General features: G+C 42.8%; 56 protein-coding genes, 3 tRNA genes and 1 pseudogene (1 of these 60 running past the window's edge). 39 read left to right on the top strand and 21 right to left on the bottom strand.

The window, feature by feature from the left end; genetic code table 11:
* The 5 genes and pseudogenes from mtbB to CP947_RS07875 all read left to right on the top strand — a co-directional run.
* Positions 1 to 738: pseudogene (gene mtbB, locus CP947_RS07855) on the top strand ([dimethylamine--corrinoid protein] Co-methyltransferase); the annotation flags it as partial.
* A 105-nt stretch (positions 739 to 843) separates the two neighbouring features.
* Positions 844 to 2,727: a cation:proton antiporter domain-containing protein gene (locus tag CP947_RS07860; RefSeq protein ID WP_243641525.1), complete on the top strand. Its 1,884-nt coding sequence runs from the start codon at positions 844 to 846 to the stop codon at positions 2,725 to 2,727.
* 94 nt (positions 2,728 to 2,821) lie between these two features.
* The gene (locus CP947_RS07865; protein WP_096712670.1) at positions 2,822 to 4,372 is read left to right on the top strand and encodes a replication protein A; all 1,551 of its coding nucleotides are present in this window, start codon (positions 2,822 to 2,824) and stop codon (positions 4,370 to 4,372) included.
* Positions 4,373 to 4,939: an RPA family protein gene (locus tag CP947_RS07870; RefSeq protein ID WP_096712671.1), complete on the top strand. Its 567-nt coding sequence runs from the start codon at positions 4,373 to 4,375 to the stop codon at positions 4,937 to 4,939. It begins immediately after the preceding gene.
* Between the two features lie 74 nt (positions 4,940 to 5,013).
* Entirely contained in the window at positions 5,014 to 5,247 is a 234-nt protein-coding gene (locus CP947_RS07875; protein WP_096712726.1) for a hypothetical protein, read from the top strand.
* Between the two features lie 5 nt (positions 5,248 to 5,252).
* Here the strand turns inward: CP947_RS07875 and CP947_RS07880 are convergent, their stop codons facing one another.
* Genes CP947_RS07880 through CP947_RS07890 form a run of 3 tightly spaced genes read right to left on the bottom strand, consistent with a single transcriptional unit; the run spans position 5,253 to position 7,090 of the window.
* The gene (locus CP947_RS07880; RefSeq protein ID WP_096712672.1) at positions 5,253 to 5,786 is read right to left on the bottom strand and encodes a metallophosphoesterase; all 534 of its coding nucleotides are present in this window, start codon (positions 5,784 to 5,786) and stop codon (positions 5,253 to 5,255) included.
* 9 nt (positions 5,787 to 5,795) lie between these two features.
* Positions 5,796 to 6,584: a DUF7839 domain-containing protein gene (locus CP947_RS07885; protein WP_096712673.1), complete on the bottom strand. Its 789-nt coding sequence runs from the start codon at positions 6,582 to 6,584 to the stop codon at positions 5,796 to 5,798.
* Positions 6,581 to 7,090: an ArsR family transcriptional regulator gene (locus CP947_RS07890; RefSeq protein ID WP_096712674.1), complete on the bottom strand. Its 510-nt coding sequence runs from the start codon at positions 7,088 to 7,090 to the stop codon at positions 6,581 to 6,583. The genes CP947_RS07885 and CP947_RS07890 overlap by 4 nt, the downstream gene beginning before the upstream one ends.
* A 181-nt stretch (positions 7,091 to 7,271) precedes the next feature.
* On the opposite strand from CP947_RS07890, the gene CP947_RS07895 reads away from it, so the two are divergent.
* Entirely contained in the window at positions 7,272 to 7,877 is a 606-nt protein-coding gene (locus tag CP947_RS07895; RefSeq protein WP_096712675.1) for a hypothetical protein, read from the top strand.
* A 32-nt stretch (positions 7,878 to 7,909) separates the two neighbouring features.
* Here the strand turns inward: CP947_RS07895 and leuS are convergent, their stop codons facing one another.
* Positions 7,910 to 10,795 (bottom strand): leucine--tRNA ligase, encoded by a 2,886-nt coding sequence (gene leuS / locus CP947_RS07900; protein ID WP_096712676.1) that lies wholly within the window; start codon positions 10,793 to 10,795, stop codon positions 7,910 to 7,912.
* 12 nt (positions 10,796 to 10,807) lie between these two features.
* Entirely contained in the window at positions 10,808 to 12,010 is a 1,203-nt protein-coding gene (gene thrC, locus CP947_RS07905; protein WP_096712677.1) for a threonine synthase, read from the bottom strand.
* A gap of 175 nt (positions 12,011 to 12,185) precedes the next feature.
* On the opposite strand from thrC, the gene cgi121 reads away from it, so the two are divergent.
* The 3 genes from cgi121 to CP947_RS07920 all read left to right on the top strand — a co-directional run bounded on the left by cgi121 (position 12,186) and on the right by CP947_RS07920 (position 15,168).
* Positions 12,186 to 12,695, top strand: a complete 510-nt coding sequence (gene cgi121 / locus CP947_RS07910; RefSeq protein WP_096712678.1) for a KEOPS complex subunit Cgi121 — start codon at positions 12,186 to 12,188, stop codon at positions 12,693 to 12,695.
* A 73-nt stretch (positions 12,696 to 12,768) separates the two neighbouring features.
* Positions 12,769 to 13,857, top strand: a complete 1,089-nt coding sequence (glpX, locus tag CP947_RS07915) for a class II fructose-bisphosphatase (RefSeq protein WP_096712679.1) — start codon at positions 12,769 to 12,771, stop codon at positions 13,855 to 13,857.
* A gap of 30 nt (positions 13,858 to 13,887) precedes the next feature.
* A complete protein-coding gene (locus CP947_RS07920; RefSeq protein WP_243641568.1) occupies positions 13,888 to 15,168 on the top strand; it encodes a tRNA (N(6)-L-threonylcarbamoyladenosine(37)-C(2))-methylthiotransferase in 1,281 nt (426 codons plus the stop codon).
* Here CP947_RS07920 and CP947_RS07925 read toward each other — a convergent pair.
* The gene (locus CP947_RS07925; protein WP_096712681.1) at positions 15,149 to 16,891 is read right to left on the bottom strand and encodes a chloride channel protein; all 1,743 of its coding nucleotides are present in this window, start codon (positions 16,889 to 16,891) and stop codon (positions 15,149 to 15,151) included. The two genes, CP947_RS07920 and CP947_RS07925, sit on opposite strands and share 20 nt — an antisense overlap.
* Positions 16,892 to 16,940: 49 nt before the next feature.
* Positions 16,941 to 17,507, bottom strand: coding sequence for a flavodoxin family protein (locus CP947_RS07930; protein WP_096712682.1), 567 nt, complete (start codon positions 17,505 to 17,507; stop codon positions 16,941 to 16,943).
* Between the two features lie 117 nt (positions 17,508 to 17,624).
* Here CP947_RS07930 and acs point away from each other — a divergent pair, with 117 nt between their 5' ends.
* From acs to CP947_RS07950, 4 genes are all read left to right on the top strand, one after another.
* The gene (gene acs / locus CP947_RS07935; protein ID WP_096712683.1) at positions 17,625 to 19,718 is read left to right on the top strand and encodes an acetate--CoA ligase alpha subunit; all 2,094 of its coding nucleotides are present in this window, start codon (positions 17,625 to 17,627) and stop codon (positions 19,716 to 19,718) included.
* Between the two features lie 17 nt (positions 19,719 to 19,735).
* A complete protein-coding gene (locus CP947_RS07940; protein WP_096712684.1) occupies positions 19,736 to 20,803 on the top strand; it encodes a phosphotransacetylase family protein in 1,068 nt (355 codons plus the stop codon).
* 71 nt (positions 20,804 to 20,874) lie between these two features.
* The gene (locus CP947_RS07945; RefSeq protein ID WP_394328817.1) at positions 20,875 to 22,119 is read left to right on the top strand and encodes a phosphoglycerate kinase; all 1,245 of its coding nucleotides are present in this window, start codon (positions 20,875 to 20,877) and stop codon (positions 22,117 to 22,119) included.
* A gap of 14 nt (positions 22,120 to 22,133) precedes the next feature.
* Positions 22,134 to 22,727 carry a TIGR00296 family protein gene (locus CP947_RS07950; protein WP_096712686.1) on the top strand — a complete coding sequence of 198 codons (594 nt, stop codon included), beginning with the start codon at positions 22,134 to 22,136 and terminating at the stop codon, positions 22,725 to 22,727.
* Between the two features lie 5 nt (positions 22,728 to 22,732).
* Here the strand turns inward: CP947_RS07950 and CP947_RS07955 are convergent, their stop codons facing one another.
* Complete coding sequence (locus CP947_RS07955; RefSeq protein WP_096712687.1) at positions 22,733 to 23,161, bottom strand: nucleoside 2-deoxyribosyltransferase; 429 nt, start codon at positions 23,159 to 23,161, stop codon at positions 22,733 to 22,735.
* Positions 23,162 to 23,223: 62 nt separating this feature from the next.
* Between CP947_RS07955 and argC the strand changes: the two genes are divergently transcribed.
* From argC to CP947_RS08005, 10 genes are all read left to right on the top strand, one after another.
* Positions 23,224 to 24,243 (top strand): N-acetyl-gamma-glutamyl-phosphate reductase, encoded by a 1,020-nt coding sequence (gene argC, locus CP947_RS07960; protein WP_096712688.1) that lies wholly within the window; start codon positions 23,224 to 23,226, stop codon positions 24,241 to 24,243.
* A gap of 19 nt (positions 24,244 to 24,262) precedes the next feature.
* Positions 24,263 to 24,727, top strand: a complete 465-nt coding sequence (locus CP947_RS07965; RefSeq protein ID WP_096712689.1) for a CBS domain-containing protein — start codon at positions 24,263 to 24,265, stop codon at positions 24,725 to 24,727.
* An 11-nt stretch (positions 24,728 to 24,738) separates the two neighbouring features.
* Complete coding sequence (gene argJ / locus CP947_RS07970; protein WP_096712690.1) at positions 24,739 to 25,917, top strand: bifunctional ornithine acetyltransferase/N-acetylglutamate synthase; 1,179 nt, start codon at positions 24,739 to 24,741, stop codon at positions 25,915 to 25,917.
* A gap of 22 nt (positions 25,918 to 25,939) precedes the next feature.
* On the top strand, positions 25,940 to 27,415 hold the full coding sequence (gene pfkC / locus CP947_RS07975; protein WP_096712691.1) for an ADP-specific phosphofructokinase: 1,476 nt from the start codon (positions 25,940 to 25,942) through the stop codon (positions 27,413 to 27,415).
* The gene (locus tag CP947_RS07980; protein WP_096712692.1) at positions 27,416 to 28,738 is read left to right on the top strand and encodes an ADP-dependent glucokinase/phosphofructokinase; all 1,323 of its coding nucleotides are present in this window, start codon (positions 27,416 to 27,418) and stop codon (positions 28,736 to 28,738) included. It abuts the gene before it with no gap.
* Positions 28,739 to 28,879: 141 nt separating this feature from the next.
* On the top strand, positions 28,880 to 29,599 hold the full coding sequence (locus CP947_RS07985) for a sugar phosphate isomerase/epimerase family protein (RefSeq protein WP_096712693.1): 720 nt from the start codon (positions 28,880 to 28,882) through the stop codon (positions 29,597 to 29,599).
* Positions 29,600 to 29,645: 46 nt separating this feature from the next.
* Positions 29,646 to 30,161, top strand: coding sequence for an ArsR/SmtB family transcription factor (locus CP947_RS07990; RefSeq protein WP_096712694.1), 516 nt, complete (start codon positions 29,646 to 29,648; stop codon positions 30,159 to 30,161).
* A gap of 69 nt (positions 30,162 to 30,230) precedes the next feature.
* Positions 30,231 to 31,367, top strand: coding sequence for a radical SAM protein (locus tag CP947_RS07995; RefSeq protein WP_096712695.1), 1,137 nt, complete (start codon positions 30,231 to 30,233; stop codon positions 31,365 to 31,367).
* Positions 31,364 to 32,218: a DUF4130 domain-containing protein gene (locus CP947_RS08000; protein WP_165868984.1), complete on the top strand. Its 855-nt coding sequence runs from the start codon at positions 31,364 to 31,366 to the stop codon at positions 32,216 to 32,218. Before CP947_RS07995 ends, CP947_RS08000 begins: the two co-directional genes overlap by 4 nt.
* A 1-nt stretch (position 32,219) precedes the next feature.
* Positions 32,220 to 34,322 (top strand): MutS-related protein, encoded by a 2,103-nt coding sequence (locus CP947_RS08005; RefSeq protein WP_164909013.1) that lies wholly within the window; start codon positions 32,220 to 32,222, stop codon positions 34,320 to 34,322.
* On the opposite strand, the gene hisB is transcribed toward CP947_RS08005, so the two are convergent.
* From hisB to hisG, 3 genes are read right to left on the bottom strand one after another with little or no spacing between them, the layout of a single operon-like run.
* Positions 34,323 to 34,901 carry an imidazoleglycerol-phosphate dehydratase HisB gene (gene hisB, locus CP947_RS08010; RefSeq protein WP_096712698.1) on the bottom strand — a complete coding sequence of 193 codons (579 nt, stop codon included), beginning with the start codon at positions 34,899 to 34,901 and terminating at the stop codon, positions 34,323 to 34,325.
* Between the two features lie 2 nt (positions 34,902 to 34,903).
* A complete protein-coding gene (gene hisA, locus CP947_RS08015; RefSeq protein ID WP_096712699.1) occupies positions 34,904 to 35,656 on the bottom strand; it encodes a 1-(5-phosphoribosyl)-5-[(5-phosphoribosylamino)methylideneamino]imidazole-4-carboxamide isomerase in 753 nt (250 codons plus the stop codon).
* 12 nt (positions 35,657 to 35,668) lie between these two features.
* Complete coding sequence (hisG, locus tag CP947_RS08020; protein WP_096712727.1) at positions 35,669 to 36,523, bottom strand: ATP phosphoribosyltransferase; 855 nt, start codon at positions 36,521 to 36,523, stop codon at positions 35,669 to 35,671.
* 217 nt (positions 36,524 to 36,740) lie between these two features.
* On the opposite strand from hisG, the gene CP947_RS08025 reads away from it, so the two are divergent.
* The 12 genes from CP947_RS08025 (at position 36,741) to CP947_RS08080 (ending at position 49,192) form a co-directional block, all read left to right on the top strand.
* Entirely contained in the window at positions 36,741 to 37,940 is a 1,200-nt protein-coding gene (locus CP947_RS08025; protein ID WP_096712700.1) for a methionine adenosyltransferase, read from the top strand.
* A 174-nt stretch (positions 37,941 to 38,114) separates the two neighbouring features.
* Positions 38,115 to 38,226, top strand: a tRNA-Tyr gene (locus CP947_RS08030).
* Between the two features lie 94 nt (positions 38,227 to 38,320).
* Positions 38,321 to 38,393 (top strand) — tRNA-Asp (locus CP947_RS08035).
* Between the two features lie 980 nt (positions 38,394 to 39,373).
* Positions 39,374 to 39,802 (top strand): sarcinarray family MAST domain-containing protein, encoded by a 429-nt coding sequence (locus CP947_RS08040; protein WP_096712701.1) that lies wholly within the window; start codon positions 39,374 to 39,376, stop codon positions 39,800 to 39,802.
* Between the two features lie 116 nt (positions 39,803 to 39,918).
* Positions 39,919 to 40,770, top strand: coding sequence for a sulfide/dihydroorotate dehydrogenase-like FAD/NAD-binding protein (locus tag CP947_RS08045; protein ID WP_096712702.1), 852 nt, complete (start codon positions 39,919 to 39,921; stop codon positions 40,768 to 40,770).
* 8 nt (positions 40,771 to 40,778) lie between these two features.
* Positions 40,779 to 42,137 (top strand): NADPH-dependent glutamate synthase, encoded by a 1,359-nt coding sequence (gene gltA, locus CP947_RS08050; protein ID WP_096712728.1) that lies wholly within the window; start codon positions 40,779 to 40,781, stop codon positions 42,135 to 42,137.
* Between the two features lie 39 nt (positions 42,138 to 42,176).
* Complete coding sequence (locus CP947_RS08055) at positions 42,177 to 44,150, top strand: phosphoadenosine phosphosulfate reductase domain-containing protein (protein ID WP_096712703.1); 1,974 nt, start codon at positions 42,177 to 42,179, stop codon at positions 44,148 to 44,150.
* 293 nt (positions 44,151 to 44,443) lie between these two features.
* The gene (locus tag CP947_RS10800) at positions 44,444 to 44,509 is read left to right on the top strand and encodes a hypothetical protein (RefSeq protein WP_241645854.1); all 66 of its coding nucleotides are present in this window, start codon (positions 44,444 to 44,446) and stop codon (positions 44,507 to 44,509) included.
* Positions 44,509 to 45,768 carry an RNA-guided endonuclease InsQ/TnpB family protein gene (locus CP947_RS08065; RefSeq protein ID WP_096712704.1) on the top strand — a complete coding sequence of 420 codons (1,260 nt, stop codon included), beginning with the start codon at positions 44,509 to 44,511 and terminating at the stop codon, positions 45,766 to 45,768. Before CP947_RS10800 ends, CP947_RS08065 begins: the two co-directional genes overlap by 1 nt.
* Before the next feature lie 81 nt (positions 45,769 to 45,849).
* Entirely contained in the window at positions 45,850 to 46,944 is a 1,095-nt protein-coding gene (locus CP947_RS08070; RefSeq protein WP_096712705.1) for an AI-2E family transporter, read from the top strand.
* 52 nt (positions 46,945 to 46,996) lie between these two features.
* Positions 46,997 to 48,892 (top strand): threonine--tRNA ligase, encoded by a 1,896-nt coding sequence (locus tag CP947_RS08075; protein ID WP_096712706.1) that lies wholly within the window; start codon positions 46,997 to 46,999, stop codon positions 48,890 to 48,892.
* Positions 48,893 to 48,919: 27 nt separating this feature from the next.
* Positions 48,920 to 49,192 carry an acylphosphatase gene (locus tag CP947_RS08080; RefSeq protein ID WP_241645844.1) on the top strand — a complete coding sequence of 91 codons (273 nt, stop codon included), beginning with the start codon at positions 48,920 to 48,922 and terminating at the stop codon, positions 49,190 to 49,192.
* A gap of 143 nt (positions 49,193 to 49,335) precedes the next feature.
* On the opposite strand, the gene CP947_RS08085 is transcribed toward CP947_RS08080, so the two are convergent.
* The gene (locus CP947_RS08085; protein ID WP_206631032.1) at positions 49,336 to 49,665 is read right to left on the bottom strand and encodes a hypothetical protein; all 330 of its coding nucleotides are present in this window, start codon (positions 49,663 to 49,665) and stop codon (positions 49,336 to 49,338) included.
* Positions 49,666 to 49,706: 41 nt separating this feature from the next.
* Positions 49,707 to 49,913, bottom strand: coding sequence for a hypothetical protein (locus CP947_RS08090; RefSeq protein ID WP_096712708.1), 207 nt, complete (start codon positions 49,911 to 49,913; stop codon positions 49,707 to 49,709).
* A 104-nt stretch (positions 49,914 to 50,017) separates the two neighbouring features.
* On the opposite strand from CP947_RS08090, the gene CP947_RS08095 reads away from it, so the two are divergent.
* Positions 50,018 to 50,467 carry a toprim domain-containing protein gene (locus CP947_RS08095; RefSeq protein WP_243641527.1) on the top strand — a complete coding sequence of 150 codons (450 nt, stop codon included), beginning with the start codon at positions 50,018 to 50,020 and terminating at the stop codon, positions 50,465 to 50,467.
* A gap of 446 nt (positions 50,468 to 50,913) precedes the next feature.
* Here the strand turns inward: CP947_RS08095 and CP947_RS08100 are convergent, their stop codons facing one another.
* The gene (locus CP947_RS08100) at positions 50,914 to 52,542 is read right to left on the bottom strand and encodes an ABC1 kinase family protein (RefSeq protein WP_096712709.1); all 1,629 of its coding nucleotides are present in this window, start codon (positions 52,540 to 52,542) and stop codon (positions 50,914 to 50,916) included.
* A gap of 87 nt (positions 52,543 to 52,629) precedes the next feature.
* Between CP947_RS08100 and thiI the strand changes: the two genes are divergently transcribed.
* Positions 52,630 to 53,805 carry a tRNA uracil 4-sulfurtransferase ThiI gene (gene thiI / locus CP947_RS08105; protein WP_096712710.1) on the top strand — a complete coding sequence of 392 codons (1,176 nt, stop codon included), beginning with the start codon at positions 52,630 to 52,632 and terminating at the stop codon, positions 53,803 to 53,805.
* Between the two features lie 34 nt (positions 53,806 to 53,839).
* On the opposite strand, the gene CP947_RS10570 is transcribed toward thiI, so the two are convergent.
* A complete protein-coding gene (locus CP947_RS10570) occupies positions 53,840 to 53,980 on the bottom strand; it encodes a hypothetical protein (RefSeq protein ID WP_164909014.1) in 141 nt (46 codons plus the stop codon).
* 17 nt (positions 53,981 to 53,997) lie between these two features.
* Here CP947_RS10570 and CP947_RS10575 point away from each other — a divergent pair, with 17 nt between their 5' ends.
* On the top strand, positions 53,998 to 54,153 hold the full coding sequence (locus tag CP947_RS10575; RefSeq protein WP_164909015.1) for a hypothetical protein: 156 nt from the start codon (positions 53,998 to 54,000) through the stop codon (positions 54,151 to 54,153).
* 73 nt (positions 54,154 to 54,226) lie between these two features.
* Here CP947_RS10575 and CP947_RS08110 read toward each other — a convergent pair.
* The 6 genes from CP947_RS08110 to CP947_RS08135 form a co-directional block, all read right to left on the bottom strand.
* A tRNA-Ala gene (locus CP947_RS08110) sits at positions 54,227 to 54,298 on the bottom strand.
* Between the two features lie 22 nt (positions 54,299 to 54,320).
* On the bottom strand, positions 54,321 to 54,590 hold the full coding sequence (locus CP947_RS08115) for an elongation factor 1-beta (RefSeq protein WP_096712711.1): 270 nt from the start codon (positions 54,588 to 54,590) through the stop codon (positions 54,321 to 54,323).
* A gap of 9 nt (positions 54,591 to 54,599) precedes the next feature.
* Positions 54,600 to 54,764, bottom strand: coding sequence for an HVO_2753 family zinc finger protein (locus CP947_RS08120; protein ID WP_013038060.1), 165 nt, complete (start codon positions 54,762 to 54,764; stop codon positions 54,600 to 54,602).
* A 65-nt stretch (positions 54,765 to 54,829) separates the two neighbouring features.
* Positions 54,830 to 55,459 carry an amino acid kinase family protein gene (locus CP947_RS08125; RefSeq protein WP_096712712.1) on the bottom strand — a complete coding sequence of 210 codons (630 nt, stop codon included), beginning with the start codon at positions 55,457 to 55,459 and terminating at the stop codon, positions 54,830 to 54,832.
* A gap of 13 nt (positions 55,460 to 55,472) precedes the next feature.
* A complete protein-coding gene (locus CP947_RS08130; protein WP_096712713.1) occupies positions 55,473 to 56,435 on the bottom strand; it encodes a hydantoinase/oxoprolinase family protein in 963 nt (320 codons plus the stop codon).
* Entirely contained in the window at positions 56,432 to 57,355 is a 924-nt protein-coding gene (locus CP947_RS08135; protein WP_096712714.1) for an ATP-grasp domain-containing protein, read from the bottom strand. The genes CP947_RS08130 and CP947_RS08135 overlap by 4 nt, the downstream gene beginning before the upstream one ends.
* A 99-nt stretch (positions 57,356 to 57,454) precedes the next feature.
* On the opposite strand from CP947_RS08135, the gene CP947_RS08140 reads away from it, so the two are divergent.
* Positions 57,455 to 57,671 carry the 5' portion of a heat-shock protein gene (locus CP947_RS08140; protein WP_243641528.1) on the top strand. Its footprint extends 191 nt past the window's final position, so 217 of the gene's 408 nt are visible here — the first part of the coding sequence; the start codon lies at positions 57,455 to 57,457; the stop codon falls past the right edge of the window.

Raw genomic sequence — 57,671 nt, forward strand, 5'->3', positions numbered from 1 at the left:
GCTTCCCTTTATTCTATCAAGGCACTGCGGGAAGAATTCCCTAACATCTACATTGAAGCAGGTATGGCCGGAGAATGTACTCTTGGTATGCACGGTGAACTTGAGTTTGAAGGTAAGCCTCTTGCAGGTCTATGGCCACACGAGCAGGCACCCCTTGCAGAAGAAGCAGGTGCAAACGTGTTCGGTCCGGTCTGTAACACCAACACCAGCAAGTCCTCCGCATGGAACCTTGCCCGTGCAGTAACCTTCACCAAAGCTACGGTTGAAACTTCAAACATTCCCTGTCATGTTGATATGGGTATGGGTGTCGGCGGTATCCCGATGTTTGAGACTCCACCTATCGATGCAGTAACCCGTGCCAGCAAGGCAATGGTTGAGATTGCAGGTGTCGATGGTATATAGATCGGAGTTGGCGACCCAATCGGTATGCCAATCTCACACATCATGGCTTCCGGTCTTACAGGTATGCGTGCAGCAGGTGACCTTGTTGCCAGGATGCAGTTCTCCAAGAACATGCGCATAAATGAAGCCAAGGATTATGTTGCCAAGAAACTCGGTGTACAGGCACTTGACCTGAGTGACGAATATGTCATGAGGGATATCCGTGAAGAACTTGATATTGGTGTACTTACCTCTGTTCCAGGATGTGCCAAAGGTATCGCATCCAAGATGAATATTGAGAAACTTCTCGATATTGATATCAACTGCTGCGATAAATTCAGGGATATCACTGGATAAATAAAATAATGTTCTGTCTGCTTTTTGCAGATAGGACTTCTTTCTTCTTTTTTTAAATAGAATACGATCTTTTGTGAACTCATATTTTTCATAAAAGATTTATATATGAAAACCTTTTTTCTGGTTATTGTATTAACCTCACTGGGAGATGACAGGGTGGAGTCAATATATTTCTTACAGATTGCACTTGCTGTGCTTCTTATGACTATTATAGCTCATCTGCTGAGTATGCGTTTTCGTATGCCTATATTGATCTTCCTTCTGATTGAAGGAATAATCGCAGGTCCTGAAGTTCTTAATATATTGGATCCCATGATTTTAGGTGAAGGCCTCTCAGCAATTGTTGCCCTTTGTGTGTCTGTCATTGTTTTTGAAGGTGGCCTTCACATTGACCTTCATTCTATACGTAGTATCCAAAAAAGTGTACTAAGACTTGTTATATTTGGTATTGTTATAACATTTATACTAGCCACGGCTGCCAGTTACTATATTGCAGGACTACCTTTGAATATTGCTGCCCTTTTTGGTGCACTTGTAACAGCTACCGGTCCAACTGTAATAACTCCACTTGTAAGGAATGTCAATGTTCCCCATAAAGTTAGCAAGATACTTGAACTTGAAGGTGTTCTCAATGATGCTGCAAGTGTCATATTGGCGGCACTTATTTTTGAATTGATTGTCTCACCTCTTTCCGGCTTGGAACTTGTCAGTTTTCTCATACAACGAATAGGAATGGGACTGATTTTAGGGCTGGCCAGTGGTTTTTTGCTGCGAAGTATCCTTGGCAAAATGCTTCTTACTGAACAAACCGTACGGTTCATTACCTTTACAATGGTGATTGCCACCTTTGTGATTGCTGAATCTTTTGCCAATGAATCGGGAATTCTTGCCGTTGCAATATTTGGTATTATGGTAGGTTCATCCAAAGTTCCCTATAAGTCTGCACTAAAAGAGTTCAAGGCTGATCTTGTATTGATGATGTTGTCTTTGATCTTCCTGTTACTTGCAGCATTATTGCGTTTTGATTATATTATACAGATAGGGCTTGTGGGTGTAGCGGTTGTAATGGTTTTGATTTTTGTAGCCAGGCCAATTTCTGTATTTCTTTCTACCAGGGGTACATCTTTTAATCGGAATGAGAAATTATTCGTTTCCTTTGTTGGTCCAAGGGGCGTGGTTCCAGCTTCGATTGCAACCTATTTTGCAGTAAAGTTAAATTCAATGGGGATGGTAGGCGGTGATGCCCTTGTAGGACTTATATTTATTACCATCATCATTACGGTTTTAATGACCGGTTCCCTTGCCAATCGTGTAGCTAAGTTCTTAGGAGTGATTCCAATGGAGATACTTGTTGTAGGTGGCGGTGAGGTTGGACAGATTCTCGCCGAGCGTTTTGAAAAGAGAGGGGAAAATGTAGTGGTTGTAGACCCTTCCGAAGAAAATTGCCAGAAATTGATGAAATCTGATATAAGAGTTGTGCATGGTGATGCGGAAGATATTAATGTCCTTAAGGAAGCAGGAATTGATCATGCTAAATATGTGGTTGCAACTACTGATGAGGACAATACTAATCTTTTGATTTGCCAGATTGCCAAGACCAAATTTAATTTTGATAAGGACCAGATCGTTGCACGTGTAAATAATATTGAAAATCTTCATGCTTTCTGGGACCTTGAAATAAGAGCAATGAGTCCTGCAATGACAACTGCTCTTGTGCTGGATAATATGGTTGGCCGTCCTCATATGTTCTCCATGTGTGAAGTAGAGGAAGGAGCCGACATCATAGAGGCACATGTAAGTAATCCCAAAGTTGTAGGCAAAGCTATAAGGGAACTTAACTTGCCTGAAAGCAGTCTTCTGCTTATGGTTAGAAGAGGTCAGGACTCCTTTATTGCCAATGGAAGTGTCGTGCTTGAATATGACGACATTGTAACTGTAATTGGTGAAGGCGATTCAGCACAGAAGGTTGCAGACCTTTTTGAGCGTTGATTACTTTCAGTCCACTTCAAACATCTATATATACCCAAACGCCATATTCGTCTTTGCCTCTCTAGAATTAAAAACAAGAGGTCAAGGTGATTTTATGGAAGATATTGCAAAGAGTATACAGACCCAATTTAAGGATATGGGAATAGAAGTTCCTCTGGAAGAGATTGAAGAACGGCTAGATAAACTTGTTAACAAGTTCAAAGTTCCTGCCAATGAGGCACGAAAAAATACTGTAAATGTTTTACTTAAGCAGTATAATGTCAACAAGAATGAATTTTTCAACCAATCAAAACCCGCAACAATGTCTAATATTGCGGATGTGAAAGCAGACCAATGGGTAAATGTCGACATTAAAGTACTACAATTATGGGATAATTCAAACAGTTCAATTTCCCAGGTAGGTCTCGTAGGCGACTCTACAGGTCGAATAAAATTTATCAAATGGTCCAGGGATAATCTTCCTGACGTTGAAGAAGGTAAATCATACCGTTTTAGTAATGTGGTTGTTAATGAATGGAATGGTAAGCTGGAATTAACCCTGAATCGTACCAGTTCTATAGAACCGCTTGCAACAGATATTGATGCAGGTTCAACTTCGGCTGGTGCTTCTGAAGAATGTCAGGTATCAGATCTGAATCAGGAAAATATGTGGGCCAACATTGAAGCCAAAGTTGTTCAGTTATGGGACAATTCCAATGAAGCAATTTCCCAGGTTGGCATTCTTGGGGATGAATCCGGTACTATCAAATTCATCAAATGGTCTCGTGATGATCTGCCTGATGTAGAAGAAGGTAAATCTTACCTTTTCAGTAACGTGGTTGTCAATGAATGGAATGGTAAGTATGAAGTTACCCTAAACCGCACCAGTAACATTGAGCCTCTGGAAGAAGATATTGATACCTCCTTCCAGCCCCAGGGGTCGGCTGAAGACCGTTTACTTTCAGAATTACGTCAGGAAAACATGTGGGCCAACATTGAAGCCAAGGTTGTCCAATTATGGGACAATTCAAATGATGCAATATCCCAGGTTGGCATTCTTGGGGATGAATCCGGTACTATCAAATTCGTCAAATGGTCTCGTGATGATCTGCCTGATGTAGAAGAAGGACATGTTTATCGTTTCAATAACATTGTTGTCAATGAGTGGAATGGAAGCTATGAGGTAATTCTCAACCGTACTACTACAATTGAACCTCTCTCTGAAGAAATAGAAGTGGGAGCTAATAGTTTCCAGGGTGCAATGATTGATATCCAGGATGGGTCCGGTCTTATTAAGCGCTGTCCTGAATGTAACCGGGCACTTACAAAAGGAGCCTGTATGGAGCACGGTAAGGTTGATGGGAATTATGACCTGCGTATCAAAGCTGTGCTTGATAATGGGGAAACTGTGCAGGATGTTCTTCTGAACAGGGAAATTACCGAAGAATTGACCGGTATCACTCTTGAGGAAGCAATTAATCTTGCAGCAGATGCCCTTGATCAAACGGTAGTGGTAAGTAAAATGCGTGAGGACCTTGTGGGAAAATATTATTGTGTGGAAGGATCGCTTGCTGATCGTTACTTAATAGCAAAATCCATTGAACCATTATCCACTGTTGATATGGAAAAGGTTGATGAGCTTATTGCAGATCTGGAGGTGGCCTGAATGTCTACCTATGTACGTGAAGTAGCAAAAAGAATGTTTGCAAAAGAGTTTAGGAATTCGGATCTCTCATTCAGGGAAGGTGACGATGTTTATTCTCCTCAGTATCTGTTAACACCAACCGGGGCCAGGGTAAATCGCCTTTTTATTGTAGGGACTCTTATCGAGAAGGAAAATATAGGCAATGAAGCGGAATACTGGAGAGGTCGGGTTACAGATCCTACAGGTACCTTCACAATATATGCAGGTCAGTATCAACCGGAAGCAGCACAACTGTTGTCAGAATGTGAAACTCCCGCATTTGTAGCTGTTGCAGGCAAACCCAGTGTTTATGAGACTCCTGATGGGGACACTATTACTTCCATAAGACCTGAATCCATAAGCATAGTTGATGGTAACACACGGGATATGTGGGTTGTTGATACTGCTATTCAGACAATTAACAGATTAAATGATCTGGATGGTTCGGATACATATGTGACTCGTGCTAAAGAACATTACAACACCGATAAGGGAAGTTATTCATCCATGGTACTGGATGCTTTGAAATCCCTGAAAGAACAGATTTGATGTGTGCTTTATGCACACCTTTTTTTGCATAAGTATAATAAATGAGTAAATCTATTTTTATTCGGGTGATATTTGTGAAAACTTATCTGCTGGTGTGGTTTAACAGTGAAGGTGCCAGTCCCTCTGAAGTTAACCGTCGCCTTCTGTCTCTGGGGTTTAAACCAATTCAGGGATATTATGACTATGTCTATGAATGGGGCAATAATGTTCATGTTGAGGATATCCTCCAGTTTGGGGATAAAGTACACCTGAGCCTCAATGGGCTTGGAGTTATATTTAAAATAGAAACGATTGATGGGAAAAAGTAAACGGATTAATTGTCCGCTTTTTCTAGTTCTCTTGAAAATCCGACAAATCCACAGGAATTTCCTTTAATTTCTATAAATCTTGCTTTTACTTCACCGTTTTCAATATTTAGTTCGGCGGCCATAGGGTCTGACATGCGGGGCGATGTCGGAGAGCCGGGACACAATACCAGTACATCTGTTTTTTCCAGGATTGGGCTGTGAATATGGCCGAATATAAGCACATTAACACCCATTTCAAGGGCTTTGTAGCGCAGGGCAGTTGTATCGTTTATTGATAGGGCGGCTTCGTGGACCACGCCGACCCTTATGCCGTCAATGTCAAGTTGCAGGGTTTCGGGAAGAATCTCTTTTAACTCGTATGTATCAGAATTTCCATATACTGATTTGAGTTTCCCTGTATCGTTGAAAGCCTTATAACATTCTAGTGTAGTAAAATCCCCTGCATGTATTACCATGTCATATCTGTCAATCAGGGTTTTCAAATCAGGAGGAAATTCTCCACTTTTGAGATGTGTATCTGAAATAACTAGTATCTTCATGTTTTTACCTTAATGGAGACTCAGGTCTACAAGTTCGTATTCCAGGTTTTCCATTTCAAGTTTACTCATTATAGTCGGGACCTGCTCATCGATTGCAAGCACAAGGGATGAAAGCCCATGGAATGCAGCTTCTACGACCGATTCCTTGGCCCCATACATAACATCGGGTTGACTTCCAATTTTTTTGAGTGCCACGAGCGATTCAACTCCAATCACCGCTATATAGTCCTTTGATTCGGTGAGTTTTTTCAATCGTCCCAAATCTACATTTCTGGACCCCTGTCTTTCGCTGCGGGGAATCTTGCAGACTGTAATACTTGCCGTTTCCAGATCGATCATCCCGGTAAGGTTGGTGACACCTACATCTTCTCCTTCTTCTGCATCAGATACGGTGACACCCCGGGCATCTGCTTCTTCTTTAGTGTCAACATATAGCAGACCGTTTCTCATATGAAGATAGACCTCTTCGCCTTTATCCAGATTTTCATCGGCAATAGCAGTCCAGGTAGATACATGGCTTATGATATCACTCATTACGAATTTGGCATATCTTTTCATGTCAGCAGCATTTTCCAGGACCCATTCTACTCCATTTTTTGTAATTCTGTAACGTACCCTCCCATCAGAATAAATATATCCTTCAGATGTAAGTTCCTTGATATATTCTGAAACTGCCTGGGGGGTTACTCCGACTTTCTCTGCTATTTCTTTCTGTCTGACATTGGGTTGATGGGCGGCAACTTCGATAAGTATCTGGAATTTGGTAATGCCGCTTTTACTCTGGAGAATGTCAATCATTTCTTTTCCTCATTTATTTTCAATCTCTGGCCCATAACCGTTAACCCATTTGCTCTTCTTGCAAGGGATCTTATGTATAATGCACTTCTGTTGAGCTTACGTGTAAGAGCACTCATAGAATGGTTGCCACTTTCTACTTCCTTTTCAAGTTCTCCTATCAGATCTTTTATCTCTTCGTAAGGAGTGAATGTTAAAGTAATTATTTCACTGAGGTCGTCAAAAGAACACTGGAAATTCGCCTGTACTTTTGAATACGATGAGTGATATTCCTTATCCGGTTTTTTTCCAGGTTTGGGCATGCGCCACTGGCTTTCCAGTAACCCGCATTTCTGGAGTATATCGATACTTTCCTCTGTGTCAATTCCCATTTTTTCGTCAAGCTGGCCTTTTGTCATCCACTCTGAACTGAGTGCGTTAAAGACATGTTTATGCTCCTTTGATCTGAATGTTTGTAGGAGGGGTACCATTTCAGATGGGTCGTTTATTATTCGGGTTCTCCTGGGCATCACAAAACCTCATATGTAGGTAATTGATTCGATTTAGAAAAGGTTAATACAGCTATACTAATATGGTCTTAAGATTAATAAATGTGTTGTAGTATTTGTGTTGATACTTATCGCAGTTTTTTCCTTGTACATTTATACCGTTACATTTATTCAATCCTGTTAACAATACTGTTCAGGTATTATGACAGAGGCACTGTATTCTAAAATATTCAGGTTGCTTGATAACCGACAGCTTTCGATCAGTGGCATCACGAGAGACCTCAAATCAGAAGGTATTGATGAGCATCGTTTGATCATGACCGGTTATTTGAGGGCACTGAGAGATCTGAAAAAACTTGATGAAATAGAGGTGCCTCCATCAAAGACCTATAAACTTCCAGATAATGCTGAGAAAGAAGAAGATAATATTTATTCTCTTATAGGTCATCATCTGAAGGATGTTCCTGCATCCAAACGCATCTATGTAGCAATCTATGTATTTTCTTCTCTGTTGGAAAGGCCGGTTTTCAGGGCAGAGTTAAAATCGATGGGTTTTCATGAAAATACGATCATGGATGCAGTGCAAAAGGGCAATCCTATCATAGAAATACCTGAAAAAGACATCAAGATCCTGCGCAATTCTATTACCCGGATATCCATTCCCTCGGTTGACCCTGCTTATGAAATAAGCGGGAAAGATAATGATAATCTCCGGTATGTAGGTATAGTCCTCCTTCCGGTGCTCAAGGCGCTTATGAATCTGGAAGGCCTTGTACCCAAGACTAAACAAACAAAACTGGCAACTTAAAAGAAAGGTAAAAAAGAAAGGTATAATCCCCTTCATTCAATATAAATAGCCGGTCTCATTGGTGCTGCAAAGCGGGCTTTCTTTTCGGGATCATACGTCTCTGCACCTTCCCTGGCTATCTGCACTTCACAACCAATTTCCTTTTCAAAGAAACTTATTGCTTCTTGCAGCGTTTCTTTTTCGTCCAGGTTGAAACCGTATACCATCTCGAATTTCTCTTCTTTCATGGCCTTTATGTCATCAACAACTTTCTTTGCAAACTTGGGTATTTCTTTACCGTAAGGTCTCATTTCGGGATCCTGCATGAGATTCTTTATGAGAATTCCCGGGTTGAGATTTCCCTGTTGCTGGAGTTCAAGAGCCTGCTTAAAAGCTTCTGATTTCCATTGGGAGGCTGTATAGAGGACAAGTTTTTGCGGCTTTATACCGGTGACTTTTATTATTTCCTCAACATCTGAAAAAGTGTTGCTGATCAGCTCTTCGCCGGCTTCGGCATCCCTGTCGATAAGTTGTGGGTCATACTCAGGATATTTTTGCAGGGACACATAACCTTGCGTTTCTTCCATTTCACTCCAGATTTCCTCACATATGTGGGGAGTGAAAGGTGCCATCAGGCGCACCCATGTATCGAGTATATCATACTGGAGGGTCTTTCCTCCTCTTCTCTGATACCATTTCACATCATTAAGAAGCAGGAAGAAAGAATTCTGTAGGGCCTGCCGGGTGCGTATACCTTTAAGGGCCTCGTTTGTTTCACTGATACGCTGCTGCAAGCGGCTCTGTATCCACCTGTCTATCAATTGTTTTTCCCTGTAGGTTCCAGAGGTACATTTGGTATCGATAGTATCTTTTGCAAAATGGTAGAACCTGTCGATCTGTCTCCTGGCGGACTCGATGCCACTGTTCTTCCAGTCTGCATCCTGTGTTTGTTCGGCACTGGACAGGATATACATCCTGGAAATATCCGCACCATAATCTTTCACTGCCTCACTGAGTGTTAGCAGTGGTCCCTTGGACTTACTCATTTTCTGTCCTTCTAGAGATACAAAACCATTGATTGCAATGGCACGAGGCCAGTTCTCTTCTTTGAATATCGCAACATGATGGAAAAGGAAGAACAGGAGGTGGTTGGGTATCAGGTCTTTTCCTGAGGATCTGAGATTGACGGGATACCAGTAATTGAAATCTTTTCGCATGCTTTCAATTACAGAGATATCAATTCCACTTTTTTCTGCTGCATCCTGCACCCTTCCCTTTCCAAGAAGCACATAATCAAAGAGTTCGGGCACCAGTTGCTCGGTCTTAATATCTTCAGAGAGAAACTTTGCAACTATGTAGTAGGACATGTATACCGTGGAATCTCCCAGGGATTCGATCAACCAGTCCTTATCAAAGGGCAGGCGTGTTCCGAGGCCTTTTTTACGGGCGCAGGCTTTGTCTTTAAGCCAGTCAACTTTATTATTGAACTCCACCCTCAGTTCTTCGGGGATTATATCCATATTTTCTATGCAGCGGTATACTTTATCCTTCCATTCCGGATTGGAATAATTGAGGAACCACTGGCCCTTAACCATGTTTACTACACATGGGGTTCCACACCGGCAGACCACAGGTTCACTGAATTCATAGAATATCTCGCCGATTTTCTCATCGATCAAATCCTGTGTAAGAAGATCTTTTATCTTTGAGACCCTTGTGCCTGCATATTTCCCGGTATTTTCTTTCAGGGTACCTCCGTGGAATTCCCGCCGATAGACCATTTTTGTTGCAGATTCGGCTTTTGGATCATCCTGGTCCTGTACTCCAAATTCCTCCACCGCTTCAACTGCCGGATATTCTCCGTATTCAGGAACATCGATAAGGGGTATGAGCTGGATGTTCTGGAGATTTTCTGTAATACCGTATTCTGAAAGGTCTCTATCATAAAGGTCCTTCAGGGCCAGATAATCATAAGGTGCATGGGCGGGCACACTCATAACAACTCCGCTTCCGTTCCCTCCCCTGACAAAAGATGCCGGAAGGGTGATGACTTCCGAGTCTGTCAATGGGTTTTTGGCCTTTATTCCGATGATGTCCAGGCCACTTATTTTCCCTATGAGTTCGACTCTACGATCTGTGTAGGTAAGTTTGTTGTATGCTTCTTCACTTACAATCCAGGTCTCTTCATACTCGTCGGTTTTCACTTTCGCCTTGACATATTCCACATCAGGGTTTATCCAGAGGTTGGTGACCCCGAATGTGGTTTCCGGCCGCAGGGTAGCACAGGGTAATACCATGCCATCGTAGGTGAATTTGATCAGGGTATAATCCACGATAGTGGCTTCTTCTCCCCTGAGGATGTCATGGTCTTCCACAGGATTGTCATCATTGGGGCACCATTTGACAGGGTGTGAACCTTTTACAATCAGTCCCTTTTCGTAAAGCAGATTGTATTGCCATTCGATGAATTTTTTATATGTTTCATCGGTCGTGGTGAACTTTCTTCTCCAATCAATGGAATATCCAATGGATCGCATGGCTTTTTCTGCTTCCACACTGAAATATTCCACGATTTTTTCCGGAGAATCAAGTCCTTCAAGGATATTCTTCGGAATGCCATGGAACTTAGAATAGACTTCCATCGTCTGGGGTTCCCTGTTGGCGATTAGTTCAGCAAGTCCTACAATGGGCGTACCGGTTACGTGGAATCCCATCGGGTAGAGTACATTGTATCCCTGCATCCTCTTGTGCCTTGCAATAACGTCCCCGATGGTGAATGTCCTGGTATGGCCTGCATGCAGATTCCCATTGAGATATGGGTAGGGAACAGTTATGAAATATTTATTCCGGCTGTCAGGTTCGGCCTCGAAAACTTTGTCCTGAGACCATATATTTTGCCACTTTTTTTCAATGATGGCAGGTTTGTAGTTCTGCTCCATATTCATTTCCCCTCAGTACAGGACCTTTCTGATAGCCTCCATTGTGGCATCAACTACAATGGGTTTTGGTGCAACGGATATTACTTCTTCCGGGTCCTTGAGAAGATGTCCTGTAGTCACGCAGACCACGGATTCATTTGCACCTATTACTCCGGTCTCTACAAGTTTTTTCAGACCGGCAACAGAGGTGGCACTTGCAGGTTCAACGCCGATTCCTTCAAGTTGTGCCAGGTCTATCTGGGCTTCCACCAATTCATCGTCAGTAACACTTTCCGCACCACCATTTGATTCGGAAATTGCTATAAGGGCCTTTCTGGCATTAACCGGATTCCCTATCCGGATTGCTGTTGCGATAGTTTCGGGATTCTTTTCAGGGGTAATATCAGTTTTTCCTTCCCTTACGGCTTTTACTATTGGGCAAGAACCTTCAGTCTGTATTCCCATCATCTGTGGGACTTTATCTGTAATTCCCAGTTTCTTGAATTCTTTGAAGCCTTTATGGATGGCAGTAATGTTGCCTGCATTACCTACCGGAAGTACCAGCCGGTCAGGCATTTGGAAATCCAGCTGGTCTGCGATTTCAAAACCTATTGTTTTCTGTCCTTCCAGCCTGTAGGGATTAATGGAGTTTAAAAGGTAGATCTTTTCCTCATCGCAGAGTTCTCTTACAAGTTCCAGAGCATCATCGAAATTGCCGCGTATGCTAAGCACCTTTGCGCCATGCATCAGGGCCTGCGCAACCTTGCCCAGTGCAACTTTCCCTTCCGGTAACAGTACAACAGCAGGAACTGCCGCTTTTGCACCGTAGATGGAAAGGGCTGCGGAAGTATTACCTGTAGATGCACAGGCAATTGTTTTCATCCCTAATTCCAGGGCTTTGCTGACACCTACGGTCATACCTCTGTCCTTGAAGGAACCGGTAGGATTCATGCCTTCATGTTTGACATATAGTTCCCTGACACCAATCTTTTCGGCTAACCTGTCACATTTATAGAGAGGTGTGCCACCTTCCTGTATTGTTATAGGTTTTCTGTCAACAGGAAGAAGTTTTGCATATTTCCATACAGAAAGTGCAATTCCCTCTAAATCTTCCCTTTTAATATCAATCTGAGAATAATCATAAATTACATCAAGCAAACCGCCGCATTCACAGGTATACAGGACCTCTGTTTTAGGATATTCCTTACCGCATTCGATGCATTTTAAATAGTACATTGGAGTTCTCCTGATAGTTTTAAAGTTTTAATAGGGTGAATCTTATAACCTAATCAATTCCAATATAAATAAAGTACTCGGAAATGGCGCCTGACCCCTTCTATTATGTAATTGTTATTAAATCTGTTGAAAGACCACCGTTATCTTTATTGTAGGGAAGCCCCACCTATCCACCATGTACTGGAAGACTGTTCAGGGTACTCTTTTTGTTGATGACTTGAATGCTTTTTTGCAAAAACTGAATGATATTGCAGATGAACATGATGTTACCATACAGGCAATGGATGCAGGCAAAATAGCAGGTAGGGCCCATATCGAACTTGCAATAAAAAAAGCCAGAAAAGCATTCGATTCCGGCAGCAATGTGGCCCGGGACCTGGGGGTTGAAATTCTCCGGTATGCTTCCGGAAAACGACAGATTGTTGAAGCTTTTTCTATGGGTATGAAGGAAGGGGATATTTCTGTTGTTTTTCTTGTCCTGGGTGAAAAAAATAATGTAGATGCTGTTTTACCTGCACTTGATTCAATGGTCTCCAGGATTGAAGTGGTCGGTTATTCAGTCCAAAAGGAAGAGGCTGTAAGGGCTCATTTCAGAATCGGTTCTGCAGAGACAGATGCAATCGGTGTATCGCGGATACCTGACATCGTGCTGGAGCGAGTGTCACTGGTGGACATCCTGAAATAAGTCCATTGGTAAACTTATTAATAAGTACATACAGATTATTCATCTATATATCTATCAAATGAGAGGATTATTAATGCCACACCCGAAGACTGCAGAGAATATTATGAAAAATGCCGGTCCGATAGAAAGTGCCTTACTCCCCAAACTGATCCATGTCACAGAAGCTGCTGCTATTGCTGCTGCCCATCAGATAGGCAGGGGTGACAAGAATTATGCCGATCAGGTATCGGTGGAAGCAATGCGCAGGATGCTTAATTGCCTGGATATCAGTGGTGTCATCCAGATCGGTGAAGGTGAAAGGGATGAAGCACCAATGCTCTATATTGGTGAAGAAGTCGGTACAGGTAAAGGTGACCTTAAGGTAAATATTGCAGTTGATCCGCTGGAGGGTACCAATCTATGTGCAGACGGTGTACCGGGTTCCATCTCAGTTATGGCCATGTCCGAACCCGATGGTTTGTTCCACGGTCCAGATGTCTATATGGATAAAATCGTGGTAGGTCCACAAGTCGTAAAGTATGAACGCGAACACCCGGGAGAGGAAATTGATCTGGACGCCCCAGCAATTGACAATCTTGAGATAGTGGCCCGTGCTTTAAACCGCAGTGTAGAGGAACTTGTGGTTGTGATTCTGGACCGTGAGCGTCATAAGGATAAAATCGAGGAAATCCGGAAAACCGGTGCCAGGGTAAATCTGGTTTCCGACGGTGATCTTATGCCCGGCGTATCAACGGCTATACGTGGCTCAGGTATCCATGTGGTAATGGGTTCGGGTGGCTCGGGCGAAGCTGTACTTACAGCCTCTGCAATGAAGATCCTGGGTGGTAAGGTGCTTGCACGCCTGGTTTTACCTTCAGTTGCCAATCGCAAACCCGATGATGTAATTGCACGGGAGGTAGAGGAAAAGATGCCCCGGCTTAAAAAGATGGGCATAAACGAAGACAACATGAATGATGTTCTTGACACTGAAAAACTTGTACCCGGTAAAGATGTAATCTTTGCTGCAACTGGTGTGACCTCCGGGCATTTCCTCAAAGGCACCAACCTTTTTGGTTATGGGGACGCAAGGGTACATAGTATATCAATGGGTAGTTCGGGTGTTGTCAAATTTTCAGATTCGGTATATATACATGATAAGGAAAGCACGCCTCTCAGGCTATAATATGGAGATTTTGTTCTGTTAAATATACATATAGCAACCTTTGGCTGTACGGCCAACCAGTCCTCTTCCGAGATCCTTGAGGCTAAAGCGGTGGAGCTGGGCCACAGGCTTGTATCTGAAAGAGAAGCTGATGTGATCATATGCAACACCTGTACAGTCAAGGATACTACAGAGCAGAAGATATTGCACAAGATCAAGGAATGGGGCCTTCAGGGCAGGGAAGTAATTGTTACAGGTTGCATGCCTCAGGTCCAAATGGACGAAATATTAGAAAATAATCCCGAGGTTCATGTCCTGGGCATGAATTCCCTTCTTAAGCTCGGAGTAATTCTCAACCGGGTTCATGAAAGGCTGGGGGGACTTTCACTGAGGCCCATGAGTGTCTTTGATGATTCTCCTGAAGGTTTACTCAATGTACCCCGCAACAGGTCGAGTCCGAATATCCATATCTGCCAGATATCACAGGGTTGCAATAACCGTTGTTCCTATTGTATTGTTACACTTGCCAGGGGTCCCCTTTACTCCTTTGATGCCGATTCAATCGTTACAGACATCGAGCAGGCTGTTTACGAGGGCTGCAGTGAGATCTGGCTAACATCTCAGGACAATGCTCAGTATGGTTTGGATAAAGGAATTAATTTGCCTGCCCTGCTTGAGAGGATTACTGCAATTCCCGGAGATTTCAGGCTACGTGTGGGTATGATGAATCCTGCTTCAACACTTGAAATTCTGGATGACTTGTTAGAGGCTTATTCCAGTGAAAAGATCTACAAAGTTTTGCATCTTCCCATCCAGTCAGCTTCGGACAAAGTGCTTGGCAGGATGAAACGTAAACATACAATGGAACAGGCCAACAGGATAGTCGAAAAGTTCAGGGATACATTTCCTGAAAGTACCCTTTTCACAGATATTATTGTGGGTTTTCCGGGGGAGGATGAAGAGGATTTCGAACTTACACTGGACTGGATTCGAACCTATCGCCCCGATAAGGTAAATATTTCACGTTACACACCCAGACCGCACACTGAAGCATTGCAATTCAGAAATATAGATACACGTATTGTTGTGGAGCGCTCGGGCAAACTCCATCGGCTCTGTAATCAAATCAAACTCGGAAAAAAGGAAGATATGGTAGGAAAAGAAGTTGATGTATTCATCTCACAACAGGCAAAGGTAAAAGGATTGATGTCCCGCACTGCTTCTTATAAACCTGTTGTGATCCCTGAATCAGGTGAATTTAGTCCCGGTCAACGTTGCAGGCTGAAGATAGATGAAGCAACCCCGGGTTACTTTATCGGCCATCCGGTTTAAGATTATCATTTTCACCTGTTTGCATTCTTTTAACGATCTCCCGGTCATAGGATTTCACGATATCACTGCGGGTTATTATTCCTATCAGGGTAATTCTGTCCTTTCGGGAGACAACAGGTAATCTGCCCACATCATGGGCTGCCAGTCTTTTGAGTACGATATCAAGGGATTCATCAGGATACGCAGTAACAACATTTTTACTCATTATTTGGGTGATCGGTTTTTCCAGTTCTCCTTGCTTTACTTTGTCGCGCATATCATGGAGGGTAACAATTCCTGCAAGTTTTCCCTGATTGTCAAGTACAGGAAAACCTGCATGTTTGCTTTTATGCATCAGATTAAGAAGATTGGCAGCTGTGTCTTTTACATTAAGAAATAAAACATCTCTTACCATATTATCCCTTACAGTTAGCGATTCCATCACATTTACCTCGGTACCGGCTCTGATAACGTGTCCTCTTCTCCTGAGCAATTCTGTATATATCGACTCTTCATGAAGGTGAGTTGATATTACATTGCTGATTACACAGGTCAACATAAGGGGCAGGATAAGGCTGTAATCACGGGTCAATTCAAAAAGGATAAGCATGGCAGTCAGGGGTGCATGTACAACTCCCGCAAAAACTGCCCCCATCCCTACAAGGGCATATGCTCCCGCAGGTGCTGTGGACAGAGGAAAAATATAATTCACCAGTTTTCCAAAACCCCCTCCCAGCATGGAACCCGCAAAAAGGGCTGGTACGACCGCTCCCCCTGAACCCCCTGAACCAACAGTGAAGGCAAATGCCACTATTTTCAGGACAAGCAATATCAACAACATTTGCATGGCAAGTTCGTTGTTGAGGGATTGTTTGATGACATCGTAACCGATTCCGAATATCTGGGGATAGAAATAACCGATACATCCGACAACAAGTCCGCCAAGGGCTGGTTTTAAATAGGGTTTTATCGGGAGTTTTTCAAAGGAATCCTGGGTGAGATATGTACACTTTATGAATATTGCAGCCACAATGCCTGCAAGTAGACCCATAATAATGTAGAGTACTGGCTCGCGGAACGGGCTCTCCATCCCGTAGTAGGAAACCTGTATGGGCTGAATTCCAAAAATGATGTCAGTTACAAGAGTAGAAAATACTGAAGAAAGAACTACCGGTATAAGTGTCCTGGTCTGTAATTCTCCGAGAATTACCTCTACTACAAAAACCACTCCAGCAAGAGGGGCATGAAATGCCGCTGCAATTCCTCCAGAAGCCCCACAGGCAATCAATGTCCTGAAACGGTTGTCCGGACTTTTCAGCAGGTCGGCGACCGTAGCTCCTACTCCGGTTCCCGCAAGTATACCGGGAGCTTCTTTGCCCACCGATCCTCCTGTGCATATTGAGATCATTGAAAGGAATACTTCATAAAAAGCAAATTTGCTCTTTATCTTCCCTCCCTGAAGAGCTGTTGCCTCTACAATCTCTGCAACTCCACACCTACTTTTTTTCATAAATTTATAGGATATAAGGCCAACGCATAATCCTCCGGCAGCAGGGAGGAGGATGATATATATGGGCAGGCTATTATTCGGAGTGTTGAAAAAAAGGGTTGTAAAGTAATAGGTAACCTGATCATAGGCCACAAAAACCAGGGCTGTTATTATTCCTATTATTATGGCAAGGAAATTAGAAATGAACCCTTCGGTATAATACCGATCCTGTAACTCGTTTTTGAGGTTATTCAAAAAAGGTCGCCTTCATAAATAAGAAAGTAATAAGGAAAGGACTCCTTATTTATGTTTTCTTCATCATTTCGAGTAAGTCACACACCTTTTCAATAGTATCGTCCAGTGTCTTGGTGCCTGTCTCATCCTCGCTGAATGGCTTCTTGACAATGCCGCCGAAATGTCCGCCATCTCCCACAACAACCATTCCATGAATATGCATCCAGTCCTGGATTACCTGTATGGTCTTTTCCTGTCCCCCATTTCTGGAGCCACCAATAGCAATACCTGCACCAATCTTATCGCTGAGCTTGAAATTATGTCTCCTGAGCAGGACGCTTCTGTCAAATAGGGCCTTCAGCTGGGCAGTGGGACTTCCGAAATAGACCGGGGAAGCCACGATAATTGCATCCGCTTCATCCAGTTTTGGATAGATCTTTTCCATATCGTCATTGATAGGACATTCCTCGCTTTCCCTGCAATTGCCGCATGCAATACAGGGTTTGACTTCCATCCCTGAGAGGAATACCTTCTCAGTGTTAAATTCTCTTTTTTCAGCCATGGCGAGGACTCTGTTTATCATTTGTTCACTGTTTCCGTTCTTTTTAGGACTGCCTGATATGCCCAGAATTTTCATAAGATCACCTGACTGCTCGTATAGGTTTATGTTGATATTAGCTTTTGGGTGACTTTGGTATAAATTTATTAATCATAGGCCCTTCTCCTTATTGTAAAGAGGGAGCCGGGAATAATCATGTTATCCAGTCTTTTTAATCCTGATTCAGTGGCTGTGATCGGTGCATCAAGGAAAAAGGGTAAAGTGGGAAATGCTGTCCTTTCCAACCTTGTAAAGGATTTCAGAGGAAATATCTACCCTGTCAATCCCGGTGAGGAAATGATAGAGGGCCTTACATGCTATGCTTCCATCCTTGATGTGGCCGATGAAGTGGACCTTGCTGTTGTAGTCGTACCTGCAAAAGTAGTGCCTCCTACACTGGAAGAATGTGGAAAGGCAGGTGTGAAATACGTGGTGGTAATCTCTGCGGGGTTCAAGGAGGCAGGTATTGAGGGAGCTAAACTTGAACGCAGGTCCCTGGAGATTTGTAAGGAATACAGAATTCACATGGTAGGTCCCAACTGTCTGGGAATCATGGACCCGGTTGCAGGTCTGAACGCCTCTTTTGCTGCATCGATGGCATATGAGGGCAATATTGCAATGATGTCACAGTCCGGTGCCATATGTACTTCTACCCTTGATTGGGCAGAAGCCAATGGAATGGGGTTTTCCAAATTTGTAAGCCTTGGGAATAAGGCTGATCTGGGGGAAAACGAATTTCTGGCCGAATTCCGGGACGATCCGTCGACCTCGGTTATTGCAGCCTATCTGGAAGGTATCAAAAATGGGTCACAATTCATTGAAATTGCCAGGGATGTTTCCAGGAAAAAACCTGTGGTTTTGGTCAAATCAGGACGTACAGCTGCCGGTTCCCGGGCAGTATCATCCCATACAGGTACTCTTGCCGGCTCTGATCAGGCCTATAATGCCGCTTTTGATAAAGCCGGTGTGATTCGTGCGGATACGCTGGAAGATATGCTGGATTACATAAGGGCATTTTCAACCCAGCCAATCCCTTCAGGCAGGCGAATTGCCATACTCACAAACGCAGGTGGTCTGGGTATTCTCACGGCGGATGCATGTTATTATGAAGGTCTGGAGCTGGCTTCTTTATCTGGTGAAACAATTGAAGGCTTACGTGAGTTTCTGCCGGATGCTGCCAGTTTCTACAATCCTGTGGATGTATTGGGGGATGCAAGTGCAAAACTCTACGGTGATGCCCTTGAAATTGTGTTAAAAGATCCAAATGTGGATGGTGTAATCCTGTTGACTTCTCCCCAGGCGATGACTGATGTGACAAGCATCGCCAGGATTGTAATTCAAAAAATGGAAAATTCTGATAAACCGGTACTTTGCAGTTTTGTAGGAGGTACACGGGTTATGGAAGGCAATTCAATTCTTGTAGCAGGGGGAGTACCCAATTACACCTTCCCTGAAAGAGCAGTTGCCAGTATGGGTGCCCTGTGTGATTATGGGGAAAGGCGAAGTTTAACTTATCCTTTACCCAAACCGGTTCATTCGGACAGGAAAATGGCATCTGCACTGCTCGATGAAGCAGCAGCAAAGGATAAAAAAATCCTGGGGCTTGAATCATTTGATCTTCTGAAAGCTTATGGTATTCCAGTTGTGGAAACCGGGAAGGCTTCCACTGTGGAAGAAGCGGTGGAGGAAAGTGAAAGGATTGGTTACCCTGTAGTTATGAAAGTCCTGTCTCCTGACATTTCACACAAGACCGATGTTGGAGGTATCCGGCTTTCACTAATGAATAAAGATGATGTCAGGCGTGCCTATCATACAATGATGTCGGATGTAGGTCGCTACATGCCTTCTGCAAGAATTACAGGTGTACAATTGCAGAGAATGATTGAAGGTGGCCGGGAAGTGATAATCGGTATGAACAGGGATGTGCAGTTCGGCCCGCTTCTTATGTTCGGGCTGGGTGGGACATATGTAGAGGTCCTTAAAGATGTATCTTTCAGGCTTGCCCCACTCAATGAAAAGGATGCTCACTCAATGATTTCTTCCATCCGTTCCTATCCTTTACTTACAGGTGTAAGGGGAGAAAAAGCATATGATGTGGATGCGGTGGCGGATGTCCTTGTGCGTGTTTCCAGACTTGTGGAAGATTTCCCGCAGGTCCTTGAGTTTGAAATAAATCCGTTGATGGTCCTTCCAGAAGATGAAGGTTGTTTTGCTATGGATATGCGTCTTACATTGAAAGAATCAAATTGATAAAAGGGAGGGTTTGTATGGCTTCAATACTTGTAAGTTCTTCTGAAAATTATTCTGGTAAAAGTTCGATATGCAGTGGCTTTGGCTTGATTCTTAAAGAGCGTGGAAAAAGTGTGGGCTACATGAAACCGGTGGGTAACCTGCTGGTTGATGTTGATGGTGTTCTCTCCGATGAGGATGCAGAACAAATGCGGAATCTGCTGTCTCTTGAGACCCCCCGCAGTTGCATCACTCCGATTATGCTTACCGAGAATCTTATCAATGATGCTCTGCTGGGAGTGGAAAAACACCTGGAAGAAACCCTGAAACAGGCTTATTCAGAAGTTTCCAGGAGTAAAGATATGGTTCTCATAGAGGGTGAAGGAGGTATCGGTAGTGGTGCCATGTACAATTTGTCAGATCCCCAGGTAGCTTCCATACTGGATAGTAAGATCCTGCTGATTACCCGTTTTGATTCGGTTAGTGCAGTGGACCGGATTCTCTGTGACATTGAACTGATAGATGACAGGAATATGCTTTCAGGTATCATTCTCAATGAAGTTGAAGAAGACAAATTAGGAATGGTAAGGGATATGGTCGTACCCTTCCTTGAAAAGAAAGGGGTGAAGGTATTTGGTGTAATTCCCCGCGATCATACACTTGGAGCGGTTTCTATAGCAGAAATTGTGGAAGATTTGAGAGGGGATGTCCTGACGGGTGCACAGGAAATGGGTAAACTTGTTGAACATTATCTTGTGGGTGCTATGGAAGTTAATTCAGCGATCAAGTATTTCAGGCGCACACCAAACAGTGTAGTAGTGACTGGGGGGGACCGCGCGGATATACAGATGGCGGCTATAGAGGCCGGGGCAAGGGCATTGATCCTGACGGGCAATCTCCGGCCCAGCGAAGCTGTACTTGGAAGTGCTGATGAAGCAGGCGTGGTTGTTGTACTTGTAAAGGGTGACACTCTTTCCACGATAGAAAGAATGGAGAATCTAATCGGACATGCCCGGATTCAGCAGAAGACCAAGATTGAAACAATCGTTAGACTGATTGAAGAGAATGTGGATGTTGACTCTATACTGGATTCAGCAGGTTTATAAGAACATATATAATATGGATATGTATATAGGGGCTTGGCTGAAGTAGCCTATGTTAATGGAAAGGTTGACTGGTGATGGATACCGTGCAGGACAAGGATTATTTCACTATTGATGATTTTGATGTTGACGACAAAACAATTCTGGTGCGAGTCGATATCAATACCCCGATGGACCCCGAGGGCAGTATTCTGGATGACCTGAGGATAAGCAGCCACATTCCCACAATAAAGGATCTTGAAGATTCACGGGTAGTATTGCTTGCCCATCAAAGTCGGGCGGGAAAAAGTGATTTCACAACAATGCAACCCCATGCAAAAAGACTAAGTCACTATCTGGGCAGGGAAGTGGAATACGTAGATGATATTTTCGGCTCTCATGCCCGTTCAAGGATTGCAGCAATGGAAAAAGGGGATGTGCTTTTGCTCGAAAATGTACGTTTCTATTCTGAGGAAACTATTTCACGATCTGCCAAAGAGCATGCAAGCACACATATGGTGAAAAATCTAGCTCCCCTTGCGGACATCTTTTTGAATGATGCTTTTGCAGTATCCCATCGTTCTCATCTTTCTTTAATGGGTTTTACACATCTCCTTCCCTGTGGTGCAGGCCGTTTAATGGAAAAAGAGATTACCTCTCTGGACATGGGAATAAAGGGAGGGGGAAGACCCTGTATTTTTGTACTGGGTGGTGCCAAGGTTGACGATTCCCTTAAGGTTGCTGAAAATGTACTTTCAAATGGTGGCGCTGACCGCGTACTTGTGACAGGTGTTGTTGCAAATGTAATGCTGGCTGCATCAGGTTTTGATATCGGGAAAGCAAATAAGGATTTCATTGAATCCCAGGGCTACCTTGAACAGATAGACAGGGCAAAGAAAATTCTTGACGATTTTGACGGAAAAGTGGGTTTACCCATAGATGTAGCATTGAATGATAACGGCAGCAGGATCGAAGTATCGGTCGAAGAAGTCGGGGATTCAGTACTCCCAATCAATGACATAGGAATTGAAACGATTGTTGCTTATTCCAGGGAAATCAGTCAAGCAGGCACTGTAATTCTCAATGGACCAGCCGGGGTTTCCGAACAGGATGGATTTGAACTGGGGACCTATGAGATTGTAAAAGCTGCCACAGAAGCCGATTATTCCATTGCAGGAGGCGGGCATATTTCTGCCGAGGTGCGGAATATGGGGTTCGATCACAGTTTATCCCACATAAGTACAGGAGGCGGCTCATGCATCGACTATCTTGCAGGCACTCCCCTACCCGCAATCGAAGCCCTTAAAAAAGCTGCTGTCATAATATCTAAACACGATTGAGTGGAGGTAATATTATGCTTGGTCTGGATGAAGGCAAGATGGCGGTAAACCTTGCCCGCAATACTATCACTGAATTTCTTGAGAGCGGTACTAAGCTGGATCCGGATTCTATGTCCCTCTCTCCGGTCTTTGAAGAAGAGCGCGGCGTTTTCGTAACCCTCTCCATGGAAGGAGATTTGAGAGGCTGTATTGGTCATCCCTATCCAGATTCATCCCTGAAGGATGCAATTGTTGATTCTGCCATCTCAGCATCAACAAGGGATCCGCGTTTTCCTCCTGTAAAGCTACAGGAGATGTCTGTAATCACGGTCGAAGTTACTGTACTGACCCCGCCTGAAAAGATTGATGCGGCTGCTGCAGATTTGCCCGGTCTTATAGAGATAGGCAGGCATGGGCTTATAGTCAAACAGGGTTTCTATCAGGGTTTACTTCTGCCACAGGTGGCCCCTGAGCAGGGATTTAATGCTGTGGATTTTTTGAATCACACCTGCATAAAAGCCGGACTTTCACCGGACGCATGGCTTACAGGCGCTGAAGTATACTGGTTTGAAGGACAGGTCTTTTCTGAAGAATCCCCTGAGGGGCAAGTTGTGGAAAAGCAGTTCTAAACTGCTTATCTTTTCATATTTTCAAGTTCTGTAAGTAGTTTATCGGTTGAATACACTAGTTTAATTAGGGTTTTTTCTATCATCAGGTTGACCGTACCTTCGATTCCAAGTGTACGAAAATCAGTCCTCATCCCCATTACCGGGATATTTTTAGCATAAGCATAGCCGATTTCCCAGGCTGTACCGGAATCCACATCGCTGCCTCCATCCAGTATAGCAATTACAAGATCGGCTCTGTCTATAGCTTCTGAATTTCTCCGGAACAATTCTGCAGCATCCTGTTCTTTGCGCATACTTTTCGTATCTGTTGAATCCCTCTGTGGCAGGAATACGTCATATCCTGCACTTTCGATTTTCTCTGTGAGTTGTTCATTGAAATTCTTCTCAGCCTCGGAAAAAAGAGGGCCTGCCAGGTATATTTCTTTGTAATTCATTGTTTCCCTTGCCTGCCTGTATGGTAATAACTTTAATTAGTGGTAAAACATAACACTAAAACATGAAAGATAAGGTTAATGCAGGCATAATCGGTGCCTCCGGCTATACGGGGGGGGAATTGATGCGCCTTCTTCTCAATCATCCCCATGTAAATCTTGAAATGGCAACTTCAAGAAAACTTGCCGGACAAAATGTATCCAAAAAACATGCCCATCTGGCAGGTTTGACGGATCTTGAATTTGAAGAACTTGATCCTGTTGCTGTAAAGCAGAGGTGTGATGTGGTATTTCTGGCAGTGCCTCATGGCAGTGCTATGGATATTGTACCTCAACTTATTGACAGTGACCTGCTTATTGTGGATTTGAGTGCGGATTATCGTCTGGATGTGGAAGAATTTGAAAAGGTCTATGGCATTAAACACCATGACCCCCGTAAGGTAGTATTTGGCTTGGTGGAGTTGCATCCCGAGGTAAAGGGGGAAACCTTTGTTTCCAATCCGGGTTGTTATCCCACAGGAGCCACCCTGGCAGCTGCTCCTGTTGTTAATGCAGGGCTTGCAGATATTGCAGTTTTTGATTCCAAATCCGGCATAACAGGCGCCGGTGTGAATCCAAGCCAGGCATCCCATTACCCCAACATGGCGGAAAACATCCAGCCCTACAAGCTCACAACCCATCGCCACCGGGCGGAGATCTGGCAGGAATTGAATGGCCTTGGTGGCCTTGATAGTGTTAATTTCACTCCCCATGTAATCCCTGCTATCCGCGGGATACTGACTACAGCTCATCTCTTTCTTAATGAAGAATGCTCAGAAGAAGATATCCGGCAACTATACGATTCTTTTTACTCTGACTGTCCCTTTGTAAGACTGGTCGATGATATACCTGCGCTGGGTAATGTACGTGGTTCCAATTTCTGTGATATTGGTTTTGAGATTGACACAAACAGTAACAGGCTTGTAGTTATCTCGGCAATTGATAATCTCGTAAAAGGAGCTTCAGGACAGGCTATACAGAACATGAATCTCATGTGTGGTTTCAGGGAAACCGATGGTCTATGGAATGCGGGCCTTGCGCCCTGATTTATTTGGAGGTTGATTTATGCTTGTAAAAGAAATTATGAACAGTGATGTGATTTATTGCAGCCCAGATGACAATGTGAGTGATGCTGCCAGGTCGTTGAAGGATAATGACATAAGTGGTATGCCTGTAGTGGACAACGGCAAGATTGTAGGTATACTTTCAGAGGTTGACTTACTGGCTCTGCTGGAAACTCCCGAACATGGTGACTTCTGGCTCCCCAGTCCCTTTGAGGTGATAGAAATCCCTATCCGGGAATTTATCAGCTGGGAAGATACCAAAAAAATGCTTTCAGATGTAGGTTCAATGCCGGTTCGCAAAATAATGCGCACCGGTGTATTCACTGTCTCTCCTGAAGATTCAATTGAGGATGCTTCCCACCTGATGTCCAGACACAAGATAAACCGCCTGCCGGTGGTTGAAAATGATAAACTTACAGGGATAATCACCAGAGGAGATATCATCAGGGGTCTGGGTAGTCTGTGAGGTTTGCGGTCATGAGAGCAATTGAAGGCGGTATATGTGCGGTACGTGGCGTCCATGCTTCCGGTTTGAAGGATGATTACATGGGCCTTGCACTGATTGAAGGTGCGGGTCCTTGCGCAGGCGTTTTTACACGCAATAAGATTGTAGCGGCGCCGGTAGTGTTTACCAGAGACAATCTTGAAAACCATAAATATATTGCAGGCACAATTATAAACAGCGGAAATGCTAATGCCTTCACTGGTGAACAGGGAATGGCCGATGCCCGTGAGATGGCAAAGGCTGCTGCCAGCAAACTGGGAGTTCAGGATTCCCACATCGCAGTTGCATCCACCGGTGTGATTGGCCGTTTTCTTGATGTAGGTTGGATAAAAGATCATCTGGATGAAGTTTACGGGGCACTTTCTGCGGATCCTCAGGGATGCCGCAATGCTACAAAAGCCATCATGACCACTGATCTGATGGAAAAAGAAGTGGCTGTAGAACTGGAGTGTGGTGTACGTATCGGAGGTATTGCAAAGGGTTCCGGTATGATCGAGCCCAACATGGGAACAATGCTTGCTTTTATCTATACTGATGCTATTCTTTCTGCCGATACACTGAAAAAATGTCTTGTAAAAGCCAACGATTCAAGTTTTAACATGATGGTAGTCGATGGTGATACCAGTACCAATGACATGGCTCTGTTAACCGCAACAGGTGCTTCTTCAATAGCTCCTGATGTAGCAAATTTCCAGAGAGGACTTGATTATGTCCTTGTGGAACTTGCGAAGAAAATTGCCCGAGACGGGGAGGGTGCTACCAAACTTATCGAAGTACAGGTAAACGGTGCCTCTGACCTGGCCGATGCACGCAAGGTTGCCAAAACCATTGTACGGTCACCTCTTGTAAAATCTGCAATATACGGGCATGATCCCAACTGGGGTAGGGTTGTTGCTGCAGCTGGATATTCAGGTGCCTCTCTTGATCAGGATAAAATCTCTCTGAAATTTTCGGATGGAAAAAATGCAGTTACTCTGGTGGATCACGGTCATGTGGCGGATATCTCTGCCAACAAACAACTAAAATCCATAATGGAAAGTGATACTGTCATAATTTCAGTGGACCTTTCACTTGGGGAAGCTTCTGCGGTTGCCTGGGGTTGTGATCTTACATATGACTATGTGCGTATTAATGCGGAATATACTACATGATATTGTTTCAGGGGGAATTTGAATGGATATATCTGAGTGGGATAAGAGATACATTGAGAGTTATGAGTCGATTGCACGAAATATTCACTGTGTAAACGGAATATTTGTTGCCTATAACAGTAATGTGGATGCCATCAAGCACATTGGTCCCGGTGATGTGGAAAACCTGCTGAGGAAAGTGGATGTGGATACTGTCCAGCAGAGAATATTTTCCTATCCCCGACAGATAGATTCTCCTGTAGATTTCCTTGCACGACTCCTGATTGCAATGAAGGACGGTAAAGCTGCGGAAATTCCCACCTATTCAACTGATATCCATGAATGGTTGACCGATAATCTTGTTTTTGATGAAGCCAGGATGGGGGGGCAGGCCGGGATAATATCCAATCTGCTTGCCAATATGGATCTGAATAAAGTAATTGCTTATATCCCCTGGCTTTCCCCTGAGCAGGCGGATTACTTTGTATCCTCCCCTAATCTTTTACATCCTTTTGTCAGGGAGGGGAGGATGGAATTGCTTCCTCCTGCAGAGGCCTGCAATCCCGATTATAAAGCCAAGGTCAACTGGATTATAGAATTCAATAAAGGACTCTCTGTGAAATATGCCGAGGATAGGATAATAGTTCCTCGTGATAACCGCCTGATCATTTCATCACGTCCGCCCTGGATTCGTATCGATATGTCCGATGAGGTCTATGAGCACCTTCCCGAGATGGGCAAAACCGTCGATGGGGCTATTCTCTCCGGTTACCAGATGATAAAAGAAGAATATGAAGATGGCATGACTTACAGGGATTATGTAGAACGTGCGGTAGGGGCAATAGGCCAGTTAAAAAAAGCCAATCCCGATATTTGCATACATGTGGAATTCACTTCCATACAGAATAAAATCATTCGTTCGGCAATTCTGAATGATATTGTGCGCAATCATGTCCACTCACTGGGTCTTGATACTGTGGAAGTTGCCAATGCATTGAATGTATTGGGTTATGAAGAACTTGCATATTCGGTAATCAAAAGGGGAGAAGATGCTATAGTAGCCCTCTATGAAGGAGCTGTCCGGCTGCTTCATGAACTCAGATTGCAGAGGATTCATGTGCACTCCCTGGGCTTTTATATATGTGTTGTTTCCAAAGATTGTCCAATTGATATTGAACAACATCTTGATTCCCTGCTTTTTGCATCCACTGCAGCCGCTGCCCGAGCCCTTCAGGGCGGGATAGACAGTTTTGAGGATATAAAAGCAGGTCTGGATGTACCTATATCCACACAGGGAATGGACCAAATTGACAAACTGGGTGCCTATCTTGTCAGGCAGGGAAAATGTAATCTGGACGATTTTGAAAGAGGTTGTATCTGCACCCGCAATCATGACGTATTAATCATTCCGGCCAGGGTGGTGGATCATCCCGTTGATACGGTAGGTATAGGAGATACTATTTCAGCAAGTGCCTTTGCAGCTGTGCTGGCAGGTATGTGCAGTCCGCGGGAGGATTGAATGAATATCCTTTGCGGTTACAACGCTAATATCGATGCAGTTTACAGGATAACCGGCAGGGATGTGGAATCCATCCTTGGTGAGGTGGATGAAAAGGAACTGCTGATGAAGATCGAACGCCAGCCGGATATCATAAATTCCCTCGAAGATTTCCTTGCCGGACTTATCCATTGTATGGAATATGGCAGGGGTGCAGAATGGTTCATTTATTCCCGGGATGTTCTTGATTTTCTCAAGAAACGTTTTTTTGACCGGGCAGAGATCAGAATTGGGGGGAATATGGGTATAATGGCCAATGTCCTCTCCGGGCTCAATGTGGATATGATTGTTCCCAATGTTGTTTATCTTTCCGGGACACAGGAGGCTCTTTTTTCAAAAAGGGGAATGGTGCTGCCTCCAAAATTCGAAAGCCAGAGGGGTGAAGAGGAGCCGGTACATTTTGTTTTTGATTTTCGTCAAGGGGATAATTTCGACTTATACGGCCGCAGGATAACTGTATCCCGGGAAAACAGGTTCATTGCAACATTTGATAAATTCAACCCTCAAATGACAATTTCTTCCTTCTTCAAACAATATGCAACCGCATATATTGGGGAAATGGATGGTGCAGTTGTATCCGGTTTTCATATGCTCCAACCCTCCTATCCGGATGGTTCTTCTTTCGAGGAAAAGTTATCTCCTGTCCTTGCACAGATTGATGAATGGAATTCGATGCCCGGGTTTTTCATCCATGCTGAGTTGGGTCATTTTGCGACATCGGATATCGCCAGGCATGTTTTCCTTAAACTTGCAGGAAGGGTTGATTCTATGGGTTTGAACGAAGATGAACTTGCAACCCTGACGCAGAAGATGGGTTTTGGGATAGAAGGCATACATGAAATGGATATTTCCGCAATGTTCCAAGCGGCCCGCAATTGCATTAAAGGTTGTTTGGCCAGAGCCCTTGTTGTCCATACCAGGGATTTTGTCTTTTGTCTCTCTGCTTCAGATAACCTGAATGAGCAGAAAATAGATGCTATTGATTTTGGTTTGAAGTGTGCGGCATACTTTGCTTCTTCAGGATTATTGCCGGACAGGTCCAAACTGGAGGAATGGTGCAGTCAATTCAAGCGCAGTGAATACGGTAGCCTGCAGGTTAAGAGAATAAAGTCTATTACTGGAGCCAGGCAGTATGGTTTTGGGATATGTGGTATCTTCAATGAGTATTATTTTTGTGCAATTCCCACGCTTGTGGTCAATGAGCCGGCAGTGACAGTTGGGTTGGGAGATACATTTACTGCATCTTCTTTCCTGCGCTTGCTTGAATTACGCAATAGATCCTGAAAATTTCAGGCTATCCATTCCGTGTTGCAATTTTTATATTAATTTTGGTGGATTCGAGATAAGTTTAATATAGTCTCAAGTACACTTGCCATAAGTTAAAGTAATCAGGGTTATTATTTATATTCCAGGAGTATTTTACTTATGATCGGTATCTCTTCGTTTGCTTATCACGACTTATCGCTTGGTGAAGCTTTGCAAAATATTGAACACGTTGTCAATTGTGCAGAAATCTTTTCTGAAGGAAGACATGACCTATTCAGGCAGGATGAAATCGCCTTTTCCTATGACTTGAAATATACGGTTCATGCTCCCAGTACAGACCTCAATCTTGCAAGCATTCGTGAACCTATAAGGAATGCAGCTCTCCAACTTGTGGAAGACATGGCAGGTGTTTGCAATGAAATTGATGCTGAAGTCATGGTTGTCCATCCCGGTTATTTCCCCTTTGCTTATGATAGGGATTTTGCATTTAATGCATTCCAAAAATCGTTGCCTGTATTGGAAAGGATTGGTGAGGATGCCGGTGTGCGGATATGTGTGGAAAATATGCCCAAATGGGAATGTTTCCTTTTCAGAAAACCGGATTTTGAGATAGGGGCAAATGATTTTGTACTGGATATTGGTCATGCCAACACAATGGGCAATCTGGAGGCATTTCTTGAACGTGAGATTTCCCATTTTCATATTCATGATAACCACGGGGATAACGATGAACATTTGCCCCCTGGTGAGGGAAACATTGATTTTTCGGCCATACAGGGATTACTCCGCCAAAACAATTCTATTAAGATAATTGAGAATAAATCAGCTGAAGATGCCCTTCAGAGTATTTCTGCTCTGAAAAATATGGGTATCAAATGAACAAATCCAGTTAAATTTATATATTTACAATTCACTTGATTTGTATATGAGTTCTATGGGATGCAGGATATTTCATGCACTTGGTAGTGAAACCCGGATTAAAATACTGGAACTCTTAAGCAGCAACGAAATGCATATATCTGAAATTGCCCGGGAACTGGATATATCAGTATCGGTAGTTTCCAAGCATGTAAAGGTGCTTGAAGAATCAGAACTCCTTGAGAGACATATTTTCGGAAAATCCCATGTATTAAAACCCAACAGGAAAAATATTCATCTGGCTGTTGATTCGTTTGCTCCCACCAGGCATGTGGAAGTCGAGAAAGGTGCTTGCCTTATGGAAGCCCTGCGCAATGTGGCAGATATTGATGTCAGGAAAAAGGGAGATAGGGAGATGATTGTTTCTACTGATGGGGAGGAAGGCCTTTATGTTTATGAGATTGATGGCCAATTGGGGGATAAAAACGTGAATGACTGCGTACTGGAAGATGATACAATCGTGGACTGGAAAAAGCTGGAACCTATCACAAGGATTCGGCTTGACATTCACGTCAGGGAATGAAGGTGCCCAACGAATACTTTCAATCCACTTTCTTGTCTCTTATATAGGCGATGAACTTAGTTACATGTAATGAGTATTCCTTCAGACGGCTATCATTTCACTTTGCATGAGAGGATGCGATACCTTTCCTCGGGTACAAAGTATGACAGCTGTAATCAGAGTGCAGTATGCCACGCTTTCGGGCCAGACGGGCGCTGCATTCAATTATACAAGACATTACTGACCAACTACTGTGCCGGAGAATGTACCTATTGTCCTAATCGCTGTCACAGGGATGTGCGCAGGGTTTCCCTGTCCCCGGAAGAGATTGTGAAAATTACCTGGGATTTTTACAGGAAAAATGCGATCGAAGGCCTTTTCCTTTCCTCCGGTGTTATCGGGGATCCTGAAACAACAACTGAAAAACAGCTTCATGTGGCCCGGCTCTTGAGAAATCAGGGGTTTAATGGTTATATCCACCTTCGGCTCATGCCCGGTACACCTTTCCATTTGCTGCAGGAGGTAGCCGGGGTTGCCAACAAATTCGGGGTAAATGCAGAAACAACGGGTTCTGTGAACTATTCGGAAATCTGTCCCAATTTCGATTACAAAAATGATGTCCTTCAGCGTTTGAACTGGATCTGCAAATTGATCAGGAAACAGAGGAAATTGCACAGATATGATCATAAGATCATAGGTGCCAACGATACCCAGTTTGTTGTGGGTGCCCTTGACGAACCCGACAGGGATATTGTGAATACCGTGCATGATTTCATGGAAAAATACCAGTTGCGCAGACCTTATTTTATGAGTTTTGACCCGGTACCTGATACTCCGCTTGAGAATGGTTCAACATCTCCAAAATGGAGGGAACAGAGGCTCTATCAGGTATCTTATCTTTTGAAAGATTATGGCCTGGATTCCGGGCATATTGATCAAATCTATAATGACGATGGTTTTCTTTTGAATGATGATCCTAAACTTGAACTTGCCCGGGTCAACCCGGAAATGTTTCCGGTAGAAATAAACAGCGCCGATTATTCTTCCCTGCTCAGGGTGCCGGGTATAGGGCCTATAAGTGCTTCCCGTATCCTGAGATCCAGGCCAATTTATGGGGAGGATGAACTTGCACGTATGGGTGTTGTTATAGGTCGTGCACGCCCCTTTATCAAAATTGGTGGTTCCGGGCAAACTAACCTTATACAGTTTGCAGGAGAATGCACATGATTATTCTTTTTAAGGCCACTGTAACAGGTGTCTTACTGGCCTGTCTGGAATTGAGGCAACGGCCAGAGGCAGATCTGGTTTTTGCCTGTGATCCCAAAGAAGGGGAAACGAAATTGAAAATGACCTACCCGACAGCTGAAATAATTCGGGTTGGATTCAATAGTAAGGTTGATAATCAGCAGTTGGCCAAAAGAGTTTTTCCCGATGGGTGGCACAGAATAACCAATTTTGATTCCCCTCCATTGAATTATATAGAATTGGTGCTCAGGCACAGAAAATGCAATCCTGCAGAGCTTGTGAGACTATTGCATGGGTGTGAAGGGGAGGTGGATGGTCTTTATTGTGGTAAAGAAAGACTTTACAAGCGATATTACCGGTACATGTGTGAGGTTAAAAACAATTATCACAGACTTTGCATGTTTGTGCGGCCAGTTTGCGGAGATACAGTCCTTTATGTAAATGTAACTCCCAAAAACCATGTGTCTGATATGCTTTGCAGGTGGCTTGCAGTACGCAATCCAGATAGGGCGGTAATTGTTGTTGGTGGAAAGTTTGCTTATGTATGCAATGGTGAAATCCTGAAGATGCAGCATTTCCTGAAAACATCTGTGGATTCAATACAACATTTGATTCCTTCTGAAGATTCTGCTAATCCGGAAGAATTGTGGGATACCTATTACAAAAGCCAGATGATAGACAACAGACGTAACCATTCGCTTTCAAAAAGATTACAGCCCCGCGGCGATTCCGGCTATAGTACAATGTCTAAAAAAGATCGGTATTTTGTAGAACGGGGTATTCCCACATCTACATTACTTGATTTTGTGAATGAGAAACAAGGTGGTCAATAATATGCAGTCACTGGTTGATGCTCCACGTATAGGAGAAAAAATGGCACAGCGCTTTATATCTCATTTTGGATGTGAAGAGGATGCCATGGCGGCAATTCTCAGAGGGGATATAGCCGGTATATCGGAGATCGAAGGAGTAGGTAGAAGGTATGCCATATCCCTTGTACACGATGTGAGGTCTACACAGGATGGTATTGATATCTCCTCTTTTTTGAAAACCCGGGATTCAGTCGATATTTATGAACGGGTAATCGATTCTATCAAAAATTATGCTTCTACCCCTTATGCAAGGGATAAGTTGCACACTTATATCCCATATCCTTCAAGCAGGAAAGACCTTATTGACATAAACCGGGACTGGGTTGAAAACCATATGGAATACCTCTCCATGCTCGATGATATGGATAGGATTTCAGCAAGTCTTTCCAGAATAGAACCCCTGAAAAACTCTCCTTCAATTCCCCGGATCAGGGATAGGGTAATTGTCACTTCAAATACAGATGATTACAGCACTTTAAAGGAAAAATATGGTAAAAGCATTGAGGTCCAGCTGGTGGAAGATCCTCTGGAATTTGCAGATGTTGCACGCAGTTATCCCCATGTAATTGCCATAGGAGAACCCTTCCTGGAATATGATTTTCCAGAGGATACGAATCCTGAAATAATAACAAATGCCCGGGAAATTGAGGAATGGCATATTTTACCCGAAAAACAGATTTCGTTTTTTGCTTTCAATCATGAACGAATAATGAATGCATTGGATCTTGCAATTGCACTGGATAAAGCAGGCATACCTCCAGTAGTCAATGCGGATATTTCGGCTCTTAGCAATCTCATGGCTGCCATTAATCCTGAAGGAAATATTGTTGAAGGCAGGGATGGGGAAATAGACCGCTTACATCATATTCTGGATAATGTGGATTCGGAACTTACAAAATATGTAGACCAGTGCAACCAGGAAATAAATGATCTCCTCCAAAAAAGTAGTATTACACTCAGCGGGAATGATATGTTGGGTGTTATCAGGGATGAGATGGAGTTAAAGGATATTCTTTCACGCAATATATCGGCATCTTTCAGCCAGATAATTAATGATGCCAGAAAAGAATTCATTGAAACCCTTTCAATGAAGCAAAATGAATCTCTATTAGTGGATTATTTTTTCCCCTCTGAACTTTGTTATCCTGTAGAAGCCGACATGTCCCAGTTACAAAAATTCAAAGAACAGATCAAACAGCAGATATTCCGCAGGGAAGTTACTCATAAAAGGAATATTGCATATGAGCTACACGAATTCAGGCAACCCCTGAAACAACTTGTTATGAGGTTACTTGATCTGGATGTGGGGTTGGCAGTGGCCCGTTTTGGTCATTCTCTGCAGATGCAACTTGCCGGCTTTGAAGATGAATGTGGTATGGGTCTCAAGAATGGAAAAAATATTTTCCTTTGTGAAAAGGGTGTTGCTGTGGAACCTATAGATTATTCTCTGGGCTCGATCATGTCTCCTTCGCAGGTTCCCACTTCTTCCGTAGTTCTTTTAAGTGGTGTGAATTCCGGAGGAAAAACATCCATGCTGGAGTTAGTGGCTCAATGTACAATTCTTTCCCACATTGGTTTCCCTGTGCCGGCAGATGAATTGAAGATCGGGCCGATTGATAGTTTGTATTATTTCAGCAAATCCAGGGGCACTCTTGATGCGGGGGCATTTGAAACTACCTTACGCTCATTTTCAGCTTTGAGAGGGGCGGGATCCAAACTTGTGCTTGTCGATGAACTTGAATCCATCACCGAACCCGGAGCTTCTGCAAAAATCATAGCCGGTATCCTTGAAACCCTTTCTGAAGAATCCAATACAATGGCTATTTTTGTTTCCCATCTTGCCGACCAGATACTGGAAAATACCGACGCTTCCATCAGAGTGGATGGAATTGAAGCAAAAGGACTTGATAATGAATTGAACCTGATTGTTGATCGCAATCCGATTTATAATCATATTGCAAAGAGTACTCCGGAATTAATCGTGGAGCGTCTTTTCAGAAGCGGAGGGGAAGTTGAAAGGGAGTTTTACAGACGTTTGAAAAATAAATTCGAAAAAGGATGCTAATCAGAGGCATCCCTTTGTACTTTTGACCTCTTTTCCCTCAATAACCGTTGCTTTTTTCATTGCCTGAGCAAATGCCTTGAAAAGGGCTTCGATTTTGTGGTGGTCATTGTAACCATATACAGCTGCATGAAGGGTGACTTTTGCATTGGAGACGAATGATTCAAAGAAATGCCTTGTAAGCTGGGTGTTGAATTCGCCTACTCTTTCGGATTCAAAAGTAGTGTTCATCACCAGATAACTGCGCCCTCCTATATCCACTACTACGCTTGCAAGAGCCTCATCCATTGGTATTCTTGCTTCTCCAAAACGGGCAATTCCTGACTTTTCTGCCATTATCCGGTCAAAGGCCTGCCCCATTACGATCCCAATATCCTCTACCAGGTGGTGGCCGTCTACTTCCAGATCACCTTTAGCATCGATTGTAAGGTCAAAACCTGAATGTCGTGCAAAACATACCAGCATGTGGTCAAAAAAACCGATGCCTGTATTTATCTGTGAATCCCCTTTGCCATCGATGTTGATCGTAAGTTCTATGCTGGTTTCTCTGGTAGTACGGGATACAGTGGAAATTCTTGGCATACTTACTCTCCACCAGAGATTTCCTCTCTGATTGTATTTATCGCTTCTGTAAGGGTAAAATTTCCTGCATAAAGAGCACTCCCTACCACAACACCGCAGGCACCGGTTGTTTTCAGGGTCAAAATATCTTTCAGGGCTGTAACTCCTCCAGAAGCAATCACCGGTATTGTAAGTTCATTAACCAGCTCTGTTGTGGGTTCTGTGTCCACACCTTCCATTAATCCTTCTTTGTCTATGTTGGTGAACAGAATGCTTCCTGCGCCTTTTTCTTCGAACATTTTCCCGAGCTGTACCGCGGTATACTCGGATTGCTCGGTCCATCCCTTTGTAGAAACCTTACCATTTTTTGAATCCAGGGCGACATTAATGTTTTCGGGTTTGAACTGCCTGGCAAGTCTTTCAACCAGGTCCGGATTTTGGACAGCTGCGGTGCTTAGTATCACCCTGTTAGCACCCATGTGCAGGAGGTTTGCAGCATCCTCAAAAGAGCGAATTCCGCCACCTACCTGTACTTCGACTCCTTGTCTTTCACACAGCATTATGATTTTTTCTATTATAGGGGCGTTTTTCCTTTTCCCTTCGATGGCTCCGTCAAGGTCTATCAGATGCAGTGTTTTTGCTCCCTGTCCGATCCACTTAATCGCAACTGCTTCGGGATCATCAAGTGAAATACGTTCCTTATCTGGCAGTCCCTGTATCAACTGGACACATTTCCCGTTTTTCATATCTACAGCGGGGATGACCTCAAATTCCATTATTTACTCTCCTCAGGGTATCATTCTTTCGATGGGTACAACAAGTATGTCTGATGCACCTGCTTTTTTCAGTTCACTGACTATTGTAAAGACCTGGTCTGCATCAATAACGGCATGTATTGCATGGGTGGAATTTTTTGATTCTACTTTCATAACAGTCGGGCCCGCAAGACCTGGCAGGATGTCTTTGATATTTTCCAGTTTGCCTGAGGGGGCATTCATCATAAGATAGCGCTTTTGTTTTGCATGGAGTACACTTTCAAGGGCTGTTTTTATGTGCTGGATTTTTTCTTCCCTTTGGGAACTATCGGCATTTGAAATCAGGTACACAGATGAGCTGAACACCTCTGCAATTTTCCTGAGATGATTTGTCACAAGAGTTGTGCCGGAACTGGATATATCAACAATTGCATCTGCAATTCCCACATGGGGTGTCATCTCGCAGGCACCACTTACTTTGATAACTTCAACTGGAATGTCAACATTTTTAAAATATTTCTCTGTAATATTTGGGAATTCAGTAGCAACCCGCATATTTTTCAGGTCTTCAGGGGCTTTAATCCCTGAGTCTTCAGGAACTGCAAGTACCAGCTTTGCCCTCCCAAAATGCAGATCCAGCATAACTTCAACTTCTGCATCAGTTTCATCTATAAGATCAAGCCCGGTAATTCCTACGTCTGCAGCTCCGTCCTGCACATATTCGGGAATATCCGCCGCTCTTGCGAATAAAAATGTCATATCCGGGTCTGTTGTTTTTGCAAAAAGTTTGCGGCTTGATCCCTCAAGTACCGGGAGACCTGCTTCTTTGAAGAGTTTCACGGTCGGATCGTGGAGTCTGCCTTTATTTGGTATTGCAATGCGTATCATCCTGGTTGCCTCTGGAATCTGGGTCAACATTTCCAATACTTTCATTGCATATAAAGGTTTGATGAAGAAAAAGTATCCATAAGATATCTTGTTTTCCAGTAATTAATTCACTTTCATATAGTATCCAATTTATATAGAATGGGTTTTTCATATCAACACAGATTTGATACTGGAGCCTTATTTAATTCATATTTTAGTATTTTCATGAGGTTTGGTTATGCGGAATATAAAGGTTGAGCAACTTGTCCAGACACCTGTGGAAAATCAGGAGATAGAGCTTGTTGAACGTAAGGGTGTGGGACATCCAGACAGTATATCTGATGGAATTGCAGAGGCTGTAAGCCGTGCCCTTTGTGCTGAATATATCGAAAAATGCGGTGCAGTACTTCACCATAACACGGATGAAACCCAGATTGTTGCAGGTCGTTCTTCCCCTGCTTTTGGTGGTGGGGAGGTCATCAAGCCAATCTATACTCTTCTTGTGGGGAGGGCTACAAAGGAATTTAATGGTGTGGAAATCCCGGCTGAAACAGTAGCTGTCTCGGCAGCACATGATTACCTGAGAAATAATATTGTAAATCTTGATCTTGACAGGGATATTATCCTTGACTGCAAACTTGGTACGGGATCTTCTGACCTGCGGGATGTATTTGGCCGGGAAAAAGTTCCCACTGCCAATGATACATCTTTTGGTGTTGGCCATGCATCATTTTCCGAACTTGAGCGTATAGTGTATGATACCGAAAAGCAGCTTATAGGTGATCTGAAAGGGAAATTACCTGCAATAGGTGAAGACATCAAGGTCATGGGATTGCGGGAGAAAGATGATATTTCCCTGACTGTTTGCTGTGGAATGGTTGACAAATATGTTGATGATATGGATGCCTATATTAGTTTCAAGGAACAGATGAAGGATTATATTCTGGATATTGCGGGCAAATACACTGACAGGAACGTTAATGCATATGTCAATGCTGCCGATAATACTGCGGGTGGTTGTGGCTGTATCTTCCTGACGGTAACAGGCACTTCTGCGGAGATGGGCGACGATGGTTCTGTTGGTCGGGGGAACCGGTGCAATGGTTTGATAACCCCGAACAGGCCCATGAGTATGGAGGCTACGAGTGGTAAGAACCCTGTCAATCATGTAGGTAAGATATACAATTTGCTTTCTACTCAGATGGCCCGGGATATTGTGGAAGCCGTGCCACAAGTAGATGAAGTATATGTGCGACTGCTATCACAGATAGGTAAACCTATTGATCAGCCCATGGTTGCCAGCATCCAAATAATTCCCGAAGAGGGGGCAAATTTCGCTACAATTCAGGATGATGCCGAAGCAGTTGCCGATGAGTGGCTTGGTAATATTACCAAGATCACCGATCTTGTTATAAACGGGGCAATTGACACTTTCTGAGACAAGATTGCCTCTTTTTATTCTTTTCAGTGGTTTTGAATTTTGTTTTTTATTCTTGCTTTTAAGCGCTGGTGATTTTTCCTGCGGATATTGAATTTATATGCCTTTGGAATGGGAATTCGGCGAAAAGTCTATATAAGATTGTGAGGATGAGAATATCTCGCTGAGTAATGTCCCGCCTTAACTCAGTTGGTAGAGTGCGCGGCTGTAGTATGGTTTGTGTGGATTATCCACATACCGCGCGGTTACCGCGATGCCCCCGGTTCGAGTCTGGGAGGCGGGACCAAACACCTCTTCTAAAGGGTGTAAACAAAACCCTTATATATAATTAAATGTATTTGAGTGCTGCTCGTGTGAGCGGAAAAGTGTGCCCGGACATTGTCCGAATAGTGTAGAGGTCTATCATGGGGCCCTGTCGAGGCCCCGACCCGGGTTCGAATCCCGGTTCGGGCGTACAAAACTTTTCCGAAAGGCTCCGGTTCTGCCGGGGCCAAAACTCACATCTAATTTTGTTTTCTATAATTTTGTAACAGAGTAGTATCATTATTGTTTTAAGAACACGTCTGTTCATGTGTATATACAATTACTTAGTTCTAAAACGATAATTTTTATATAGTTCTCGTCCTTAGTTGTTTCAGAATATCGGATAGAATATTGCTGTGGAACAGAATCACAGATCACTACATATTCAGATTGCTCTGTGTCTTTTTCATTTTCATAGTATCCCAACTTTGACAGTTTTATTTTTAATCAACTGAATGTCTCTCTTTTTAGGTTCTATTCTAATCTCTATGTTTATCTTTTTTCTTTTAGTCGTTCGCTAGCATCTTTTCTTTCTTCATGCTTGTTTTTATAATTTTATCCATTTTTTGCCCCATTGATTTGACAGTATCACATAAGTCATTGGATTGTGTTTTTTCTGATTTTTGCCCATTTTTTGGACAAAGAATTTGACAGCATTGTTGAATCTTCTAAATAAGCCTCTTAGATCAATTTCATTTTCTTTTCAAGCAAAAAATATCCAAAAATAGTTTAATGGAATTTGACAGATGAGCATTATTCTTATGAAAATAAGGGTTCAACGAGTAAATTCAGGCCAAAATTCCTGAAAATTGCATCCATTTTAAAGGAAAACCGATGAAATCGGAGTTTTTCACATGAAATTGTTTGGACTGTCAAATAGCTTTTTCTGACAAAAAAATGAAAATTTTGGGTTGAAAGAGAAGACATTCTCTTCAAGAAAGAGTAGAAACTGTCAAACTGGGGTAGTATCTTTTTCTACAGGCGTGTTTGCCAATGGTTCCTATGCAGTGACTGAGGTCTATTGTAATGGTGAACTATATCCGGAACATTTCACTCCTTCTCCTGTTATGGATGCAAATGAGTCTTTCTCATTGGCAGTTGAGAGACCGTAAAACAGGCAAGTGTTGTCGATGTCACTATCGATCCAACACATTTTGGATCATGGCGCATCTCTGGAAATACAGACAGGGTCATGTGCATTCAATTCAACTCTTTCACGTAAGTTTGCCCCCAATGAAACATTTACCTATAAGTGGGTAATGGGGGAGGCAGCAAACACGGCATGTGGTGGGGTTCCGGTTGGATTCCACTATTCAATCAATCCTGTAAAATCTCCTGAATTAAATATTGAGCAATCTTCTATTCTTGTAATTCCCCACATCACGGATGAATATGTTGAAGACGGGATATGGGATGATAATTATCCTCTCTCTAAATTCCTACATCCCACGATCAGACTCATCTTCAGGGTTTTCATTTGTTGGTTTTGCCAGTCCTCTTTTTGCTTTTGCAATAGTGGGTTTACTATTGCTTCGTCGCAAAAACTAATGATATTGTGATTTCTGGCTTTAAGAACAATTGAAAAGCTACAAATATTATTAGTAAATTGAAACCATCGGATAGACCTTTATACGTACATCTCTCCCTCTTATCCAATAATCGTTGATGTGATCATATGTTTTACAATATACTTCAAACACGCAATCTTGTTCCTGATGTGAACCTCATGAAGGTCGAAGCTCCGGATATAGCAAAAGCAGCGAAAGCGGGCCAATTTGTAATATTACGTATTGATGAAAGCGGTGAACGCATCCCTCTCACAATAGCTGACTTTGATGTTGATGAGGGTTCTATAACGGTAATCTATCAGGTAATGGGCAAGACTACCAAACAATTAACAACCCTCAAGACAGGTGAGACTTTGCAGGATTTTGTCGGTCCTCTGGGCACTCCCTCTGATATCCGTAAACTCGGCACAGTAGTAATGGTTGGGGGTGGTGTCGGTGTAGCTCCTGTGTACCCACAGGCACGTGCCTATCGCGAGGCAGGTAACCATGTAATATCTATAATCGGTGCCCGCAATGAAGAAATGCTCATTCTTGAAGATGAAATGGCAGAGGTGAGTGATGAACTCTATGTGGCTACTGACGATGGGAGCAAAGGCCATCACGGTTTTGTAACCGATATTGTTAAAGATATTCTTGATAGTGACCAGCAGGTTGACCGTATTGTCATAATCGGTCCGCCTATTATGATGAAAGTAGGGGCCGGTGTAACTGCCTCCTATGGCGTGGAAACCCTTGTAAACCTCAATCCAATTATGATCGATGGTACCGGGATGTGTGGTGGTTGCCGTGTATCTGTTGGCGGAGAAACCAAATTTGCATGTGTGGATGGCCCGGAATTTGATGCAGCCGATGTGGATTTTGACCTTATGATGAGCAGGCTTTCTTTTTACAGACCGCAGGAAAAGGAAGCCCTTGAAAGTTACAACAAAAAATGCGGGGATGATTGTAAGTGTCACTGAAACAGGAAATGCCTGAGCAAAAACCAGAGGAAAGGATTGGAAACTTTGATGAAGTCGCATTGGGGTACACAGAACAGCAGGCTGTAATCGAGGCGGGACGCTGTCTTGAGTGCAAGAATCCCCAATGTGTGGCAGGATGTCCTGTTAATATTGATATCCCCGGGTTTGTTTCAAGGATCAAGAACAAAGACTTTGATAGGGCTATTGGTATACTCAAGGAATCCAATGCCCTGCCGGCAATCTGTGGACGTGTTTGTCCTCAGGAAGAGCAGTGTGAGAAATTCTGTATACTTGGCAAAAAGGGCCAGCCTCTTGCTATCGGCAGGCTTGAGCGTTTCTGTGCGGATTATGAAAGGGATGCAGGAGTAAAATCCCCGGAAAAACCAAAATCCAGCGGGAAAAACGTGGCTGTCATTGGTGCAGGTCCTGCTGGACTTACTGCGGCAGCAGAACTTGCAAAAGCAGGGCATGGTGTAACCATTTATGAAGCTCTCCATGAACCGGGCGGGGTCCTGACCTACGGTATACCCGAATTCAGGCTACCCAAGGACATTGTCAGGCAAGAAGTAGATTATATCCGTAACCTTGGGGTTGACATAAAAGTGGATTATGTCATAGGAAGGATAAAAACCCTTGATGAACTCCGCGATGAATTCGATGCGGTCTTTGTAGGTACAGGTGCCGGTCTTCCCAGATTCATGCGTATTGAAGGGGAGAACCTCAACGGTGTTTATTCTGCAAATGAGTTCCTTACAAGGGTCAATCTGATGAAAGCCTATCGTTTCCCGGATTATGACACACCCATCAAATGCGGAAATAAGGTTGTTGTAGTAGGGGCCGGTAACGTTGCGATGGATGCTGCCCGCAGTGCCCTCCGGCTGGGTGCAGAAGAAGTAACAGTTGTGTACCGGCGTAGTGAGGCGGAGATGTCTGCCCGTATTGAAGAAGTTGAACATGCAAAGGAAGAAGGTGTGGTTTTCAACCTGCTTACCAATCCGGTCCGTATCCTTGAAGGTGAGAATAAGACTGTTACAGGTGTGGAATGCGTAAATATGGAACTCGGGGAACCCGATGAATCCGGCAGGAGGCGCCCTATACCAATTGAAGGTTCTGAGCATGTGATCGATGCTGATATAATAATAGTTGCTATCGGAACATCTCCAAATCCAGTTATCTTTGCAGGCTCAGAAGAACTTGAAACCACTTCGAAAGGCACAATAGTTGTTGATGAAGATGCGATGTCATCCCTGGCAGGATTATGTGCGGGTGGTGATGTGGTTACCGGTGCTGCAACTGTAATCAGCGCAATGGGCGCGGGTAAGCAGGCAGTTGCAACCATTAATCGGTATATTGAAAACCGGTCCTGACAAAAGGTTAATTGAAGAAAGGATTCATATCATTATAAAATGCAAAAAAAACGCTCTACATTTACTTTTGCTTCCGTAGGCAAAAAGAGTCGTCCAAAGACCAGGAAGACCCGAAAACGATCCGATAAACAGGTGTTAGCCGACCATATTTTCTGGTGTAACTCCTGCAATGTGCCTTTAATAGGTCCTGTCTGTGATATTTGTGGCAGTGAAGGTACGAAATTACCCCTGACCTCTCCTTGTGATGTGAGATTTGCTTCTGCCTATGAAAGAGATCTACTTGATGACCTGCTACGGCAACTGTATGATTGTAATCCTTTTGTTGACAGAGTCATACTGTTGAACAAGGTTGCAGGGGATGACCGCAATGATGAGGTACTGGTTGATGGCATACGTATCGGGCATATGTATTTTGATATACTGCAAAAGCAATTCAGGTTTGAACCCACGGATATGGGTGCCAGCGTCCTGCTAAACCATACACATTCAAAAACAGCACATCTTCATTATTCCGGTCGCCATCTGAACGGTAAAAAAATCTCCATGGAGGGTATCGACCATTTTTCCCCGGATATCAAAAATGGTGACCCGGTATTGCTGCGGTGTGGAAAACTGGTGGGTATTGGCACCTCTCTTGAGGATTCAGCTAATTACAGGCCAGGCAAACCTTTGCTTCGGGTCAAAAAAATCAAAAAGATTTCTGCAAACCTGAAACAATCAGCGCCTTCCATGGATTCTGTCATTAAGGCCAACCAATCCTCTCTCAAAAGAATAGAATCCAATGCTGTAAACATGATAAAAGGGATTGGCAATGATCCCGCCTATTCTTCCTTTCCTGTCAATGTATCGTTCAGTGGGGGTAAGGATAGTCTGGTTGTGCTGGACCTTGCCCGAAGGGCACTGGATGCCAGTCGTCTCAGGGCAATTTTCCTCAATACGGGGATAGAATTTCCTGAGACAGTGCAATTTGCACATGAGTTTTGCAATGCCAATGGCATAGAACTTATTGAAAAAAAGGCAGAGAATGCTTTCTGGGATAATGTGGAGAGTTTCGGTCCACCTGGAAAGGATTTCCGCTGGTGTTGTAAAGTCTGTAAACTGGGTCCTGCTAATTCGGCTTTTGAGTCATGCAGTGCGGAGAATCCATGTCTTGCAATTGACGGTAAACGCAAATATGAGTCTTTTTCCAGGCAGGAGACTGCTGCAACCGAGGCCAATCCTTTTGTGCCGGGTCAGCTGAACGTTTTTCCAATCAGGCAGTGGAGGGCTATTGAGGTCTGGCTGTACATCTACTGGAAAAACCTTGCTTATAACCCTCTCTATGACATGGGTTTTGAAAGGGTGGGTTGCTATCTTTGTCCTTCGACCCTTGAATGTGAATTCGAGAGGGTCAGGCAATTGTTCCCCGGATTGTATGAAAGATGGATGGCATACCTGCAAAAATGGACAGCTTCAAAAGGCCTGCCCCCGGAATATGCCGAATATGGTTTCTGGCGCTGGCAGCAGCATCCTCCTAAAATGCTTGCCCTGGCAAAACAGCTGGGAATAGCTATCACACCCGTTGAAACAGAAGATTTCAGCATAAGTGCAGTTTCCGGCCATTCTGTATGCAGTGGAGGCAATTTTTCAGTTGAGGCCCGGATACGCGGGGTGTCACTTTCAGAAGCAGCGGATGTAATGAGAATGCTGGGCAATGTCGTATATTCCCCTGAGATGGGTGTTGTCCTCATAAAGAGTCGCTCATGTACGGTTAAATTCTTTGCATCGGGTAACTTGAAAGTAACAGCTGCTGACAGGAAAGTTGCAGACAGGATGTACAGGAATGCATGTTTACAGTTGCTACGTATTGCCCGTTGCAGTGGCTGTGGGGTATGTCTCAATGCATGTACCAGAGGTTCCATTGAATTGAAAAACGGGAAAATTAAAATACATGACTCCTGCACAGGGTGTGGAAAATGCAATGAGTCCTGTGTGGTAGTCCGCTATGCTAACCGTATCATTCCTGACATTTGATGCGCTGCTTTTAACTAAACAGGTGAGAAGTCCCCTTCCGTAAGGTAAGGGATGAAAGCCGTGCTATATAAAATAAAAAGTTGCATAAGTTATTTGTAATTATAAATTTATACAGATAACTATGAATAACAATCTGGATAAGGCCAGTCATTCTGTATATTTACTACAATATTATTTTGTACAAAGTGTAGAATATAGAAGAGATATGCTGGTGAATCCTCTTGTAGTTGATTGTTTGAAAAAACCGTATATAATGTAAGTGCAAAGATGCATTCTGGATAAGATCATATTTTTTGGTTACAACTGGACAGGTTACACTGGATGTTTTGATAAATTATGTTGATAATCAGGGCAAATAATGCAATTAACAAAGAAATACAAAATTCATCCAACTGAATTACAAAAGAATATGCTTTGGGAGTTATCCAATGCATGTACATCTCTTTATAATATTGCATTATCTGAAAGAAAAGACACATGGAAAAATGATAAAAAATCCATTTCATATAAAAAACAACAGAATGATTTACCACAAATTAAAAAAGAGAATCCTGATATAAATATTCTTTATTCTAAATCATGCCAGATGGTTTTGCGTAAATTAGATGCTAATTACAAATCATTCTTTGGACTTCACAAAAATGGAGACAAAAAAGCAAGAACTCCACGATTTAGAAGTCGTAAATACTTTTTTACAATAACATATAATCAGAGTGGTTTCAAAGTAATTGGAAATAGTATTAGATTTTCACATAAAATGAATGATGAAGATTTGATAATTGATATTGAACAAGATATATCAAATTTGAAAATCAAACAAATCGAAATATTCAATGAAGATAAAAAGGGTAATGGAGATTTCTTTGTCACGATTACGTATGAACCTGAAATCAATGTGCCTTATGTTCAAAATAATCATTTTCAAGCAATTGATTTAGGGATTACCAAAACGATTACTGCAATAAATGATAAAGGAAAATTTTTTGAAATAAACAATCCACGATATGATTTATATTGGGATTCTAAAATCAGTGCAGTTCAATCAAGGCGTGACCATTGCAAAAAATACAGTAAAAAATGGCATCGATTAAACAAAACTATTCGTACTATGGTAAGAAGGAAAAATAATCAGATAAAAGATTGGCAACACAAATTATCTAAATCAATGGTAGAGAATACAAGAGCCAATACAATTATTGCAGGTAAACTCCACGTTAAAAATATGGGTAAATCGAAAAACAAAACGTTGAATCGTTCTACACAAAATAATGGTTATTTATCACGTTTCATCGAATTTCTCACCTATAAAGCAGAACTTATAGGTAAACAAGTAGTTAAAATTGATGAAAGATATACGTCAAAAACATGTTATGTTTGTGGAAAACAACATAAGATGCCATTATATAGACGTGATATGACATGTGATTGTGGTAACGTTATTGATAGAGATAGAAACAGTGCTATCAATATCATGATACGTTACCTATCACAAAATGCCAATTGGACAGGCTATGAGCATTTTGCTCATAATCTACGACAAACAGGGTTATTGACATTTGATGTATCCCAAATACATCCAATGAATGACATAACAACTCGTAGGAATCTCCATGCGTAAGTGTGGAGTAGTTCAATATAATGAAATAGTAATATGAGATAGTTTATTGGAAGACTATTATCAATAATGTAAGGGAGTTTCATGGAGCTAAAAGATATAGACGGCGTATCCGTAATTATCGAAAATAGGTGGAAAATACTTGCTTTTATTGCTTTTTTCATTGTATTTCTGGCTCTTGTGAAAATTCTTCTCCCTCTTGCAGACGGTATCGTGTTGGGTCTGGTTTTTGCCTATATCTGCAGGCCGATATATGAAAAGATAAACAGGAAAAATCATTATGGGGCATTCATTGCGACGATGTTTATCGTAACGCCTCTCGTTATCATAATAGGCACCGGTTTTGTAGAGATATTCAGACAGCTTATCTGGGTCATCGAAAACCAGTCACAGGTACTTGGGATCATATTTGATTTTATAAGGGCAATAGTGCCGAGTACATATTTTGAACATATCAACCAGCTTGTTTGGGACTCATCGCTTTCGATTCTTTCTTTTGCAGGTAGCCTGGGTTTTGTTTCGTATGCCAAAAGTCTGGGTATGTTTATGGTCAATCTGGTTGTGGCAATCTTTGTTTGCTATTTCCTGTTGCTTGAAGGTGAGAAACTGTATGCTTCTGCGGTATGTATCGCTCCAACGGGAACCCAGTTAAATACGGGCCGTTACCTTCGGGAGCTGGACCGGATACTGAGTGGAATATTTATAGGTAATGCCTACGCTGCTCTGACTGTAAGTACGATTTCAGTAATTGTGTTTTATGCCTTTGGTTTATCTCATATACCGGCACTTGCGACCCTGATATTTATTGCTTCTGTGATTCCCCTTTTTGCCGGTTATATGGTACTTCTGGCACTGTCTGTTATCAGGTACATAGAAATGGGCGCAGAGGCTGCAATTGTCTTTTTCATTGTGTCTTCTATAGTAATCTACGTCCCGCCTGAGCTTTTTCTGCGTCCGTATTTTGTGAGCATGAAATCCCAGATACATCCGGTAGTACTTGTCGTTGTATTTCTGGGTGGAGGTTTTGCAGGAGGAATAGCGGGATTCTTTGCCGCACCGGTACTCCTTGGGGCTTTGGTGGCAGCTTACCGGGTATATATTGACAATTCGAACAGTCAGGATACCGAAGATTCCGGCAAGGATTCGGATGAAGCGTGCCATAAGAACGATTCCATTTGAAAAAGGTTAATAAGGATTGTTCCAATTTATCCAGAAGACCCGAGGTGAGTTCATGCAATTATTGCTTATCCATTCCGATTATATTGAATACGAAGTGAAAAAAAGTACTCCTGTTGCAGAGCAAATAGAGAATTCCTTCAAAAAAGGCAGACTAGATGAAGCTTTGACCGCTTTCATGGCGGTGGAAAGTACTGATGAGGCAAACCCGAGAGATGTGGCTGAAAAGGCAGTTACTGAGATCAAAAAGACTGCATCCCAGGTAAATACTGACAATGTAATGCTTTATCCTTATGCCCATCTAAGTTCCGACCTTTCTTCCCCTAAGGTGGCAGTTTCTGTAATGAAGGATATTGAAAATAGCCTTATTGATTCTTTTAATGTCAAACGTGCTCCTTTTGGGTGGTATAAATCATTCAAAATCAGTTGCAAAGGGCATCCTCTCTCAGAACTTTCCCGAACTATCAACCCAGAAAGCGAATCATGTGGTGAAGTAGTAGATACAGAGGAAGAAGTTGTATCTGAAGCCCTGAAAGCCGAAAGTACGGCCAAATCTTACTGGAAGGTCCTGACTCCGGACGGTGTGCTGCATGATGTTGATGATTTCAATCTCAATGATCATGAGAATCTAGCTACCTTTGTAGATCATGAAATCTCCAAAAGCAGGGCTGTGGAAAAGGTCCCTCCTCATGTTGAATTGATGCGCAGACTTGAGATTGCTGATTATGAACCCGGGTCTGACTCCGGTAACATGCGTTATTATCCCAAAGGCAGGTTGATCAAATCCCTGCTTGAGCGGTATGTGCTGGATTCTTCTGCCAGAGAAGGAGCAATGGAAGTAGAAACACCTTTGATGTACGATATGAATCACCCAACGCTCAAGAAATACCTGGACAGGTTCCCTGCACGTCAGTATTCCATCGAATCCGATAAACGCCAGATGTTTTTGAGATTTGCGGCATGCTTTGGCCAGTTTCTGATGAGTCATGATATGACCATCTCCCACCACAACCTCCCGATGAAAATGGTGGAACTTACACGTTACAGTTTCCGTAAGGAACAGAGGGGTGAACTGGTGGGCCTGCGCAGGTTGCGGGCTTTTACAATGCCGGATATGCATACAATGTGCGAGGATATGGACCAGGCTGTCGAACAGTTCGGTCGCCAGTACCAGATGTCAATAGATGTGTTGAAAGATGTCGGGATTGATGTTTCAGATTATGAAGTTGCAATCAGGCTTACCCGGGACTTTTATGAGGAGAATAAGGAATTTATCACTGCTCTTGCAAAGAAAGTCAATAAACCTGTTCTTGTGGAAATGTGGGAGAAACGTTTCTTCTACTTTGTGCTCAAGTTCGAGTTCAATTTTGTGGATGCCCTGAAAAAGGCAAGTGCGCTTTCCACAGTCCAGATAGATGTGGAAAATGCAGAACGATATGATATTAAGTATATCGACCAGGCAGGGGAAGCTAAAAGACCTGTCGTATTGCATTGTTCACCCAGCGGTGCAATTGAACGCTGTATTTATTCCCTGCTGGAAAAGGCCTCCATGAAGGCTGAAGGGGGAGAAGTCCCAATGCTTCCGGTCTGGTTATCACCTACACAGGTCAGGATCATACCCATTGCAGAGCGACACATGGAATTTGCCGAAAAGATTGCATCACGTCTTCAGTGTCGTGCGGATATAGATGACAGGGAAGAAACAGTTGGCAAGAAGATACGTAATGCAGGACAGGAATGGGTTCCCTATGTGGTAGTTGTCGGTGACAGGGAAACTGAAAGCGGTAATATCAATGTCACTGTGAGGGAAGAATCCAGACCAAAGAAGCCTTCCAAGGTTGAAATGTCGGTGGATGAACTCAACAGCCGTATTATTGCAGAAACTGCCGGGATGCCTCAGGGTCACCTGCCTCTTGCACAAAAACTTAGCATGAGACCAAGATTCATATAATATCGTCTCGAAAATTAATTTATGGATATGGAACGTGCAATAATACATGTATCCGGTGTTGTGCAGGGTGTTTTCTTTCGCTCCTTTACCATGCAGAAAGCATCCGGCATCGGACTTACAGGTTATGTGGAAAACCTCCCGGACGGCAGGGTAAAAGCTGTTGTCGAAGGTAGTAAGGGTAAAATAGATGCCCTGTTGAATGCTCTCAAAGAAGGTCCTCCTGCATCCCGGGTAGATAATGTCGAAATAGTTTGGGAGTCCCCAACAGGCGAATTTAATGATTTCAGTATCAGGAGATAATTTATCTCCTGTCAATTACTCATTTTGGCGTCCTTTCACTTTATAGAATTCCATCTCCCTTTTAGAAAGGAAATTGAATAATATCTCAAAGGCTTCCTTGTTATAGGCATCCTGCAGACCAGGTTTGGATTGCAGGAAACATTTCAGGAAGTTCTCCTGGACTTTCTCACGGTCACATACGATTTGGGCACCCCGCTGATGCCACTGGTTTCATGCACTGTATAGACATCTTTCCAGCCTGCACTCTTAAAACGAAAATCCGGTGTTTCAGGAGGCTGGTTGTTTCTTATGATTTCACTTGTAACAATTGGTAATTCCAGCAAATCCTCATGGGTGGTAATATCTGCAGGTGTGACATTATTTTCCCTGAACCATTTCCTGTAAAAAGGCAAATTTTCTGCTGCATACTTGACAGTATATTTAATCCTTTCATCAACAAGGTTGTCCAGTTCTCCTCTTCCGAGATTTTCCATCTCAGGGTTAAAATAAGGGATAAAATCATCCTCCTTATTTATCAGCGGATAGTCTCTTCAAGTATCTCATATTCTACGGAAGAAACATCCCTCTCAAGAGAAGTGACTCCCAGTACATCTCGTAATTCTTCGATACAGTCCAGGCATACATGGACTTTTCCTATTATTTTACCCGATTCTGCATCTTTTTCGGATCCGCCCTCAATCTCGTAATCCATACATTCTTTTCCACAAAATATACAGCTCAAGAAACCCCCTCCTTCTTATTTTATTTTGAAAAGATTTGTATATATTACTTTCGACCCTTAACAGAAGGGTTATTTTTATAAGTTCTCCCTTTCTATGGCTATTGATGTCTTCTTTTTTGAACAATAGTTCTTTGACTACCTCTTCGATGTATGAAATTAAGAGAAGGTATGAACTGCTTGATGAATTGCTGAACGATCTCATAAAATGTTCTGATGAAGGTGACATTATTCTGGTTGAAGGAAAAAGGGATGTTTCTTCATTGCGCAGTCTCGGTGTACGTGGTATTATTAAGAAAGTAACTCATATTCCCCTGCTTGATCTATCCGAAAAACTGCGGAAAATGGATCGCTGTGTTATTGTTCTGACTGATTGGGACAGAAGGGGAAACATACTTGCAGATAAGATATCTACAGACCTGGAATACATGGGTGTCGATGTGGATACTTCTATCAGAAATAGATTGGTGTCCCTTGTTCAAAAAGAGATAAAAGATGTAGAAAGTCTTGATAGTCACATGGAAAAAATGAGATATACTGTTTTACAACAGTATTAGTGAAGTAATTTCCGGAAAGTTGTCCTGCCACATTTGCGGCAGTAGTAAAGGACATTGGATTTCATCTTCATTACCTTTAACTTTTTCCTGCATTGAGTGCAGATCTTACAGGAGGATGCTTGCATCATACTACCTCTCTCACGCAAGTATAGTTATGGAATCAAGGGCGTGCTGTTTACTCTATTGTCCAGTAACCGCACACGTTACAGTATTCTATTCCATTTTCGTTGACTTCCATTTTGCAATTACATTGCGGACATATGTTTAGTCTTGGCATATTATTCTCCCCATATGTCTTTGAAATAGGATCAATTCTAAAAGTAAATTATTTTATCCTATCTTTTAGTAAATTCCGTCTGGAATAATAAGATTATTTTTGCATTTAAATGTAGTGGGACAAGTCAACTTGTTTTTGTCAACTGTTTTTTCCATGTATATTTGGTCCTTCAGGTATTTCGCAGGAACGAATATCCAAAAAGCAGGATGGCTACTACAAATCCGGCGATTCCCAGTTCATTGGTTGCTGTGTCGGCTCTGGTAGCAAGATAGGCCGATGTAACCAGGATTATTGACAGGAATACATAGCTTGCGAAGTTTTCATACATCCTGTTTCTTTTAATTTCATTGGTTTTGTTCTCCAATTTTTCTATCCTGTAACCCCGGATTGTTTCGATAACGTCATCTACTCCCTGGGGCAAATTTTTGAAAATGTCAAAATAGCGATCTCCTTCAAGCTGGAAGTATTCCATCGCCTTGGCCGGGGAATATCTCTGCAGTAATACTTCTGTGATGAGAGGTCTGGCGTCATCAATAAGATTGAAGTCGGGATTTAGTTCGAGGCAAACACCTTCGATGAGGATAAGGGATCTTTCAAGTGTGGAAAAATCACTTGGAAGAGATAGGTTGTATTTCAGGGCAAGGTTTGCATAACTGTCATTCTGTCTCTGGCCCAGCGCATAGTTTTGCTTTGCTATCAAATCATCAAGATCAAGTTTGAAATGACGCACATTGATATCTTCCTTTTTTATATCCGCGATCCTCAGGAAAGCCTCAAAAGCAATATCCAGATTCTTTTTGTATATTCCGTAGAAAAGGTTGAGCATGTTGCGTCTCAGTTCACCATCTATGATTCCGATTGCTCCAAAATCAATGTAGGCAATACTATTATTCTGGATGAGGATATTCCCTCCATGCGGGTCTGCATGATACAGGCCATCGAGATAAACCTGCTTTAAGTAACTGGAACTAATCATGTGGGTATATTTTAAACGCTGTTCAGAATCCAGGTCCTGTATATTTTTCACCGGGGTTCCTTCCATATACTCCATTACAAGTACACTTTCAGTACAGTAGTCGTCGTATACCTGAGGGATATTTACATCATCAATTGATTCAAAATTTTCCCGGAAACGTTTGATGTTGCGGGCTTCATTGCGAAAATCCAGTTCCTTGTTCAATAATTCCCGAAATTCATACAGGAATTCATCAAAATCGATGTTGTTTCCAAATCCCCCGATTCTTACAATGAAAGGCTTTAGGTCTTCGATTATGGATAGATCAATGTTAATTTTGTTTATAAGGCCGGGTCTTGAAACTTTTACGGCCACTTTCTCATCATTCAGCTTTGCTTTGTATACCTGGGCAATTGATGCACTTGCTATAGGCTTTGTATCAAATTCATCAAAATATCCCATCACCTGTTCCATTGATATTTCAGGTTCACCGTTTTGGGTGCCCGGTATTGCACATTGCAGGCTTGCAAAGGAAGGCAGCATCTGTTCAAACTCAAGGGGTTTTACGCGATCCTGCAAATTTGCCAGTTCCCGTATGTAACTTGGGGGCAGGATATCGGACCTTTTACTCATTATTTGGCCCAATTTAACAAAAGTAGGTCCCAATTCCTCAAAAGCAAGTCGCATTTTGCGGGCATTTTGCTGGTTCTCAACATCGAGATAACAGGTACCACGTCTGCTGGATATGTAGTTGCGATTAATTTCTTTATATAGAAGACTGAAAAGATTATATTTCGTAAAAACCTTGAGAATTTCCAGATATCTGCGAACCTTTCTTAGCATCAACCTGTTTTTGCATCTTCCTTATTAAATATGTATTGTTATATTTTATGGAATAGGTTTAATTAACATATGTGAATATTTCTTCCCATGAACAATATAGTCATTATAAGATACGGTGAACTGTCCCTGAAAAGTCCGGGTGTGCGTAATTTTTTCGAACGTACACTGGTTAATAATCTTAAAGCAATGCTTGAGCAGCAGGCAGTTTCATATAATGAAGTTATCAGGGACAGGGGGCGTATTTTTGTCGAATCCGATGATCCGGCAGCCGCAGAAGTATGTTCGAATGTTTTCGGGGTGGTCTCTACCTCTTTTGCCCGTAAAGTCGATCCAAATTTGAAATCAGCCGCAGAGGAATGTGCTGCAATCGCTGGTGATTTCATCGCAGAATCCGAATCATTTGCAATCCGTCCACGTCGCTCAGGGAATCATTCTTTTACCTCCACAGATTTAGGGCGAAGTTGTGGGGATGCGGTTTATGAGAAACTTGAATCACTGGGAAGGAATCCTTCGGTGAATCTTGATAATCCTGATAAAGAGATCTTTGTGGAAATGAGGCAAAACGCCGCTTATGTGTTTACGGGTATTTCCAAAGGCATGGGTGGTCTGCCGGTGGGTACTCAGGGTAAAATGGTAGTTCTGTTATCAGGGGGAATCGATTCTCCGGTTGCTGCCTGGTTGCTGATGAGAAGGGGTGTAAAGGTCATTCCGGTATTCTGCAATAATGCACCCTTTTCCGATGAGGCAACCCGGCAGAAAGCCATCAAATGTGTGAAAGTGCTTAACGAATGGTCTGCCGGCAACCCCATGAAAATGTATGAAGTTCCCAATGGAAAAAATTTGCAGGCAATTCGGGACAACTGTTCTCTCAAAAATACCTGCATATTATGCAAGAGGGCGATGTACAGGATTGCTTTTGAAGTTATGGAAAAAGAAAAAGCATCAGGTATTATTACCGGGTCATCTCTGGGTCAGGTGGCTTCCCAGACAACTTTCAACCTGCATGCTGAAATTTATGGTCTGGGATTTCCTATATATCATCCGCTCATAAGTTTTGATAAGACTGAGATTATCGATATGGCTAAAAAAATAGGTACTTTTGATATATCCATACTCAGTTCTGCAGGATGTGGAGCTGTCCCTGAACGTCCGGAGGTAAGGGCTATGTATGATGCGGTAGTTGAAGAGGAAGCAAAACTGGATGTTGATGGTCTTATTGACGATTCCCTGGCAAATGCCAAGGTATTGTATGAGTTTGAGTGAAAATAAGGCTTGATAGGGTTAAACTATCAAGGAATTAAAAACCCTCCAGCCATCTTGTAAGCAGAATTGCGTAGAGGGCAAGTATTACAAGCCCTAATGCAACTTTTGCGTTTTCATGTTCTACCGCCCACGCTGTTGACAAAAAATCATCAGGTATATAGTCTTCGATTCCCATTTAACCACCCTATAAAAATGGATGTTTATGTTATATCTGCTTTTTGTCATGGTAATTTTGTCTGTACAGGTAGGGACGATTCTGGTGCCCTGATGGATGTTGTATTGTGGTTGGGCCAGGACACTTCTTCATTTTTTGTAGACTATGCATTGGATCCTGTAGCATTGAATTGATTTATGAATAGGGCAAACAGGATAATAAAAAGAAAATGAAGGACTTATATCAGATTTATTTAAGCTTGTGACGTGGACCTGGCGGGATTCGAACCCGCGGCCTTTACGTTGCGAACGTAACGATCTTCCCCTGATCTACAAGCCCAAAAAAAAGACTGTGAAGACCTTCAGACAGGTCTTCCTACTTCTTCTACCTGTACGCTTTCGACGCCTTCGATAGTTGCTATGGCTTCCTCAACAGGCTCGGTTCCGCCTTCCAGGTCGCCTACAAGAACTGTAGCTTTAATGGCCTTGAGGCCAAAAGCGATAGGTTCATCGGCAGTTCCGAAGAGTTCTGAACCTTCAGGTAAAACATCTGCAATCTTTGCTTTGATCTCTTCTAGATCTCTTTCTACGCCATCTGGCATTATTTTAATAGTAGCTGCAACATCTCCCATATTTACACCTCATGGACCCATGAATCCACATTTAGGACAGACGTAATTGTTACTCTGCTGTCTGCATTTTATGCATCTTCCAAGTTCGGTGTCACATTCGGGGCATGCAAAACGTGCAAAACCCTTGTCCGAAAGGTGTACACCGCAGGAGGTACAGTAATTGACCTTCTCCATTGTATTTCTCCTTATTGTGATTTTACTATAAGTATGACGGATTGAGTACATAATCCGTATATAATTTAAAATTTCCCCCTGATGTAGGTACCTGTATCTCTGTTTCCCATAATAGCCCCTGTTATTCTGGAAAAATAGTTGCCATTTACAATAGTGCAATTCATTTCATGTTGTTTAAGGTAGTGTGGAAGATAGGAATCCACACAACTCTGTCCCATTCTTATGATGTCAGAAGCGGTAATTTCCCGTAATAATTTTCCCTGTTCCAGGATCCCGTCCACATCTGTTACTTTAATATATTCTGCTCCCATCATTTGGGCAAATTTTGCACCTATTGTGTCGGATGTGACCTTCCACGAATGAGGCAGGTCGTCGCTATCTGTAAGAAGTCTGTAGGGTAGCAGAATTCGTATCCCTTCAACAGGTCTGAGAGTAACGGTTGTTTCAATTTTCGTTTTTTCCCTGAGGTATATGCCGTACTGTTCCATGGACAGGATTGCCAGCCAGTGAGAGATATCATCATTAAAACCTGCTCTCTTTTCCATATCCCTTATTCTATCTGCAAAGGGTCCTCCGCCGGGAACCACGAGCAACTGTACTTTTTTACCCTTTGCCCAACTTTTCAGTGACAGCAGTAATTCAGGCCCCTGTTTTATCAGACTCCCGCCCAACTTTAATACAACTTTTTCTTTCATGTTTTCTTCAGTTTCACTCCAGCAGATTGGCTACTGCATAGGCGGGGAATACCTTTGATACATCAAGGCTCCATTTCTCTGCAAGTGATATGCACTCAATACCCAGTTCTTCACATGTGGTTTTGATCAAAAATTCGCCAAGTCCTGCTGCCAGGACAATATTAATGTCGTGTTTGTGGCAAAGTTCTGAGATTGCTTCTGAGAGCTTTTCTTTCTGTCTATCCTTTACAGCCACTGCTATCTTTCTGACATCTGCCATGTCAATTTCATTCAGGTCTGCGCAGACAACCCTTGCAAGTCTTCTGGCAGCCTCTTTTTCTGATTTTCCATGCCCGTCAGCAGTTTCACATGTGTATGCATCTTCATCGATATATGACAGGAGGAGGTAAGCATCCGCGCTTGTGGCAAAGAGTTCAGAGGCGACTTGGCAATTCCCCGGCCTTATCGCCACACTATCCAGCAGGGCAGCGATATTTGTCCTCAGGATTCCCTGATACAATAATTCATTGTTTGCAAGACGTTGTGTATCGGTATTGTGTGCAATTACTTTCCCGTTTTTTACAGGGATTAAATCACTTGTAGTACTGCCCATATCCACAAATAGGCAATCTTTCATTTTTCTGGCAATGAAACTTGCAGAAGCCATCCAGTTTGCTGCGGCAAGGGAGGCGGGATTTTGTGTATGTTTTATAAAATTGCCTTCCTGGTCCAGAAAATCAATCTCACAGTCAAAACTATCTCTTACGATATCCATAATGCCAACAACCCCTGCTGTTTTGTCTTCGTAACAATCGGCAAGTTCTCCGGTCATCACAACGCCCACATGAGATGGATTGTGCTTTTTTGAGATATTTTTCAGAACCGTTGGAAGTTTTGTTTCTTTCCAGAGGGGTACATAGTGAAGTTCACAGACAGCGCCGTCGGAGGAGGCTATTTTTGTATTTGCCCCTCCGATATCTATCCCGAGTTTTTTCATAAAAGGTCCTCCTTTCGGAATTCATAATTGCCGGTAATATGTACTGTTGGTGGTAAATTCTCTTCCATAGCACCAATCAACAATTCTCCGATTTGGGGTTTGATTATTTTGCAGATACCCACAAGCGAAGTGGTAGGCCTGGGATTTATGTCTATTACATAGGGCCTGTCACCCATTACAATATCAACACCTGTGTACCCCCTGCATCCAAGTGCCCGGGCCGCCCTTTTTGCAGTATCAATAATCAGTTCCCTGTCAGGTGTTTCATAGGGGGTTATTCCTCCTTTGTAATCGATGGCAGTTCTATCCCCCTTTCCTGTAATTTCTATGTACTGGCGATTGATTGTCAGGGGAAGAGGCGCATTGGCACAGACAAGACTCACACTCAGGTGTTCTCCTTCTACATATTCGGTTACGACCATGTCCTGGGATATTGAAGGATTGGATGTAATGATCGTATTCTCTGCAGCACATCCATAACGGGGTTTAACCACATAATTGGTATCTTTTTTGAGCTCTTCCACCGTTTCAACAAGTCGGGGTGTAGATATTCCATTTTTTTCAAGGATTTTTCCGCACTTGAATTTATCCGCACACTCCCGGATGACCTTCGGGGATGATCCCATATTTGAGGTATATTCTTCTATTTCTTCCACAAGCCCCGCAAGCAGGTCATCGGGTGCAATTACCAGTGCAGCATCACATTTTTTGCCCTCGTCCTGTAAAACCGTCTTTATATTCTCTTCAGTACAGTATACAGGTGTGCCGACCTGGATTTCGGTTGCAGATGTCGTATATTTGATCTCATGATGGCCTGCGACAAAGCTTTCTGCAAGGCTTTTTAGCATGGCTTTACCCTCAAGCAGGAAGGTACCTCCCATTCCGGTACTTGTGGCATATTCGCAAATTAAGATGTTCATATTTCGAGAAATGTTTTATTTAATATATGCTTTGGGTTTATATCGCTGAGACAATAAATATATACTATCAGGACCTCTTTTTTGCAGAGAGGGATGGATATGGAAATGTCAGAAAATCCTTTTATTCAGGCACTGTTAATATCTTTTGCAATGGCAATTTTCATGGTGGGTATGGCCATGGGTATAATGCAAATAGTAACCACCGGTTCAAACCCCGTACCTTATGCTATTATACTTTTGGTGTTCGCCATAATCTTCATTCTTGGCTCTGTTTTCTTTGAAAAGAGAGGGGCTGACGAATTGGGATCAATTGCTG

This window comes from Methanohalophilus euhalobius (assembly GCF_900215215.1).
GTDB lineage: Archaea > Halobacteriota > Methanosarcinia > Methanosarcinales > Methanosarcinaceae > Methanohalophilus > Methanohalophilus euhalobius.

What these genes read in the sequence shown, in the direction of transcription:
- CP947_RS07860 (WP_243641525.1), top strand. Translation starts at nt 844, where the DNA reads ATGAAAACCTTTTTTCTGGTTATTGTATTAACCTCACTGGGAGATGAC.
- CP947_RS07865 (WP_096712670.1), top strand. Translation starts at nt 2,822, where the DNA reads ATGGAAGATATTGCAAAGAGTATACAGACCCAATTTAAGGATATGGGA.
- CP947_RS07870 (WP_096712671.1), top strand. Translation starts at nt 4,373, where the DNA reads ATGTCTACCTATGTACGTGAAGTAGCAAAAAGAATGTTTGCAAAAGAG.
- CP947_RS07880 (WP_096712672.1), bottom strand. Translation starts at nt 5,786, where the DNA reads ATGAAGATACTAGTTATTTCAGATACACATCTCAAAAGTGGAGAATTT.
- CP947_RS07885 (WP_096712673.1), bottom strand. Translation starts at nt 6,584, where the DNA reads ATGATTGACATTCTCCAGAGTAAAAGCGGCATTACCAAATTCCAGATA.
- CP947_RS07890 (WP_096712674.1), bottom strand. Translation starts at nt 7,090, where the DNA reads ATGCCCAGGAGAACCCGAATAATAAACGACCCATCTGAAATGGTACCC.
- CP947_RS07895 (WP_096712675.1), top strand. Translation starts at nt 7,272, where the DNA reads ATGACAGAGGCACTGTATTCTAAAATATTCAGGTTGCTTGATAACCGA.
- leuS (WP_096712676.1), bottom strand. Translation starts at nt 10,795, where the DNA reads ATGGAGCAGAACTACAAACCTGCCATCATTGAAAAAAAGTGGCAAAAT.
- thrC (WP_096712677.1), bottom strand. Translation starts at nt 12,010, where the DNA reads ATGTACTATTTAAAATGCATCGAATGCGGTAAGGAATATCCTAAAACA.
- cgi121 (WP_096712678.1), top strand. Translation starts at nt 12,186, where the DNA reads ATGTACTGGAAGACTGTTCAGGGTACTCTTTTTGTTGATGACTTGAAT.
- glpX (WP_096712679.1), top strand. Translation starts at nt 12,769, where the DNA reads ATGCCACACCCGAAGACTGCAGAGAATATTATGAAAAATGCCGGTCCG.
- CP947_RS07930 (WP_096712682.1), bottom strand. Translation starts at nt 17,507, where the DNA reads ATGAAAATTCTGGGCATATCAGGCAGTCCTAAAAAGAACGGAAACAGT.
- acs (WP_096712683.1), top strand. Translation starts at nt 17,625, where the DNA reads ATGTTATCCAGTCTTTTTAATCCTGATTCAGTGGCTGTGATCGGTGCA.
- CP947_RS07940 (WP_096712684.1), top strand. Translation starts at nt 19,736, where the DNA reads ATGGCTTCAATACTTGTAAGTTCTTCTGAAAATTATTCTGGTAAAAGT.
- CP947_RS07950 (WP_096712686.1), top strand. Translation starts at nt 22,134, where the DNA reads ATGCTTGGTCTGGATGAAGGCAAGATGGCGGTAAACCTTGCCCGCAAT.
- CP947_RS07955 (WP_096712687.1), bottom strand. Translation starts at nt 23,161, where the DNA reads ATGAATTACAAAGAAATATACCTGGCAGGCCCTCTTTTTTCCGAGGCT.
- argC (WP_096712688.1), top strand. Translation starts at nt 23,224, where the DNA reads ATGAAAGATAAGGTTAATGCAGGCATAATCGGTGCCTCCGGCTATACG.
- CP947_RS07965 (WP_096712689.1), top strand. Translation starts at nt 24,263, where the DNA reads ATGCTTGTAAAAGAAATTATGAACAGTGATGTGATTTATTGCAGCCCA.
- argJ (WP_096712690.1), top strand. Translation starts at nt 24,739, where the DNA reads ATGAGAGCAATTGAAGGCGGTATATGTGCGGTACGTGGCGTCCATGCT.
- pfkC (WP_096712691.1), top strand. Translation starts at nt 25,940, where the DNA reads ATGGATATATCTGAGTGGGATAAGAGATACATTGAGAGTTATGAGTCG.
- CP947_RS07980 (WP_096712692.1), top strand. Translation starts at nt 27,416, where the DNA reads ATGAATATCCTTTGCGGTTACAACGCTAATATCGATGCAGTTTACAGG.
- CP947_RS07985 (WP_096712693.1), top strand. Translation starts at nt 28,880, where the DNA reads ATGATCGGTATCTCTTCGTTTGCTTATCACGACTTATCGCTTGGTGAA.
- CP947_RS07990 (WP_096712694.1), top strand. Translation starts at nt 29,646, where the DNA reads ATGAGTTCTATGGGATGCAGGATATTTCATGCACTTGGTAGTGAAACC.
- CP947_RS07995 (WP_096712695.1), top strand. Translation starts at nt 30,231, where the DNA reads ATGAGTATTCCTTCAGACGGCTATCATTTCACTTTGCATGAGAGGATG.
- CP947_RS08000 (WP_165868984.1), top strand. Translation starts at nt 31,364, where the DNA reads ATGATTATTCTTTTTAAGGCCACTGTAACAGGTGTCTTACTGGCCTGT.
- CP947_RS08005 (WP_164909013.1), top strand. Translation starts at nt 32,220, where the DNA reads ATGCAGTCACTGGTTGATGCTCCACGTATAGGAGAAAAAATGGCACAG.
- hisB (WP_096712698.1), bottom strand. Translation starts at nt 34,901, where the DNA reads ATGCCAAGAATTTCCACTGTATCCCGTACTACCAGAGAAACCAGCATA.
- hisA (WP_096712699.1), bottom strand. Translation starts at nt 35,656, where the DNA reads ATGGAATTTGAGGTCATCCCCGCTGTAGATATGAAAAACGGGAAATGT.
- hisG (WP_096712727.1), bottom strand. Translation starts at nt 36,523, where the DNA reads ATGATACGCATTGCAATACCAAATAAAGGCAGACTCCACGATCCGACC.
- CP947_RS08025 (WP_096712700.1), top strand. Translation starts at nt 36,741, where the DNA reads ATGCGGAATATAAAGGTTGAGCAACTTGTCCAGACACCTGTGGAAAAT.
- CP947_RS08040 (WP_096712701.1), top strand. Translation starts at nt 39,374, where the DNA reads ATGTCACTATCGATCCAACACATTTTGGATCATGGCGCATCTCTGGAA.
- CP947_RS08045 (WP_096712702.1), top strand. Translation starts at nt 39,919, where the DNA reads ATGTTTTACAATATACTTCAAACACGCAATCTTGTTCCTGATGTGAAC.
- gltA (WP_096712728.1), top strand. Translation starts at nt 40,779, where the DNA reads ATGCCTGAGCAAAAACCAGAGGAAAGGATTGGAAACTTTGATGAAGTC.
- CP947_RS08055 (WP_096712703.1), top strand. Translation starts at nt 42,177, where the DNA reads ATGCAAAAAAAACGCTCTACATTTACTTTTGCTTCCGTAGGCAAAAAG.
- CP947_RS08065 (WP_096712704.1), top strand. Translation starts at nt 44,509, where the DNA reads ATGCAATTAACAAAGAAATACAAAATTCATCCAACTGAATTACAAAAG.
- CP947_RS08070 (WP_096712705.1), top strand. Translation starts at nt 45,850, where the DNA reads ATGGAGCTAAAAGATATAGACGGCGTATCCGTAATTATCGAAAATAGG.
- CP947_RS08075 (WP_096712706.1), top strand. Translation starts at nt 46,997, where the DNA reads ATGCAATTATTGCTTATCCATTCCGATTATATTGAATACGAAGTGAAA.
- CP947_RS08080 (WP_241645844.1), top strand. Translation starts at nt 48,920, where the DNA reads ATGGAACGTGCAATAATACATGTATCCGGTGTTGTGCAGGGTGTTTTC.
- CP947_RS08085 (WP_206631032.1), bottom strand. Translation starts at nt 49,665, where the DNA reads ATGGAAAATCTCGGAAGAGGAGAACTGGACAACCTTGTTGATGAAAGG.
- CP947_RS08095 (WP_243641527.1), top strand. Translation starts at nt 50,018, where the DNA reads ATGTCTTCTTTTTTGAACAATAGTTCTTTGACTACCTCTTCGATGTAT.
- CP947_RS08100 (WP_096712709.1), bottom strand. Translation starts at nt 52,542, where the DNA reads ATGCTAAGAAAGGTTCGCAGATATCTGGAAATTCTCAAGGTTTTTACG.
- thiI (WP_096712710.1), top strand. Translation starts at nt 52,630, where the DNA reads ATGAACAATATAGTCATTATAAGATACGGTGAACTGTCCCTGAAAAGT.
- CP947_RS10570 (WP_164909014.1), bottom strand. Translation starts at nt 53,980, where the DNA reads ATGGGAATCGAAGACTATATACCTGATGATTTTTTGTCAACAGCGTGG.
- CP947_RS10575 (WP_164909015.1), top strand. Translation starts at nt 53,998, where the DNA reads ATGGATGTTTATGTTATATCTGCTTTTTGTCATGGTAATTTTGTCTGT.
- CP947_RS08115 (WP_096712711.1), bottom strand. Translation starts at nt 54,590, where the DNA reads ATGGGAGATGTTGCAGCTACTATTAAAATAATGCCAGATGGCGTAGAA.
- CP947_RS08120 (WP_013038060.1), bottom strand. Translation starts at nt 54,764, where the DNA reads ATGGAGAAGGTCAATTACTGTACCTCCTGCGGTGTACACCTTTCGGAC.
- CP947_RS08125 (WP_096712712.1), bottom strand. Translation starts at nt 55,459, where the DNA reads ATGAAAGAAAAAGTTGTATTAAAGTTGGGCGGGAGTCTGATAAAACAG.
- CP947_RS08130 (WP_096712713.1), bottom strand. Translation starts at nt 56,435, where the DNA reads ATGAAAAAACTCGGGATAGATATCGGAGGGGCAAATACAAAAATAGCC.
- CP947_RS08135 (WP_096712714.1), bottom strand. Translation starts at nt 57,355, where the DNA reads ATGAACATCTTAATTTGCGAATATGCCACAAGTACCGGAATGGGAGGT.